The organism is Terrimonas pollutisoli, from assembly GCF_029360765.1.
Classification (GTDB): domain Bacteria; phylum Bacteroidota; class Bacteroidia; order Chitinophagales; family Chitinophagaceae; genus Terrimonas_B; species Terrimonas_B pollutisoli.
This window is the reverse complement of the sequence record NZ_JARKNA010000002.1, coordinates 287,489-345,159: the sequence shown is the minus strand read 5'-3', so window position 1 is coordinate 345,159 and position 57,671 is coordinate 287,489. Positions and strand designations below refer to the sequence as shown.

Genomic DNA, 57,671 nt, shown 5'->3' with positions numbered 1-57,671 from the left:
GCCGGAGACCATTGGAATTTTGTGAGTCTGCCATTATTAGCGTGTCTATTATCTTCATTTGAAACGGTTCGTTGATTATGATCGATGCGTCATTTCCTGCAAAATTTCAACGGATGGCGTAATATGTGAACCAAAAAGACCAAACCACCAGTAACTGATATCTTCTTCCTGTTCATTTATACTTTTACTTCCTGTGCTTATAATGAATATGGGCAGCTGAGCGAATCTTTTCCGCAGCCTGCTCCGGAGTAATATCCCGTTGCGGATTAGCCAGCATTTCATAACCAACCATAAACTTTTTTATAGTAGCCGAACGAAGCAATGGCGGATAAAAATGCATGTGCCAGTGCCAGGCCTCCTGTTTTCCATTATTTACAGGACGCTGGTGCATGCCTCCGGAGTAAGGGAATGACACGTTGAACAGATTATCATACTTCACCAACAGATGTTTCAACGCATACGACAAATCTTTTTTCTCCTCTTTGCTGAATGCTGAAATATCCTGTACATGCCTGCGGCTGACAATCATCGTTTCGAAAGGCCATACTGCCCAATATGGAACAAGCACTGCAAAAGATTCATTTTGATAAATAATGCGTTCTTCTTGCTTTAATTCAACAGCCAGGTAATCCGACAAGAGGCTTCGCCCGTTTTGCAAATAATATTTTTCCTGCTGAAAAGTTTCTTTAATGATTTCATTTGGAATCTCACTGCTTGCCCATATTTGGCCGTGCGGATGCGGATTGCTGCATCCCATTATCTCTCCTTTATTCTCAAAAATCTGAATGTATCTAACATTATTATTTTGTGCCAGGCTTTGAAATTCTTTTTGCCAAACATCAACTACACCGGCGATTTCATCTGCTTCTATTTCTGCAAGGGTTAAATCATGTCTTGGTGAAAAACTGACAACCCTGCAAATGCCTGTTTGACTTTCAGCTACCAATAAATTTTCTATGTTTTCATTGCCATTGGGTGTATCATTTAATAATGCCGCATAGTCATTTTCAAAAACAAATACCTCATTATACTTCGGATTGGTTTCTCCGTTGGCCCTTTTATTTCCCGGACACAGATAGCAGGTCTCGTCGTAAAAAGGTCTTTCATCAGTGTGAGATGTTTCTACTTTTCCCTGCCAGGGTCTTTTATTTCTGTGAGGAGAGACGAGAGTCCATTCTCCCGTAAGCAGGTTAAGTCTTCTGTGCGGGTACGCTTTTGTATTAAACATATTCATAGAGTTTTATTTTGGATGTTCCCCCTGACAACTGTACAGGGTAAGTTTTCAACGCGATGCCAAATTTATTTTTATAAGCTTCTCCGAAATCACTGCTTATTTCATCGATGGCTGTTTGATGAACTATATTGATGGTACATCCGCCAAAACCGCCTCCCATCATTCTTGCGCCCAATATCCGCTTATCTGTTTTTGCTTTGGTAACCAACCAATCCAGTTCAGGACAGCTCACTTCGTACAGTTGACTTAGCCCCTCATGTGTCAGAAACATTTTTTTCCCAAACGCTTCTATGTCATTTCTCAGCAAATCTTCACAGCCTATCTGTACACGCAGGTTTTCTTCTACTACATATTTGCATCGCCTGAAAATTTCATCGGTCACGATCTTCTTTAAATATGTATTTACCTGTAATGGGTTAACATCCCGCAGGCTTTGTATACGAGGGTAGATTTCCTGCAAGGCTTTAATGCCTTCAGCACACTCTTCTCTCCGTGTATTGTATTCTGATGAAGCCAGCGAATGTTTTACTCCCGTATCAAACAAAATGATGGCATACTCACCCAGGCGCAACGGGAAATACTCATACGAAAGATTGCGACAGTCAAGTTTTATCACCTGCCCCTCCCTGCCCATCATACTGGCAAACTGATCCATGATGCCACATTGTACCCCGACAAAATTGTTCTCCGCCCTTTGCGACAGCTTTATCATTTCCATTTCCGTCATTCCTGCTTCAAAAAGTTCATTCATAGCCATGGTCATACAGCATTCAACAGCGGCGGATGAAGACAGGCCAGCTCCAATGGGTATATTGCCGCCAATCACAACATTTACTCCGCTTAGCTGAGTGTTCTTTTTTTGAAACTCAACTATTACTCCCGTTAAATAGTCAGGCCACACCTGTGAGGAACGCTGTATTTCATCAATTGGGGAGAAAAAACTTTCATCAACATCTGTCGCATAAAAGTTGCAATCATCCGTATGATTTAATGAGATCGCTATAATTATTTCTTTGTCAATAGCAGCAGGCAGCACGAATCCATTATTGTAATCCGTATGCTCGCCTATTAAATTAATACGACCGGGTGAACGAAATACCTCCGGCTCTCCGGGAAATTTTTCTTTGAATGTTCTTATGATTTTCTTTACCATCTTTTTTCTGAATAAATATTGAAACTTAAAAATTACTATCTGTATTAGGCTGTCATAGTGTTTAAACTGGTGTATAAAAAAGTCCGGGTAAGCCTCACAAACTCCCCGGACGGGTGGTCTCCATATTCACGTATTTTTCACTGGACTATTATTTTCTCCAGCACGACTTTGTTGCTTCCTGAAATCTTTAATGTATAAACACCTTTGGCCAACTTATTGACATTAATCGTTTCAGTATTGCTCAAGCCGTTTCTTATCATCATTAGTTTTCCGCTCATATCATAGATTTGAACCTGCGCCTTATCAATGCCGGAACTTTGAATAATAATATAGCCAGTTGATGGATTGGGGTATACTTTTAAATACTCCGGGTTATTTTCAGCCAAAAGCCCAATATTATTATTAGTAGTAGTATTAGTAATAGTTGTTGTTGCCCCTGTCCGGGAAGCGCAGGGTGATTCGAAAGCCCACTTGAAATTATCATTATTCAACCATTCCCATTGTACCACATCATCTCCATTATTCATACCGTTTCCTGTAACTGCAAGGCACTTATTTGAATGTCTTGCTACGATTTTATAAAACCCACTGCCCAGGTTAATAATCTGATACCGCTGATGGGATTGAGTAAAGTCATCCCACTGAACTATAGAAGCTCCATTAGCTATACTATAACTATTAACTGAGACATTCTTATTATTATAAGAGGGTTTAATGATGTAGCCTGAAGATGTAAACTGCACACTGAATTTCTGATTCCCCTGGCAAAGATTAGCCCACTGTTCAATGATGCCCCCATTATCTGATGACCAGCCTTCAACAGACATTACTTTACTACTGTGCTTCGCTTTGATGGTATAGGTTCCATTTGCTAAAGTAGAATCTAAGGCCACCGGTGTGAACTGCCATTTGAAGTTGTCATAATTCAGCCATTCCCATTGCACCACATCATCACCATTGTTCATTCCGTTTCCGGTAACGGCCAGGCATTTAGCGCTATGCCTTGCTACTATCTTATAATAACCACCCCCAACATCAATCATACTAAATCGCTGGTTTGTTTGTTCAAGATCAGTCCATTGATTTATTACAGCGCCATTGGCCAAGCTATTGCCATTAACAGTAACAGCTTTTGCATTGTAAGAAGGCAACAATTTATAACCGGCAGTTGTCCATTGCACGTTGAATACCTGGTTTGACTGACCCAATGGCGTCCATTGCTCAATGACTGCACCATTACTGTCAGAAGTTGCGGCAACAGACATATCCTTGTTACTGTGTTTGGCGGTGATTCTATAATTGCCGTTTGCAATGGGGATTGGATTTGTGGCTAATGTGACAGGGATTATAAAAGTAGTAACAGATCTTGCCGGTGCTGTATAGCTAAAGATATTATTGGCGATGCTGATATTCGAAAGCTGTGCGCAATCCTGCGTAGATGAAGTACGGTAAGCGGATGCGGATGCACCTGTAGAACCAAATAAATTCAAATCAACTTTATAGGATTTATTGCCGGAGGTATCTGCATTCACCAATACAACCACCAGTTCATTATTGGCCGGATTAAGCGCTGCAATTGTGCTTTCATTACTATAAATAACGGTATATCCCGGTTTTACATATTTTGAAAACTGTTTCCGGACATAATAGGATTTTACTTTGTTGTAGGTTTTATTGGTAGTGTCATATCTCCATAAACCCCAGTAGTCACCATAAAAGTCCATAGCCTGCCAATCGGCCCATACCACCGCTCTCATGTCTTTCAGATCGGCAATAATGCGGTTGGCCATAACCAAATAATTATCGATGCCGGTTTCGCTAATTATTGGACCGCTTTCGGTTTGCCATACTTCTTTTCCCTTGGCGGCTGCAGCACTATACAATTCTACACGTTTCGTACCGAAATAAGTATGCGTCGATATTTCGTTTAATTTGCTTAATACTGAATCGGGATACCCGTTCAATCCATTCAGCGCTTCATCAATACTATTGGCATCCATAGCAATGATCTTGCAATACGAAAGCATATTTTTTGTATTGAGCTTGTTATATACCGCATTGATCAGTTTTATTTGATTGGCTTGTGAAAAAGCACAGCCTTCCTGCCAATTTTTCGCCTTCCACCAGTTTGAAAACGGTTCATTCATTGGTTCTAACCTGCTGAAGGGAACTCCCTCCACATCTTTATAATGTTTTACTACTTCAGTGAGATAATCAGCAAACGCTACATAATCGCTGTCATTCAGGTTATCCGTGCCGTCTGTATTCCCTGCACTGCAACCGCTCTTCGTCATCCAGTAGGGCGGTGAATAGGAAGCCGCCTCGTAAATGGCGCCGCTTTTCAGGGAATACAATTTCTTTAAAAATTTCCGCTGATTGGCATCCGCCGACCAGTCATAGCTACCGGTACGGGTGGATTTGTATCCGGGCATATTGGCATCAAAACGCATGTGATTATGCCCCGAACTATCACCGCCAGCAATGTTAAACCGGAAATAGTTCATATTTAATTCGTTGCTGTCGGTAAGCAATGTACATACATCATTTACCACTGTATCGCCCCAGCCTCCCAATATATTGGCCCACCACGCCAGTGAAACGCCAAAGCCTTTCATGGTTTGACGTCTTGCGTTGGGATCAACAACCACAGCAGTTTGTGAAAAACTGAATACAGAAAATGAAAGGAATAACAAAGAGGTAAAAACCTTTTTCATACAGACAATTTTATCGTTAATTAAAAAAAAGAAAAATAAACCGGTGGAGATAGCTACTTAATTGAAAGCAATGACTCAAATCATCAATGTGGGAAAAGCTTCCTTCGAGTTATTTTTGTTTAGATATAAAACTAAGAAACGACTACCCCGAAGGAAATGGAATAACTTATGTAAATGATGGATTTTATTATGTGGTTGAAACTGGCAGTTTTAAGGTTTTCATCTTCAAAAAAATGGACCCTTAAAGAGTCCATTTGAAATGTTTGTACCAGGAAAAAATCTATTGAGAAATTAAGCAAAAACTTTCGGCAACATCCTTGTTGCATAGTTTGCACATCTGAATGAAGCTACTTTAAGAAAATAACATCCATCCCAATTAATTCATTACAACATTTTCACTCGTATCACACTCAACGAATACGGTGCCGCAGTAAGATGTATATTCTTTCTTTTCACATCAATTGTTGATTCTTTTGGTGATACATGTTGCGGATCATCAAATGAATTCATATTATCAGGATTGCCTTTCAAGACAGTTAATTTTCCTTGCGGCGCAAGTTTTTTTATAGCATTCAATACAATTGTATTTACCTGTCCTTTTGGCGACGCATTCACAACTTTAATGATTAATTCATTTGTCTTTTCATCAATCACTGCTGAAGCATAGAGACTGTCTTGCCCGGCTATAACCTGGTTGTTTGATGTGATGGAAACAACCTTGCTTCCTTTGTTCAACGAGAACAATTTCTGCACGTAGTAATTTGGCGTACTGTAAGATTGGAGGTTGTTTACCCAAATCAAATCCGGTGTCCACTGCCAGCCTTCGGCGTGTGCAAACAGCGGTGCATAGGAGGCCATGTTTACCACATCGGCATTACGTTCCAAACCGGTCATGAAAGCGGCTTCAGACAAAGCAGCCAACCAATTGTTCCTGTTGTTTACACTTACTGTTTTGTCGCTTTGCGCAGCATATTCACCTGCAAAAACTTTGGAGCCATTGCGTGGATAGTTGTCATAGCGATTGGCATTTTGCAAAAACCAGTCAGGGCGGCTGTAGTAATGTTCGTCAATAAGATCTGCATTCGCTTGCCGCAAAGCTGTATTCAGGAAGTCAAAGCGTTCCCCGTTGGGCTCAAATCCGGAACTGTTCACCAGTTTGATGTCGGGATATTTTGCTTTGATGGCTTTGGTGAAAACAGCTACACGTTCCAGGTATTGCGGACCCCAGTTTTCATTGCCAATGCCCATCATCTTCAGGTTAAATGGTGCCGGATGTCCAAGGTCTGCACGAACCTTTCCCCACTTCGTGTTTACATTGCCGTTAGCAAACTCAACAAGGTCCAATGCATCCTGTACGTAGGGATCTAACTGTTCCAACGGAACTACTTCAGCCGATTGAAACTGACATGCCATGCCGCAATTCAAAATGGGCAATGGCTCGGCGCCAATGTCTTCACACAATTGGAAATATTCAAAGAAACCAAGACCGTAGGTTTGAAAATAATCCGGTGTGGGACGATGTGCAAATATGAAGTTCCATAGATTGATAAGCGATTGTCTGTTTTCAACAGGGCCGATAGTTTTTTTCCATTGGTAACGTTGTGAGAGATCAAAGCCTTCTACAATGCAACCACCGGGAAAACGAATGAAGCCGGGTTTCATGTCGGCCAGCATTTGCACCATGTCGGCACGCAAACCACCGGGACGGCCTTTCCAGGTATCTGAAGGAAAGAGCGAAATCATGTCGAGATCAATCACACCATCGCCTTCAAACCACAGGTTCATTTTTCCTTTAAGCTCTGTTGCAGTTGCGTTGAAACTTACAGCTTGTTTGTTCCAGTTGTTGTCAGCCTTCTCCGGTACCAAAACTGTTTCACCAATAATCTGTCCTGTTGCATTCAGCAATTCGATGTGCAGTTTCACACCGTTTTTTTGCTGACGATACATTACCGAAAAATCGTAACGTAAAGCGTTCTTGATGCCTATGCCCCGGAATCCTTCATTTAACATACTCAAATTACCTTTCTGAGCATTGCGGGCAGTCACACGGATGTAACGTGGGTTGGTGCTGTTTTCTTCTTTACGATTCAGCACGAGAATATCGCCTTCTGCTTTTTGGTTTACTGTCCAACCCGTCATGGGTTTAAGGAACTCATGAATGGGTTGAAAGAATTCAAATGATCGGTTTTTTACCAGTTCCGCATAGATACCACCATCAGCACCCATGTTGATGTCTTCGAAAAACACACCCCACATGGTTGGCTGTACGGTTGCCTTTACTTCGTTCACCTTTACCACTATTTGCTTTGTTTGCGCATCTGCCTGCAGGCACAGCATGAAATGCAGCAAAGCAATTACAATCGATATTTTTTTCATGAAAAAAGGACTTGTCATTTAAAATAATTTCTTACCTGCTCTTCCGTAATAGTTGCTTCTGGAGTAAAATCTTTGCTGTTCATATACTTCAGTAAACTGTATCTTAATTGTTTTGCCTGTGGTCTTTTGTCCAGATCAGATAAAACATCGATACTGCAAACAATCATTTTACCTTTCCCCAGTTTTACTTCAAACAAATTGGTAAGACTTTGGTTGCGGACAAAATTGTCAATGACACGTACGATAATTGCTTTATCAGGAAGAGTACCGGCATTGAGTGTTTTGCTTTTGATTGTTAAATCCCACCATTGCCAGTTGCTATGAAAATCTGTAGGGAAATCTTTTAATGCCTTGTGATTTTGTTTGATCAACAAACCCATTGTACCCGGTTGGTCAGGAAAATGAACAGGACTCCAGAAAACCGGCACAAACTTTCCCGTAATACCTTTTAACGTATCGGGTGCCGGACACAGCAACACTTTACCTCCCTTTTCCAAAGTATTTAAAGCCTCGCTTAAAGAGGCTGTAACAATCACTTCACCACTTTCCTCTTTAAGTAAAGAAGGATACACCCAAATACTCCATTGATTTTGGTAAGAAGTTCCTTTAACGAATATTTCAATGGTTAATTTCTTTGCTGACGACACCTGTTTCAAATCAAATTTTAATTCTCCAACCGGCAGACAATTACCAATAACATACTCTTTTTTTCCAAAGGATCCCGTACGCAATACCGTTTTGTTTTCATCACGAATTTTCCAAACCACTTCTGCATCAAGCGGTTTATAAAAATTCGCCAGTTCAACTTCGGCTACAAATATTTCATTATTGGTATAAACAGTTTTAGGATAACGAATGAGCGGCGTAAGTTCGCTGTTGTATTGACGAAATTCTTTGGCTGTTATAAATCCTTTCGTTTTCCAAAACGCATTAAGCAATCCAACCAAAGCCGTTCCCTGGCCGGGAAAATCCTGTAGCTGCAAAAGATGAAATCCATCAAATCCTTTTGTCTTCAGCGCTCTTTCAATTTCTTCTTTGTATAAAAGTGAAGCAAACCTGCCGGATGCCTGAACAAAGGATGGCGACAAATGCAAAAGTCCTTTTTTGCGTAAGTCATTTCTAACTGCAATAAAATTCAATGGCAAAAGATTGCCGCTGTATTTTTCAATTTCTGTTAAGTCAGGATAAACACAATATTGCCCTATCTCATGTGAAATTAAAGGAACATTAATGCCTTCAATTGATGCGCTGAAATCTTTTGCGAATGAAGGTGATTCATCGTTAAAAACTCCCTGTCCTCTTACCCAGCCCTTCTTTGTCCATTGCGTTACATAAAAATCATCCTGCGGTTGTGGCGTTCCTGTAAGTTCTTTTTGAAAGGTAAAAGTAGTGGTACTGTATAAACGACGATTGTCCTGCTGTTTTAATTCAGCAACGAGGTGATTTAACTTTTCAAAATCTCCCTCCAACTCATTCCCCATACTCAAAAACAAAAATGAAGGATGATTTCCATATTCAGCAAGGAGACGAAATCCTTCTTTGCGCAGAAAACCAAATGTAGTTGTATCATTACCTACTTTCCAATTCCAGTGAGGCAATTCTACCTGCAGATAAAAACCCAACTCATCAGCCGCTGTAAATGCTGCCTCAGGAGGACACCAGCTATGAAACCGTAACAAATTTAGCCCATACTCCCTGGCTGTCTTAATAAGCGTCCGCCATTCCCCTAACTGCGTGGGCGTATATCCTTTCAGCGGGAAAATAATACATTCAAGATTGCCCCTGATAAAAATTCTGTTGTCATTTAAATACAAATCGCCATCTTTTGTTTTCAAATCCCGGATAGCAAATTTTGTTATAACCGTATCCGTACCGTAATCCGATTGCAGCGTTGTTACCAAATGATAAAGCTTGGGTGAAAACTCACTCCATAAGGTCACTTTGTCGCCGAATGAAATGTTACCGGTAATTTCTTTTTGCAGGATGTCGTTTTGAGAAAAAGCAGAAGACCATTTTCTGCCGGTTTGCGGGTCAATAACAAAGGATTGGAGTTTGATTGATTTACTTTTTACATCTTTCAGCCGGTAATGAATTTCCAGTTTTTTGTTTTGCAAATCCGGAAATACATTTACCTCATTGATTGACAATTTTGGTTCCGCCACCAGTGAAATATTTCCCAATATGCCATTCCATTTTATTTGTGTGTGATTGGTGTATGCATGCGCCATCGGACTACTTTCTACTGATGGATATTGGTAGGCATAAGCATTGATGTCCGGGTAAATATTGGAATTATCAATACAGATGGTGATCGTTTGCCGCTTGCCCGGAACAACATAATCAGTAATATCAAACTCATGCGGGACTATCAAACTTTCACCATTTTCATTCACTTGTTTATCATCAATCCAAACGGTTGATTTCCACAATACCCTTTCCAGCAGAAGTTTTATTTGTTTTGATTTCCATTTGGGAGAAACACTAAATGTCCTGCTATAAAAAGCTTTACCGACATACTGCACTTTCCTGGTCAAATGTGCCAACGTTGCAATATTTAAAGCAGGTTCAATTTTATTGGGATAACCAATACCGGCGTCGTCCAACGTACCTGGCAACTTCACGGTACGTTCCTTTTTGTCAAATGAATCGAGCCTTACCTTCCATTGACCATTTAATGATAGTTTTTGGGTCATGCCATTGTGATAGCTTAACAAAGCGACCATTGCAAGAAAAAAATATTTTAATGTGCCTGTTTTCATCTTTCACTTGTTGAGAAAATTCACGGTTTAATTTTCTGTTTAAAAAAATCTTTACTCGCTAACAATTCAAAAAGCCATTCATTTAAGCACTTCAGGAAATGCATCCGATTTGACTTTCTCATTTAACATGGTCTTGTGAACAATAGCACCTGGATGCGCCGGGTCCAGCCGAAGAGCTACGTCGAAATGATATTCCGATTTATCGTACAGCTCCAGTCCCAGCCACCCTAAGCCGAGCAGGTAATGACAATGAATCTGGTTGCGGACATCCAGGTCATCATCAAAAATCATCAGGTCGGGAAGCGACACGGCGAAATAATCAATCTTTACTTCCTTATTCATATTCGTTTCTCCAAACCTGACAAGGTTGTTGAATCGCTTAATGGCTTCCCCCATGTCGCCGAGCTTTAATAAAGCAAGACCCTGGTAGAAGATCTTATCAGGCTGCTGATCATTGTAATAAATAGCAGGTAAAGGATCGCTTAATCCGACTGATGCCTTTCGCCAATATTCCTGTGCAAGGTTCATTTCATTCAGTTGTTCATAAGCACAGCCCATCCAGTAATGAATATCATTTTCCTGGGCTCCATATAACTTTCCTTCGCCAAGGTTTTCAGGATATTTTTCTGCTGCCTGCAACAGTTCCAGTGCTTCCTTGAATTTATTTTCTCTTAAAGCATTTTTTGCAATCTCAACATGTATATGAATATGCTGCCCAGAAGTTTTTCCCTCTCCTCCTTCCCAGGGATGGAAGTTCCGGGTTTCTAACAATCGTTTCGCTTCGTGAAAGCGACCGGTAAGTGTATGCAGCAATACATATTCAATGTACAAATCATCTCTTTCAGCAATGAGCGGCTCGTATTTCTTCAAAAAAAACAAACGGTCCTCCGGTAGTTTGTGAAAACGCTTATACAACTGATCCAGTTCATATAGTATTCTAGAATCAGTGGTATCGCTGTCAAAAGCTTTTTCAAACAGTCGCAGCGCTTCTTCTTTTTTATCAAACTTATTATACCAGGCAATGCCCAGGTTTCTAAGCACGGTAGGAAACTGATCATTAATTTCTACTGATTGTTCCCAGCATTTTCTTGCGTCTTCGTATCTGCGTTTGGCATAGTAGAAATTGCCCAGATAATAAAGAGCTTTATAATCGCCGCTGTTTACTTCGATTGCTTTTTTCAACACCTCAATATCTTCCAGCCGGTTTGGAAAAACCCTGTCGGGTGAACAATGAAAACCTTTTTCAAACCAATGTTTTGCTTCCTCAACTTCTCGAATATGGTATTTAAAATAACCCAGGTAGTAAAAGGTAAGAGGATCGGTATTTGATTCAGCAATTAAATGCAATAGATCAAAAGCGTCAGCATACTGCCCGGCATTGGCATAGTCAATAGCTATTTCAATATAATTATGATTCCATTCCCGCATCAGTTGTTTCAACTCTGCCAACACTTCAACTGCTTTTTCTTTCTCCCCGTTTTCGGAAAAAACTTTGTACAGCTCATACCTGCTGCCGAAATTGAAGGCATCCAATTCGAGGGATCGCATTGCCGATCTTGCTGCTTTATCCAGTTTGCCAAGTTTGCGAAGAATAATTGTTTTCAGGTGTCTTGCTTTGGGACTGCGAAGATTTCTTGCCAGCGAATCTTTAATAAATGATGAAGCCTGATTCCAGTTTTCATTTCTTGCTTCAATAAAGGCGAGTTGGAGAAAAGCATTATCCTGGAGATATGCACTCCATGTACTTTTGTACAGGAGCGCATAGGCTTCTTCATATCTCCCTTGATGTTTTAATGCAAGTCCCAGGTTGTACAATGGTTCACTATCATAAGTATTAGGATTATGCTTGTTTAGTTTTTCAATAGCACTGCGGAAATATTTTTCGCTTCTTTGATATTCTCCTCTCCGTAGAAATAATAACCCGAGAGCATTATTATTTCTGATATCCGTCGGGTCTCTCAAGATGGCTTCTGCATAGTAATCTTCTGCACAATAAGTGCCATGCCGGTATTGCTCCAGGTGAAGACCTGCGAGATAAAGCTCCTCATTTGTTTTAAGAGCAGAAGGTTCCGGTATTGCCTTTGCCGGCTCCGGTATTTCAGTATTTTCTTTTACTACCGGCGAATAATTTATTAAAACCCGGCCCTCTTCATCTAATACTTCAACGCTGTAATCTTCAACGGAAGTAACTGGCTGCTGTAATGGAATTATTTCTTCATAAGTTATCTCCGGAGATAAAGACATTGCTTTTTCATGAATAACACTGCCTGATTTTTTCAGTAAAATTTTTACAACCCTCTCGCATGTAACATATACTTTAATATCAGCATTGTTTCCATTAATATCAAAATTCACCATCGCATCAACAGACGCATTTTTTACATAGCCGATGTTTTTATAGGGCATGAAATATTGACTAAACTCTCTCACTTCGTTTGGCATTATCCAACTGAAGTCCGGTTGGTTGTCGGTATAAACGCCGCACATTAATTCAAAGTAGGGGCCATCTTCATCTGTCAGTTGTCTGTCCCATGCTTTTCCAAATTCCCCGCAACCCCATGTCCACTGTTTTTTCCCGGGGCTGACATGATGATCGGCCACATGTATCATACCCGCTTTTTTCTGATGATGATAACCCCCGACAAAATTGAATTCACTATTCACCGCCATGTACGAAGTAGGCACCGGGATATTGGTATAGATGGAAATATCTGTACCCGGGGAATAATCTACTTTGTAATAAGTACCTGTTGCTATGGGGAAAGAACTCACATCTCTTTTCCCGTGATCATACACCGCATGTACATCCGGCGGAAATACGCTCTGGTAATGTTCATCCACCGCCACTGCCGGGTTGGCCCACCATAGGAAGGTTTGCGGAAATGGAGTGCGGTTATGCAATTTTGCATGCAGTTCAATATATGCTTTGCCCGGGTGAAGTGTAAAGCCCAGTGAACATTTGGTGCGGAACATAATTTCATATTCATTCACCCACACTGTTCTACTGCCATCAGCATGTTCTTCAATCATAAAATCAGTGGCATCAAAGGTAGAAGGCCGGTGATGTTGAGGCCAGTTGAATTCAATGCCGCCGCTGATCCAAGGGCCGGCCAGGCCAACCAATGCAGGTTTGATGACCTGGTTGTAATAAACAAAATGATAGTCATTTGTTTTGTCATAAGCCATCTGTATGCGGCCGCCCAGTTCGGGAAGGATCATTACTTTCAGGTATTCGTTTTCCAGAAACAGAGCCGTCCATTCTTTATCTTCCTTTTCATCATAAACTTTATCAATCACAGGGTGGGGATAGACAACGCCGCTGCTACCCTGGTATACTCTTTTCTCCAGGAACATGGGATTCTTATCAGGATCACCAATCTTATAAGTCGGAATTTTAACTAATTCCTGCCAGGCTTTTACTTCCATTACTTTCAATTTTTTTTTGCAATTGACACTAACCAGGTTTTATTTTTTGAAAACTTTCAAATATGTTTTGCTTTAGAGAAAAATTTTTATTCCCAGCATCTTCCCAAAAAGATTTAGTACAGCTTCCGAAAACAGGCAGCGGGTCTTTCACCGCTGCTGTTTCGGGATTGCCTAACTACTGCTTATTGCTTGCGAAACGACGTTTTAAATGTGTCCTCAACCTAAAATTTCTTCATTACCGCTTATTCATCGATGGCTCAAAAAGAAATGCCGATGCAATTAATGCGGCGAAAACACGGCCTCCAGTTCCTCCAGTGTTTTTCCTTTTGTCTCTTTCACTTTTCGCCATACAAATACAAAACCAATAATACATATTCCCGAATAGATATAAAAAGTATTACCCATGCCCATCCATTTTGCCAGCACGGGAAAAGTAAAAGTGAGTATGAAATAAGCTGCCCACAAACACAATACTGCAATGGAAATAGCAACTCCTCTTACTTTATTGGGAAAGATTTCTGAAATCAATACCCAGGTTACCGGCGCCAGCGAAACCGCATAAGTGCCGATAGCTGCCAGTAGAAAACCAGACACTGTGGATGATTGGGAAACTAAAAGTTGTGCGACGATTATATATAATATCGCAAGCCCGCCGGCGCCTATCAGCATTAATGGCTTTCTCCCCAGCTTGTCAACTAATCCCATTGCAAGCAATGTGAAAAACAGGTTCACACCGCCGATAAAAACAGTTTGCAGCAACTGGTCGTCTTTTGAAGCGCCGATGCTTTCAAAAATATTGGAGGTATAATTAAATACTACATTAATGCCGCAAAGCTGCTGGAAAACTGCAAGGCCGATTCCTATCAATACTGCAGGCAAAACAGCTTTTTCAAAAGCAGCCCGGTAGCTTACTTTTCCATTATCGTGTACCGATCCTTGAATGGCGCTGACAGAGCTTTTTACAAAAACAGGATTACCGATTCTTGATAATACATCGAAGGCTTTTTGGTCTTTCCCTGCTTTTATTAGCCACCGTGGACTTTCCGGCAACCATAATACACCAAGCACAAAGAGAGTGGAAGGAACAGCTCCCAAACCAAACATCCATCGCCAGGCATCAGTTCCACTATTGCGCAATGAATAGTTTACCAGGTTGGTGACCAATATCCCGATTACAATAGTAAGCTGATTGATGGCAACCATTCGGCCCCGATATGGCGCAGGTGAAACTTCAGCTATATACATCGGTGATAACATAGAAGCCATTCCTACTCCAACACCGGCGAAAAAACGGGCTGTAATAAAAAAACCAAGATTGGGCGATAAGGCCATCGCCAATGAAGAAATAGCAAAAATGAGTGCAGCCAACAAAAGTCCCGGACGCCGGCCATACCTATCTGCAACTTCACCAGCAACAATACATCCGAGTATTGCACCCAGTGCCAGGGAACCGGTAGCGAATCCTTCCCAGTATTCATTCAAACCAAATTGTTCCCGCAGGAAAGGCAGTGTGCCCGAAATGACTGCAAAATCAAAACCGAACAGGTAGCCTCCCAATGCGGATATAAACGAGACCGCCAGGATATACGAAGTATTAAAACGTTGTGGTTCTGTCTTCATGATGAGGAACAAATTTGATTTTATATAGTAAGTTCTGCAATAGCAATAGTTATGAAAATGATGGATAAAATTATGATCAGGTGTGTCACATATCTTTTCGCATCTTTTTTATCGAAAAAGTTTTCATCCGGTCATTATTGATTGCTGCCAGCAACAGCTTTTTTTTGCCTTCTGTTTGTATGAGCTTTAAATCTTTCACATCACCTTTTAATACCAATCCGCTAACTGATGGCTTAATAAAAGTAAATCCACCTTTGCCGTCACCCTGTAAGTAGCATCCATAGGAAGCATCATAGCGGCCATTCATTACTTCAGCCTGGAATTCGTTGCCCGCTAACAACAAATCCATTTTGCCATCATTATCGATATCCTCGCAGACTATGGCATTAACTGGCGCAAACTGTGCCTCCACGGGAAGCTGATGCTTTACAAATTTTCCATTTCCGGAGTTTTCAAACCAGCAAGAATGCAATTCATAACATTGTAATTGTAGAAAAGACTCACCTTCTTCTTTATTATGAAAAATATCATCCATCGTTGCTTTTGCAAAGTCTTTATGATAGAGATATTGCTTTTTTATGGCCGGCACCTGTTCAGCCAATTGACCCAGGGAAACAGAAGGATATAATGTGCTTTTTGATTCATCATCCTTAATATAATATCCCAATACCGGATCAATACTTCCGTTACCATCTATATCTTTTGCATAAAGCACCATCGGCTTTTGCGGCAAAACACGATACTTACAATTCATACCAAAATTGCCGGCAACAAAATCAGTATCGCCATCATTGTCAATATCAGCAGCCGCCAGGCTACGCCACATCCCGTTGGTATTAAATAACCCGGTCTCATTGGTTACTTCTTCAAAACTGCCGCTCCTGTTTTTGAAGAACCGGATTGGCATCCATTCTCCGACAACGATTAAATCCTTTTTCTTGTCATTGTCAAAATCTGTAGCAACGACAGCCGTAATCATACCTGCTCTTTGTAATTCGGGACATACAATATGGGTGACGTCACGAAAAATTCCTTTATTATTTTCAAGGATATAACTTTTAGGGGCTGATGGATATTGATTCGAAACCCTTCCTCCTATGAAAAGGTCCAAATCACCATCTCCATCAAAGTCAATATCGGTGGTTGCCTGGGCACTTGCATTTACTGAAGATGGAATAGCAGTTTCATTTAAGGTAAAATTTCCTTTTCCATCATTCATATATAATCGTGGGTGGTAAAATTTTGAACCTTCGTCAAATTCATTACTCCCGCCTGTAACAAACAAGTCAGGATATTTATCTCCATTGGCATCAAAAAAAACACTGCCCATGTCTTCCTCATACTTGTTGCCGGTAACTAAATCTTTATGCAGAAACTTACCTCCTGGTTGCTGTATAAATATTTTGCCTGATTGTTTGAAAGCCCCGCCGCTGAAAAAATCCATCAGCCCGTCCCCGTTTATATCTGCGACAGAAATAAATGGCCCTGATTGAGAATATTTTTGGGGTAATAACCTTTGAAAACGATAGTCATTAAAAAAAGTTTCCTGATGTTTAAATTCAAGCCCGTCACTACCGGATATCTCAGTAAACAAATGGTCAGCATTCAAAACCGCATTGTTTTTTTCTTCATTGCTACTATCACTGCTAATTGAAAGAAATTGATTTACAGGCACAGCTTTCCTCAAACTTATCTTACCATCCGGCCAGATTATTTTTATATCGGCAGTATTTGCTCCGCCCAATCCTGCAAAAATCCGCTTGTCCACGGTAGAAGCGTAACCCCTGGCAGGATTTTGTTCAAAAAACTGTATCGTATTGTTGGTGGTAATATAAAGTTTGGCGCCAAACGCATTCCTGTTAAGGCTGTCTCCCTTAAGTTCAATTGACAAATAATTGTGTAATGAATCGGGTTGTTGTTTTGTTTTTGAATTATTGATGAATAAAGAAGCAGGTTGATTGATATTATTCACAACCATATCCAGGTCGCCATCATTGTCCAGGTCCGCATAAGCAGCGCCATTTGAAATAGTCAACTCATCAATCCCTGAACTATCATTTTGATTGGTGAATGTGTAATCATGATTATTGCGGAATAAATAATTTTTTAAAGCAACCTGCCCCAGAGAATTTAATTCATTTTGGAGCTTTTTCTTTCTGCCGGCCACACCGGTAACAGGATCCACGGGTGTTTGCATCCGGTACAAAACAAAATCTGCATTAATTAAATCACGCCCTAAACCGTTCGTGATATGCATATCTTTCCATCCATCATTATCAAAATCAGCCATCAGCACACTCCAGCTCCAGTCGGTTTCACTAATGCCTGCCAACTGCCCTATTTCGCTAAATCGTGGCAATATGGTATCATCAATTTCCAGGTTCCCATTATTTAGCTGCAGCATATTACGCATAAACTCAGGTTCATAACCGGCCAATCGTTCCATCTCATATCGTTCGTAACTCAAAAATGAATACATTTCTTTCTTACGTTGATTGTATTCCGGCAACATATCGAGGCTGGTTATGTCGGGCAGGCCATCGTTATTTATATCGGCTGCGTCTACGCCCATACTACTATAACTCTGATGATTCAGGGAAGCTGCAATCACATTAGTAAAGGTTCCGTTCCTGTTGTTTACCCACAAAAAGTCATTGCTCAAATAATCATTGGCAACATAAATATCCGGCCACCCATCACTATTAAAATCGCTTACAACAACCCCCAGTCCATAACCGTCTTCCATTATTCCTGCCAGTGCGGAAATATTCCTGAAAACAGGATGCCCTGAATTTTTACTTACGCCATCATTGATATATAAATGATCGTTCAACATTGAATGGCCACTCAAATCCTTCTTTGTGATATTATTTGGATTAGGGCCCTGCAACAAATGATTTACCAGATACATATCCAAATCCCCATCTTTATCAAAATCCAGAAACACTGCCTGTGTTGAATACCCGGTATCGGCTAATCCATATTCAGCAGCCTTTTCAATAAACGTCATGTTTTTATTATTGATAAACAGTAAATTTTTCCTGGCATTTCCATCAACTGCGCCGGAAACACTTACATAGATATCCTGGTAACCATCGTTATTAATATCAACAACACTTACTCCTGTGCACCAGCTATTAGTTGAAATCCCCGCACTTGCTGTTATATCTTTAAAGTGATTGTCGCCTCCATTCAAATACAATCTGCAACTAACCTGGTTTCCCGAAAAAAAAATATCCTGTAAACCATCATTATTAATATCTATAATACCCACGCCTCCTCCCATGTAGGCATATTCATTATTAATGAGATTTACTGAATCGTCCTCTGTAATCTTATTATTAAAATCAACTCCTGATTCAGCAATAGTGGATTTTGAAAAAATAGTTCGTTTTACTTTTTCAGTATCGGCGCTGCTGCATGAAAACAACAGCAGTACAACAGTGCTCAACAAGAAGTAACGTGGCATAAAAAAATATTTTGAATTACTTCAGCTGTTACTCATAAGTACCTATTAACGTAGTGACAGACTTTGCTTCAATTTTAATATTATCCGCTACTGCTACCGACCGCGACAAACTTTTTGCAGCAGTAGTAGTATAAACATCCAACTTATTGCCTGCTATTTTAATTGTTGATCCTAAACCTGACAGCCCGAATATTTTTGAACTGGAACTCATGTTCACAATCACAAACACGAGTTTCCGGTTTACAACATCTTTATACGCCGATATCATCTGAGAATCGGCTGCGGTAATATCATCAATACCTTCGATGGAAGCAGCGATTCTCTTCATACCCGGCCTTACAAACCGTGAATAATTACCAAAGCACCACAACTGTTTTGAGTCCGACACAATGCCATCGGTTTTACTTGCATTCAGATCATATCCGCCGGAGGGATCATTAATATATACCAAGCCATCACTATAATTATAAGGGTTCATGGTCAGCCACCACTGCCAGGAACTCGCACCAGCAATGGCCAGGTCATGATGAATTACCTTGGCTACATAAAGCCCATAGTCAATACTTATGTTTTTGGGATAGCCATTGTATTGACCACATATATCTCCCAATATCCCGAACTCTGTTTGCCATAAACCCAAACCTGCATCCACTGCGTTTCTTTTATTAACCACATTGCTGCGGATATTCATCAAGTTATTGTCGGGACAGGTAGTGAAATAACTATGCGCAGAAATTATTTTTGCCGTGTTGGGCACATTGCCGATATAATTTGAAGAAGCGGGACTGAACCAATTATAAATCTGATCGCCCCTGTTGTTGTCATAGGTATTGGAGGTAAAATTCCATTGTGCTGCTTCGCCCGCTACAATTGATGTAGCTAATGACCTGCTTTGCAATTTAGGACCCAACAATTTTACAAGATCTGCAATTTCAGTATTGGTGGCTGCAGAGCCTTCCTGCGATGGGCTTCCATTGCCCCAATTCCACTGTGGCTCATTGAAAGGACTGATATAATCAAATTTGAAATGATCAGATACTTCGGCCAGGAATTCTGCATAATCCGGCATCTTGCCTGATTGCAGATTGAAAGATGATCGCCCGCCTCCGTGTGCCTTTCCATCAAGTGTTATATAAACCGGCGCAGAAATAGCAAATCCTAATGTATACTTTACTCCCCGTTGTTTGGCTTCATTTAAAAACCATTGACTGCCGGCCTGCTTGCTCCAGTTGTAGCTACCATCAGCCTGCAAAAAACATTCTTCTCTTCTCCACTCATCAGGAATCTCGCTGTTGGTACCCTGTTCAAAACTTCCGGCGCCAATATTTACACGCCACAAAGAAAGACCGATCCCCTTGGGAATGCCATCACTTGCGGTATCCATGCTGAACAGATAGTCTGCAATCCTTTTTTTCTTATTGGCGTCCGCCCATTTGCCGACGAACTTGGCTGTCCAGCCGTCAGATGCGCCGAAGCTATGTATGGTTTGTTTTTCATCAGCCAGGTTAATCGTTAATTTCAAAGGCGTATTTGCGAGGCAAGTATCTATTCCGTTGTAAAAACAAGGATTAGGCGGAGGCGGAGTAGGGCCGGTTTTTTTATTGCAGGCATAAATTATCCCTGCAAAGAAAACCATCACTAAAAAAAAGATATGTTTTTTAACCATTTCTATTATTTTTTATATCCTGGTCTTTGCATCAATGCTCATTGTTGTATTGCAGTTACTCAGTCAAAGTCGTTTACTGCTATGATAAGAATACAATACCAAAAGCGGCCGAAAACCGTGGCGGGCAGGAACACCCGCCACGGAAGCCGCTTAAGTAAAACGATATTGAATTCTTAATATCCGTTATTTTGGGTAACAGTACCATTGCTGGCCTGTATAACAGTTCTTGGTATCGGCCACACTTCATGTTTGCCTTCCTTAAATTCGATTCCTTTATTCAGGCTTTCACGGTGGGGCGTCTTTTCAATAGGATCAACATTGGTGGTAGTATTATATTTTACAAAACTGCCATTGGGTCCCATCAGTAATGAAATTAATTTTTTACCGCCAATCTTAATTCTTCTGATATCGTCCCATCTGTAGGTGCCTTCACCTGCCAGTTCAAGCCTTCTTTCGTTATAAATAGCTAATTTTAGCGCATCACCTGTCAAACCTATTTTTGGTGCGAGATTGACTCTTAGCCTTACTTTATTTAAAGAAACTAACGCTTCGGCGTCATGTCCGCTAAAGGCAGCGGCTTCCGCATGTATCAGCAATATTTCTGCAAAACGTAACATAATCTGATTTAATGGCTGGTTACCATATAGACCGCCTCTTTCAGCTATAGGCACATACAATTTTCTGAAATAACGACCTGATGTGTGTTGACCAATATCAGCCGGAAATATGCGGTTTTCGCCTTCAACTGGTTCACCTGCCTTAACAATGGTATTTTTTCTCCGTATATCATCTCCTTCGGCTATAAAAGCATTTTCCAGGTTACTGGTTTGGCCAAACCAGCCCCAGCCTCCATCATTGGTGGCCCATGTCATGGTGGTAGCTCTTACACCTGTATTGTATTTGGTATCCGGATTGTACCCGATTTCAAATAATGATTCCCTACTCCATGGATTGCTTGTTTTAAATAAATCGCCATAATCAGGCAACAGAATATACTTATTTGATTGAATTACTGTTTGAGCAGTACTTTCAGCATTTGCATAATCTTCCATGAAAAGATATGCTTTGGCTAGCAAACCTAATGCAGCACCTTTTGTTGCTCTTCCTTTATCAGAAGCAGCATATGCATCCACTTCAGGCAGATCATTTGAAGCATCTTTCAGGTCCTGCACTATCTGTGCATATACATCCTTGACCGGAGAACGGGGTATCAATTCAGCGCTTGTTGGAAGGTTAGTGTACAGTACACAATCACCGAAAGTTTTTACCAATTCAAAATAGTAGTAGGCCCTCAGAAACTTTGCTTCAGCCACACCTCTTTTTTTAAGAGCTTCGCTTATGGGCGCATTTGGTAAAACCTGTATGGTATTGTTACAGTTTCTTACACCCAAATAAAGGATATCAAACAATGATTGCACATAACCATTGTCTTCATTAAGAACATTGGTGAAGGCCATCGTCCCAATTTCTGTTGGCCTGTCCTGGTAGTCATTTCCTCCCCAGCCATTATCTGAAGAACATTCAAGCATCATTCGCTGAAACCTGCCTGACCACCAGTCGGTTCCATCTATCATTGCATAGCAACCATTTATCATCGCAAGAGCAGAAGCTTCATCTTTAATTGTTGAAACCTGGTCCTGGATTCCATATAATTTCTTTTCAAAGAAATCCTTTTTACATCCTGTAATAAATAATAGGGATAATATAAGTATTGATAAAAATCCCTGCTTTTTATTTTTCATATTTTAAGTCTTTAAATTATTATGAATAAATTCCGACCCCTACAATCCAATATTTACGCCCACTATAATTGTTTTTTTAGTTGGATATTGAGAAATATCTACACCATTGGCGTTGATTGGAAGATCGCTGTTATATATTTCAGGATTAATGCCGGGATATTTCGTGAATGTGATTAGATTTTGTGCATTTGCATAAAGTCTGATTTTCCTTATTTTCGGAATCCATGCTGCCGGAATTGTATACCCCAATTGCATATTATTGATACGGAAATAATCACCCTTTTCTAAAAACCATGAGTTGAATCTCAACAAATCCGGTGATATTCCATCCTTAAGAAATCTTGGATTACTATTGGTTGAACCATCTCCATTCCATGCTTTATCGGAAGCTCCGGCATAAATGTTAGCTCCGAGTGCACCCATATAATGGAATTTTTTGGAAAACCATAAAACCTTGTGGCCAAATCTGCCATAGCCGGACAATGCAAAATCGAAGCCTTTGTATTCAACCCGCAGGTTTAAACCAACTTCCAGTTTAGGATTACGGCTACCCATGTATACCCTGTCTTTATCGTCAAGGGTACCATCACCATTTGTATCCTGGTATTTAAAATCACCTGGTTGGGCAGTTGGTTGAATTAATGTACCATTCTTACTGTAGGCATCAATTTCAGCCTGATTTTGGAATACCTTTTCTACCTGGTAGCCCCAATAACGACCTATTTCCTGGCCAATTTCTGATTTTGTGTAGGGCCCCTGTAATTCTTCAGATAATCTATAATAACCTTGCGCATTACCTAATACCGGTTCACCTGTTAAACCATAACTATCCAAATAGGGTGTATTGTGAGAAAAGTTGGCAGATGCATCAAACTTAAGTTTGTTGATTGATTTATTCTTATACCCTATTGTTGCCTCCCAACCTTTATTGGAAATTTGCCCCAAATTCAGTTTCTGTCCACCCGGAATACCAAGCTCCTCCCTTCCAACATTATCAGTGAATAGCAGGTCTTTTGCTTTTCTTTCATACAACTCTGCATTTACATAGAGTCTGTTTTCAAACCAATAAGAATCAAAACCAACGTTTACATCAACATCTCTTTCCCATTTTAAATCAGGGTTTGCAGGTCTTGCTACAACATAGATAGGATAACCAACCCGCGGATCGCCTAAATTAATAACGTTTACACTGTTAATCGACGGGCTCAAAAAATTAAGATATGAGGCAGGGTCATTTAATGAACTGTTTCCAATTTCACCATAGCTTGCCCTTATTTTTAAGTAGTTTAATGCTCTAAATGAGGAAAGAAATTTTTCTCTTGTAACTATCCATCCAACAGAACCGGATGGAAAAACAGCATACTTATTCTCATTATAAAATCTTGAGGATGCGTCCCTGCGAATATTTCCTTCAACAAAATACTTTTCCTGGTAATTATAGTTAAGTCTGCCAAAGATAGCGCCCCAGGTATCCTGCGTTTCATATCCACCAGTATTGATATAGTCGCCCTGCATGAAGCTCAAATAATAATAGTCCGGGTTGGTAGGATCCTGGCTTTTATAGCGTGCTGCAGAGTTTCCCAAACCAAACTCCTTTCTTGATTCATAACCTGCCAATAAATTGAACGTATGATCCTGCTTTAAACGATATGAATAATTTGCGGTTTGTGTCCATATCCAGTTGAAAGCATGATTTGAATTATTATAAGCGTTATCAGACTTATCAAGAGATAATGGGTCTACGGGGTCAAAGTTCCGGTCACGGTTTCCATTGTAATACCTTGGAGTATATCCTGCACTATATCCCTGGCCGGTATTAATATTCATTTGGCTCCTTACACGCAAATTCCTTAAGGGACTTACCTCAATATAGGTGGAACCTATAATCCCCATAAAATAATTTTTATTGTATACGCCCCTCGTTAACGCTGCAACGGGGTTCACATTTCTATCAATACTTGTTTGGCTGAATTGGCTAAACTGGTTGAACCCCGGTTTTGGATCAAATACAGGCAAGGTTGGTTCGGTACGCATAACTGGCATTAAATCACCCTGGCCTGGGTTTACCCAGTTCTCAAATCTTGGATTTAATGTAAAGCCAGCCCTAAAATATTTATTTGGTGTGAAATCTAAATTTAACCGAGCCAAAATCTTCTGCCAATAGGCACCACCTATCGTATAGTTACCATCTGACTTTATATAACCCAAACTACCAAACGCATTTAGTTTTTCAGACCCGCCGCTAAAACTCAGGTTGGCATTAAGCTGATTGGCACTTTTTACAGATTCTTTCCACCAATTTGTATTAGCAGCATTTGTTGGAACTACATAAGCGGGGTTTCGCCTTTTTTGAACAGCAATGTATTCATTGGCATCGGCCATTTCGGGATCCTGGTAAAATGAAGAGCCATACGATACATCTGCATCAGTCTGAAATTTACCCAGTTTCCCTTTTTTAGTAGTAATGATGATTACCCCGCCCGAAGCATCAGAACCATAAATAGCGGCCCCCGAAGCATCTTTCAAAATATCAATTGTTTCAATATCGGCAAGGTTTACAAAATTCAACCCTGACCTGCCCAGGTTTATCCCATCCATAATAACCAGCGGGTCAGTACTGTTTTGCAAAGAGGTAAAACCTCTTATCAGTATTTTTTGAGTTGGTGGGTTGGCTCCACCACTATTGGTAACCTGCACACCTGTAGCCCTACCCTGCAATACTGAACCGAGATTTGTAGAGGGCATACCTGCAAGATCTGAGCCCTTAACTGAGGATATAACACTTGTTACAGCACTTTTTTTCGATTTGCCATAACCTTTTTCTACCATTATTTCTATCTCCTGCAATTGGCCCACTTTAGCCTCCAATGTGACTTCCATATTATCACCGGCCATTACTTCCCTGGTTTCAAAAGAAACAGAAGTAATAACCAGCGGGGTTCCCTTTTCGGCTTTTATGAAAAACAAGCCCTCGTTGTTGGTGGAGGTTCCGCCTTTTTTCCCTTTTACGGAAACAGAAGCGCCTGTTACAGGTTCACCACTGGTGGATTTAACACTGCCCTTTATTACTTGCTGGGCACTGGCATTTACTGAAGCAACTAAAAACACTCCGGAGAGAATAAGTTGCAGGATTCTTCTCATAACTTTTGATTTAAGCAGTTTTAAAAAAATGATGCACTATTTTATTTTAATAAAAAGATTTCCGTATAAATGCTTAGGCTAAATGTTCAGGCGTTTATTTTATCCTCGCATCTATCCTTTTCCAGATAAGTACATTTAAATAAAGTACAGGAAGGCCCAATAAATCAGCTTTTGTGAGAAGTATGGTATATGGCATTACCTGGAGTATTTACAATCGTTACTAATCTGAGTATTTGATTTGTTAGAAAAATCTAAGTGCAAGTTGAGATGAAAGATGGCTGATGGAAATAGCTTTACTTATGGAAATGATGGACAATTTTATTATATCATTTATCTACCTTTACCTCGCTTGCAAATGAAATATGGAAAAATCAAACCAAAACATCCGTAAAAAAGAAGGATTTGAAGGACAAAGGGCGATAGTGCTACCACGGAAAATCATTTACCAGTATTGCGGCAGTGATCCTATATTATCAGGTGTACATATTACGGACATAGGGTATTATCCCAAAGCAAAATTTCATTTCCGGGAACGCCTGCATGGCATTGACCAGCACATTTTCATTTATTGTATTGAAGGAAAAGGATGGGCTGAAATTGGAAAAACAAAACAAACTATTCAGCCGGGCAGTTTTATAGTCGTGCCGGCGGAAACATCCCATCGCTATGCTGCTGATGAGAACGATCCATGGACAATTTACTGGGTACATTTCAAGGGGCATCTTGTAACGCACATAGTGGATTTAATGATAAACCAGATACAGCATCACATAGGATATATTCATTACAATGAAGCCAGGATAAAATTGTTCGACGAAATTTACTTTACGTTAGAGCGGGGATATGGCATGGACAATCTCTACTATGCTAACATGTGCTTCTGGCATTTTCTTACGTCGGTCATTTTCGATGAAAAGTTTAACTATCCGGGCAAAAAGAAAACAACCGACCAGGTGGATCTTTCCATTGACTTTATGCAGAAGAGTATTAATCTGACACTCACACTGGAAGACATTGCCAGTTCAGTAAATCTTTCTGCTTCTCATTATTCAGCTCTTTTCAAGAAAAAAACAGGATTTGCACCTATTGAGTATTTCAATCACCTTAAGATCCAGAAAGCCTGCCAATATCTTCAGTTCACTGATCTTCGTGTTAAAGAAATTGCTGCGGAATTAGGAATCGAAGACCCCTATTATTTTTCAAGAATGTTTTCAAAACTTATGTCTGTGTCACCGAATGATTACAGGGCAAAGTGGGATATTACTAAAGCAAATAAAAAAGTAGATGTCAAATGAATGCTAATACACTACTTCAAGTAAATATTCCATTAGCTGTGTAAACCATACTTTGCCATTAGCGCTTTTACTACTGCGATAGCCTTATCAACGTAATAAAAAGACCATTGTTTACCAAAACTTGCGTTGTGGTCATTCGTTGGTGATGATGCCACCTCTCATGTTATTAAGTCTGTCTTTGTTTATGCGTAATGATGAGCTTAATTAAATAATTATTTTATCAATCCTACCTGGTAGGGTATGCCGCTATGGATGACAGCCCGCATACGGCTCAGTAATTTGTACGCCACTTTTATGATGGCTTTGTTAGGTTCTTTGTGGGCGTGCTTGAGATAGTATTGCTGCAAAGGTTATATCCGTTCTTACGGCCACCCAACTGGCTTCTACCAGCAAGCTTCTTAGTTGATGATTACTTCTTTTTGTTAATCCCAGATTGATTTTGTCCATAATCAAAAAGGCTGGATAAAATCTGATTAATATCGATCAAAATAAATATGTTACTCCAATTGCTCCAAGTATAACTTGCAGTAACAAAACAATTATTTACCCAATCATTAAACCAATCGACTGGCAAATAACTGATGTTGGCATTAGCAAGCAAAGGAGAGTATCAATAAATGTGTCGTTCAATTATTGAACAATTTATATCCCGCAGCAGACCGACGATGATAATTTTTAAGACAAGTCGCGTTGGGTCAAAAGCAATAAGAACAAATAAAATTAACAATCCGATTGGCATTTATAAATGTCAACAAATACTAATTTTTCCCATTGAGGCCTGCCACATATTTTGCGACAATCAAACGTTCAGCCAATGCCAATTAAAAAATCTGCATTCAGTAGCATTTATATTAAAATCGTGATTATTTTATCAGATATCAGGCTTATTACAGATCACTACAAGTAATATTTTTCCTGGCATATCAAATCGGGCAAAAAGAAATATTTATAAGGCAAATGGATTTATTTATAGCTGAAAGGGGTAGAATCCGGATAGCTCATCCGAATTATGGTTTTTTCTCTGTCTTAAGACGAAAGTTTTTGGCCTTCCTTTCTTTCATGCTATCGTGGAATAAAAGATCAGGTTGCATTTTCCTGTTTCGCTCCTTGCTCTTCACATTCTTTTCAAAATCTCCGGGATCGTATATATACAAGCTGTCTGTAATGTTTAGTAACTGGATAAGACTTCTATTTTCAGATAATTTCAGATGACGGTATTTGATGGCATTAGTTTTCAGCGACCGTATCTCAACAGATTGATCCATGTATAACCAAGAAAGAGCAGTCAGTCCTATAAAAAACATAAATGCTATTGCTGTTGTGGTGTGTACATAATAATAGTGTTTGACCTTTGCCGGAATAAGCTGCAAAAGTTTTACGTGATACTGATACAAGGCGCTTTTCAACTCTTCCACTTTCTTTTCCCGAAAATCATTTATAACCGGATGATTCATCTTTTCTTTTAATTCCTCCAAGTAACCGTGCTGTCCAGCCAATTGCTGATTTGAATGTTGCAATTCTTCAAGGATCAATTTAAGCAACGCCTGCTCATTACTGGTCTCTTTTGCCATCTCTAATTTTTTTTAAGACTTTATAAATGCTGTGATCTTTTTTTCTTCCTTTTCTTTTTGATCAATGCAGGATTAATATTCTCTTGCAGAGCAGGTGATTTCAAAATCAGTTCGGTTGAAGCTGACAGGGACAGATTTTTTTGTTTTCCAAAATGCTGTTTTTGGTGTAAAGATTTCAAATGCAGTATTTGTGTTCTTTCGGATTCGCTCGGTTGTTCATTGTGTAGAATATCTTTTTTCAGTTCCCGCTGAAGGCTTACTATTTTTTGGATTCTCGAAAGCGGAAAACCAACTTCACTTCCTTTAACGCGGACTTTTTGCGGATCAATAAAAGCGATGCCTCTTGCTTTCAATACCTGGTAATTTCTTTGTTTCATTTTTTGCTCGAATTCCTGATAATTTTTTGAAACATTCAGGCACTCCCGGATGTCACGGCGTAGCTTCTCTTTCCGTTGATCAAGACGGGGAATATGCCTCTGCTCTTTGGATAAAAACCGGCGGGGGCTAAGGACTTGTTGTAGCCCGTATTTTAGTTCCATCTTCCTGCAATAAGCCGCCATCTTCTGATAGTTGTTATTATCCTTCACTGTCTTGCCATCAAAACCCACCCGGTTGATAACGATATGTAAATGCTGATGATGGGTATCGTTATGGCCAATGGCTAAATATTGATTTTTTTCAAAACACAAATCTTTGGCACAGTCTTCAACAAGACCGGCTAATCTTTCCTTGCCCAACTTTTCACCCGGCGCTAAACTTAAGGTGATATGCATGACAGGTTTGGATAATTTAAGATTAAGATTCCGGACATCATTAAACTGACGGATCAGATCCAATTTATCACCGTAACAAAGATTATAGCAAAGTACTTCCGCACGTTGTTGGACAACCTGTTCTTTTTGTTCCGATTGCTTCTTGTTTTCCAGACAATAACTGATGCAGCCACGGAAAGATTTTCCGATAATTATTTTGCCAATCATTGAAGAAAATTTTTGATGTCAGCAGCCAGCCGTTTGATGTCGTTGGAGAGAACTGTTAAACCCGCTCTTTCGATGACACTGAGTTCATCATGCTGGTTTCTTTTTTTGGCTACCTGGTTTATGTTAGCAGCCATGTGATTGAGCGTTGCTGTAAATAGTAAAACTTCTTTAGGCAACACTTTTATTTTCCTGTCAGCTTGTCCTTTTAATCCCAGCTCTCTTAAGTATTCAGACATAGATAACCCAACCGCTTTTGCATTTAGTTGAATCAGTTTTTTTTCAATCAATGAACACTTCACGCCTATAAACTGATTTTGTTTAACCGGTTTTACGGGCCGTCCTCCTTTGCCTTTCTTAGATATTTGTATAGCGTTCATCACTCTTCACAAATTCAATGTCTGTTGCAATACCTTTTTGAATCCCGACCAAAGTCCGGATGAAAAAAGCCAGCGTTTCGGTAAAACCGAAACATAGCTGGCTCCTGAAAATTTAAAGATGCATTCCCCGTCGGCGGCTTTGTTTTAGTTCATGACTTACGGACTTAATAAGATACTCATTTAAATCTTTGAACCGCTGGTAATATCGGCTCTGATCATGATATTTATCGGACCATTGCAAAGCCTGCTGTGTGCATTGTTGACCCATCCGGTCAAGGTCAAGGAACAAATGAATCGAATCATAGTTTTCCATCAACCCCCGGCTCTTTTCAAAAAAAGAAAGAGAGTTCAATACCAGAGAAGCTGCATGAATATCTGGCAGTCCGATAGCTGATTTTTTGTTTGATTGTTGCAGGGTTTGAAAAGAAAGAAAGCTGAAAAAACCTTCAAAAACAGCCAGCTCTTTTTCACCGTTCCGCTGGATCAATCTTGGCTCTTTGGGTGTGCTACTACCCTTGAAATAAGCATTGCGTAATTCATAACCACCATTGTCATTTTTAAAGCCTATCGCCAGGTGCTTTTTACCATATAACTCAAAGGCTACTTCGTGGCAAAATTGGTTGGCAATAGCAAGCGGAATCCGACGATTATTCAAGTATTCCCTGAGAATAGGATCTGTGATCTCCCGACTACTTAATACATGAATCTTCCCGGCCTCGTTGGAAAGTTTTTTCTTTTCACCAGCCGGCTGGTAGCCAAGCGGGTGAAAAGAAACAATGATCGCTTTTTCGTCTTCTAATCTGGAAAGCAGTTCTTTCACCGAACACCGGTAAAACAGCTTTCCAAAATCTACCAGCGTACCGCCTTTGCCTATCCCATGATCATACCAGACATTCATTCGACGGTTGACCTTAAATGATGGCGTTTTTTCTTCCCGTAGTGGTGACACGTACCAGTAGTCATTGCCTCGAATTTTCTGTGGCCTATACCCTAATTTTTCAAGATAATTCACCAGGTCAATTTGATTAACCTGTTTACAAAGCAACGGTTGTGTTTTCATGAGTGGGATTTGAAAGAGTTTACTTTGCTTTGCTGGATCAGTTCTTCCACATCTTTCCAATGGAAATAGCGGCGGGTATGGATCTTGACTGATGTGATCCTGCCCTGCTTCAGCCAGTCATAAAGGGTAGGCTTTGAGACGTGAAAGATCTCACATACTTCTTTGGCTTTTAGTAGCGGTCTTTTAGCATGAATATCAACAGGTGTTTCCGGCCTGCTTTCCATGACTACTTCTTCCACAATAGTTCTTAATTGGCACCAAAAGGCTTTTGGTTCCATTGGTAATAACATCTGCACGTTTTCCATACTTCATTGTTTTAGCCACGCAATATGGCCAAACAGCCAAGGAAAATCCAGTTAAGTATAGATAATTTGTAAAAAAATAGCCTGTTATGGCCATTTAGAGAAAGTTGAAATGCACTTTATTTTGGGGGGGAAGTTTATTGTAATATTTTTTGTTGTAATTGATCCAGCAGTTGAATGGCTCTTTCACAAGACAATTGCATGAAATAATCTTTGGCATCTTCAAAATCATTGATTATTTCGGTACGCTTCCTGATGCTTTTGCGGTTCCACTGTCCCCTTATAGTTATTTGTAACGCAGGTACAATACTCTTGACAGATACCCCGTATTGTTGTGTTAACAGTTTTGCATAATTGGTATCGATAGAACCGTTTTTAATACCGGCCATATGCTGGTAGGCATGTTGTATCAGCATCAGTGATAAAACCGAATATTGTTCTTTCTTGCACTGCTGTAATCCTTCCAGTTTTTTTGTTCTGAAAGATTCCATACAATTATCTAAATGCGGTAAAAACTCTAACTGGTAATGCGGCCAGTACATTGTCAAGAATAAGGAAAGAAAAACAATCAGAGACGCTGGTATCAAAGAAGGTAGAACAGGTTGCTCGTTGTTGATCAGTAGCACAATCAAACTTCCGGATATCAACAAGAAAATAAAATGATTTACAAATATCTTCATCCAGTAAGAAGCGGTCAATTTTCGACGGGTAGCTAGTAAACTCCATTCTGGAAATACTTCCAGGTACCTTTCATGTTGCTGTTGAAAAATTTTCGAAAGTAAGGGTTGGGGAAACGGGAGATCTGGCAATAGATTATTGAATTTCATAACACACATTTTTCATTTTCACTAATTCGATTATCACAATAAAAATAAGAAATTTAAATAGAGTCAGTTCAAGGAAAGCTAAGTTTTATAATTTCTTTTCTTCTTGTTTCAAATAAGCTTAGTAATCCTCTTTAACGTTCTTACACAATTAGAAGCAGTGCCGGGCAATCTCTGCCAATACGTAATAACAGTGTTATATTCATTGATGTTTTGGCAGTGGTTGCCGCAGTGCCAATAAAACGGAAAAGGTGATAGCTGAAAGGTGACCGATTGAAAGTACAAGGTATAGCGGAGCGATCCGCAGTATCTTGAAAGAGGTGACCTGAAGGCGATTAAAGAGTATGTTATTAAGGAATGCCCAACGGTTTTTAAAATATCATTCCCGATGAATCAGTTTTTGATATTAATGAGATTCACTACAACTTTTATCATCATGTCTTTTTCTTCGGGTTTGCTTTCAGCGATCATCAAAGTAAGAGCCACCAACGCATTATCAGCAAGCCGTTTTGATCCATCCGATTTATACAGGATGTCATTTTTCTCCAGGAACCAGACAAACAGGAACGCAGCTATACGTTTGTTACCGTCAGAGAAAGAGTGATTTTTTATAACAAAATATAACAAGTTAGCAGCCTTTTCCTCTACACTGGGATAAAAGTCCTGACCGCCAAATGTTTGGTATATCGCTCCCAGGGAGCTTTGAAAAGATTCGTCTTTTTCATTGCCAAACAATGAGCTTCCGCCGAACTTATCCTTTAAGCCTTTGATGGCTTTCATTGATTCTTCATAAGTGATACGGAACAGCTCTTTTGGCGTAGTCTCCTGAATTTCCAGAATCTGGTGATCATACTTGTCCAGCACATCAAGGGCATATGTATAATCGGTAATTACCTTTAACAGGCCTTCTGCTTCCCCTGTATTCAGGGTTTTGTTTTCAATTACATTGCCCATCAATTTAACTGTTTGTTTCAGTTCTTCCAATTGACGTGATTGATCCTGCAGACGCTTTTGATTGACTGCATACCCTTTTACCAAATAATCCTTTAATACTTTGTTGGCCCAAATCCGGAATTGTGTACCTCTTGGAGATTTGACGCGGTATCCAATAGAAATTATTACTTCCAGGTTATAGAAAGCTACCGGCCTATCTGAATTTGCAATGTGCAAATTTTGCACATTGCTTTCCTGATCCAACTCCTTGTTTTTGAATATATTATTAATGTGCTTACTTATAACTGTACGATCCCGGCTAAATAACTCCGCAATTTGCTCCTGGCGCAGCCAAACTGTCTCATTCTCCAATCTAACATCAATGGAGGCTTCCCCGTCCTGGCTTTCATAAATAATAACTTCTCCTTTTTTTTCAGCATCCATACATTAATGATTATTTAATTAGTTACAAGATATCTTGTTTGCGAACGTCACAAATTATGATGATAAGATTTATATACTATCCTTTTAAAATATGCGTCTGCAAATATCGGTTTACATAATCATCCACATCAATTGCCTTTTTTAGTCCCTGGTCTTTTAGCCATTGCTGTATTTCAGATTTTTTAAACTTGTAGAGCTTCCCTACACGGAAAAAAGGGATTTCCCCACTTCCGCACTTTGCATAAATGATATGCTTTTCCAACGCGAGAAATTCTGCAACTTCATTCAGGCTCATAATGGAATCCTGTTCCTGCACTGGTTGCTTTTGATGATTCAAAATTTCAACAAGCATTACTTTAATTTGCTGTAGGTCGTTATCCATTTTTTCCAATCTTTCCTCTGTCGACATATTGCAATCGTTTACATTTATTTTAAATATTTATCAATTGATCAAATTCTGGCTTTATTCGAGGCTTTCACTTTAACCTGGTCCGCCACCTTTGCATAGATTTCTGTTGTTTTCACATGCTTGTGGTTAAGCATTTTACTGACTACGTAAATATCCTCACCCCCTGTGATTAACTGTGTGGCATACGTGTGCCGGAAATTATGATAAGTTATATCTTTCTTTATTCCTGCACGTAAACACCATTCCTTTACAATTTTGAGTGTTCTGTCATAATCCAGGCCAGGGAATAATAAGTCCTCGTCATTCCCTCGTTCACCAAGCAGGTCAACAGCCTGTTGATTGATATAATGTTTAAAAGGTCTTTTGGGTTTTGGGTCTATCAGGTAAACATACCATGCCTTCAGTTCTTTTGTAAAATGCAAATCACCCCAATGCAATGATTCCACAGCACTGTAACGAAGACCAGTAAGAATAGAAAACATAGAAGCTTTATAGACTGTATCGTCTTCTATCGGTTCTGACTTTAATCTTTCTATTTCCTCGTCATCGAGAAATTGCCGTATTACTTCTACATTTTTTATTCGCTCTATTTTCAAAATATAATTTTCGGGCAGATAATTATCAATAAACGCCTTTTCCACAATGGAAAGCATCTTGTCAAAATAAGAAGAGGCAGAGTTAGTGTCCAGTGTAAATCTCTTTGATTTAAGTGTCGTGGTTGTAAGCAGAAAATCTTTGAATCGTTCCAGGAAGTTTTCATCAATGTGTCTGAATTTACAATGATCACCCGAAAATTTCTTTAAGTATTTGATAGCAGACTTATGATGCTCCACATTTTTTCCGGCCTTTTCTTTTGACTTAATGAAGCCCAGAGCATATACATAAAAATCACTTTCCAGGATGTCTTTATTAAATATCCGGTTTTCTTCCAGCATGAAAGACTTCATACGTTTCAGGTAAATTTTTTCAGCCAACTCCTTATTAAGTTCATTCTGTTTTTTCTCCAGCATTGTTTTCGGATTCGGATGCAGGAACAGCTTTAAGTACTCTCTGCGACTATAAATTTTCTTTACGGGGTTCCATACAGGAGGATAATAGTCAATATATAAACTGATCTTACCCGTATATAATTTCCTTTGCCTCAGCTTTCCTCTCATATGCTGCCGTATTTGAAATTAAGATAATTGATAACTGCATCCTTATTAAACACTAAACGTTTCCCAATCTTCATCTTTGGAAACTTCTTGTCCTTTATTAACCTGAAAAGTGTTCGTTCACTGAGGCTTGTTATAACAGACAATTCCTTTACGTTGACCAGTTCTTTTGAAACTTTTATTTCAGGTTGAATAACTTCCTGCTGATCCGGGATTTTATTTTTCGTCTGTTGATTAGACTGTTCAATTTTATTCTGCTTTTCTTTTTTCTTATAATCAGCAGAGTTGCATTTATGAGAACAATATCTTGTTATCGTAGTCCGTGCCATGAAGATCTCACCACAATGCTCACAAACTTTTTTTATACGAATGTTACTGCTCATGATATTTGAAAAATAGAGTCAAAAATGGTTTTAAATTGCATTATACTGCATTATAATGCCATATACTGCCATAATTTAACCTTCACTAAATTTGATTTGTACCATATGAAGGTATTAAAAACTGGTACAAATAAGAAACAATAAAAGAATAAAAATGGAGAAAAGAAACGTCAGTTTCCTGAAATGATTATCTGTACTACGTTGCAAAAGAATGGAATAAGTAAAATAAAGTTAAGTGGGGTAAGTGGCTTACTTGCCAATACAGAACTTACTAAAGATAAAATCAAGCATATCTTCATTACTTACCTGGCCGGTTATTTCTCCCAGGTAATGCAGGCATCTCCGAATATCGAGAGCTAATAAATCACCCGGCAGTTTGTTGTCAAGGCCTGTTTTGATATCATACAAAGACTTTGCGGCTTCTTTTAATGCATGGTAATGTCGTGCATTGGTTACAATGACATTTTCTGTTTGCACCTGTCCCTGTAAAACTGCATCCACCATTTTTTCTTTCAACACTTCAATATGTTTGTTTTGCCTGGCAGAAATAAAAATTATTTTTTCTATACCTGAAAGTTCCTGTCTTACCTGTTCTTCTCCAACCTCATCAATTTTATTAGCAACTAACAAATACTTCAATTGCTGTTTGTCAAGCTCTGACTTCCGGCTTCCGACTTCCGGCATCTTTTCTCCTGCGTCAAATAGATAGATCACAAGATCGGCCTGTTTCATTTTTTCGAGGCTTCGTTCAACCCCTGCGCTTTCAATGATGTCAGCGGTATGTTGTCTTATACCAGCCGTGTCAATTAACCGGAAAAGTATTCCATCAATATTAATTGTCTCCTCAATGGTATCCCGGGTCGTACCGGGTATGTCACTGACAATGGCCCGGTTTTCATTTAATAACGCATTTAACAAAGTTGATTTACCGGCATTTGGCTTTCCAACAATCGCTACACTCACCCCGTTTTTTATAACATTACCTAACTGAAAGGAATTGACTAACTGATCGGTTGAAAATTGTAGTTGCCTGATTAACTCATAAAAAGCGGAACGGTCAGCGAACTCTACATCTTCCTGTGAAAAATCGAGCTCTAATTCAATCAAGGCAGAGAAACGGATCAATTGTTCTCTCAGTTCCTTTAGTTTGGATGAAAACCCGCCACGCATCGTATTGAACGCAGCTTTATGCGACGCTTCGGTATTGCTGGCTATTACATCTGCCACTGCTTCGGCCTGGGCAAGATCCAGTTTACCATTCAAAAAAGCCCTTTGAGTAAACTCCCCCGGTTTCGCCAACCTTGCGCCGCTTTCAATACATGCTTCAATGATGCGCTGATGAATAAATGGAGACCCGTGGCAGCTTATCTCAATTACGTCTTCACCTGTGTACGACCTGGGTGAACGGAATAGGGAAACAACAACCTCGTCGATGATTTGGTCTTTGTGTTTCAGATATCCTACATGCAGTGTATTAGCTGCTTCCTGCAAAAGGTCTTTCGATGGGAACAGGCTGTCAACAATAGGAAAGGTCTGTTTACCACTCAGTCTTATTACACCAATAGCCCCGATACCTGGCGGTGTAGCCAGTGCCACTATAGTATCATCCCAACCGGATAAATGATTAATCATGCGTTACTCAGAATTGTCTTTTGTTTTCAAAAGTAGACTTCAACCGTCATCCTATAAAAACAAAAATCCTCCCCACTTGTGCGGGGAGGATATGAAACGCTAAAAATTTGTTTGTTATTCAGACTGAACCTGGAAGGTGATGGGTTGCTTACGATAAGCATTTACACTTCTACCATTTTGTATGGCTGGAGTCCAGGCCGGACCCTTTTTAATAACCCGGATAGCTTCAGCTTCCATGCCATAACCATGGTTGGTAAGAGCTCTCACATCACTGATAGAACCATCTTTGCTCACCACAAACTGAACGTATACTGTATAAGTTCCTTCAGGTGCTCCATTATCAACCGGGGTACTTGGATTTAAGTTCCTCTCGAGGTACTTTCTCCAGGCACCTTCACCACCCTTAAAGGAAGCTTCAATTTCTACTTTTTCAAAAATTTTGTTCTCATCTTCTTTCTTCTCCTCTACGATCCCTTTACCATCGTCTATCACTGCCGGGGCGACGATACCTTCGTCTTTAATACCTTCCTGTTTAATTACATCGATTTTAGCTTCCTTCAACTCCTCTTGTGCCGGAGGTGGCTCCTGTACTTCTTCATCTTTTACGATTTTCGGAGGAGTAAATTTTTGCATTTCAATCTTTGGAGGATCTGGTGGCTTCGGTGGAGGAGGAGGCGGTAATTCCTTGGGTTTTTCCTCTTCCTGCTTGATATCTGCCAAAGTCACTTCTTTAATCTCCACTTTATTCGACTTATCGTCATCCAGCGTATTCGCCAGCAATGAGCCTATCAGGGCCAGCAGGGCGAGAGAAGCCGTGATAACAAGAGCCAAAATAATGCGCTTATTATAAGTTCTCCGCAGATTATAAGCCCCATACTCCTTGTTCCGGTTCTCAAAAACCAGGTCCAGAATATCAGCGGATAATATTTTGTTGGCTTCCATGTTTAAGTTTATTTAAAATTAGATGCATTTTCCTGACAATTCCATACGATTAGTTGGTCGGGGCCGGAGCGCCACCACCTTCAGTAGCTTTTATCAGGCCTTTCTCAGTGTCAGCAATTTTTACCATGGCAAAACGCTTTACCTGGTTGATCGTCATTTCATCGAGTATGTCAACCGTATTTTTATAGGTTGCCTCTTCATTAGGCTTAATCACTACCACAAAGTCTTCGTCAGCACATTCAGCCTTAGGATCTTTGCCTTTCGATTTTGCCTTTTCTTCACAGGCTGCATTTCCACGGTAACTGGCGATCACCGATTTCTTTTTGTTGATAATGATATCACGAATACCTTTAAAAGTAGTTTGCTTAAAATTGCTGCCATCAGGTGCTAATTCTCCCTCGTAGTAATATACCTGGTCTTTGGCTCCAAGCATAATGGTCAGAGCGCCTGATTGTTTTGCTTTTGTTACTTCCTCATCTTTATCCGTATCCTTAGGCATGTTGAGGTCCATTGTTGTGGGCTCATTCATTGTTGCCGTAAAGATGAAGAACGTGATCAAAAGAAAACCAAGGTCCACCATGGGAGTCATGTCTACACGGGTAGATAGCTTTTTCGCTTTCTTTACACCCGGGCCTTTCTTGTGGCCGCCACCGCCATCACCAGTATCTAAACTTGCCATAACAGATGATTTTTAATTAATTGATAATTTATTTCTTTTCTCCGCCGCCGCCTTCTTTCCTGCGCTGCATTCCTAATTCGGAGTTGGCCGGAGCATCTTCAGGTGATGTAACAAGATTGTATTTATGTTCATCATTCCGTTTCAAGGCACTTACTACCGCTTCAAACGTGGGGTATTTGGATTTCGCATCGCCTTTGATCAGGAATGTCAATTTCTGACCAGCAAAAGCATTTTTTGATGCGGCAACCCATCTTACCAGTTCATTGGTGGCTGAATCCAAAACAGGAATACCGTCTTGTTTAATACCTTTCTGTTGATCCGCAGGAATTGCTAACAAAGACTTCAATTTTGAAAAAGGAACTCCAATAGCAGGTGTCTTTCTAAAATTGGCCATTTCAGCAGGCGATAATCCGAGATTATTCGTTGTATTCAGCTCCTGTATTATTTTATCAAAAACTCCTACATTTTTTTCGGACAACACAGAAAAGAAAACCTTGTTTTCCGGATCTACTGTAACCATTACCGCATCATTTGCGGGCAGTTTACCAGCCGAAACCGAATTAGGGGTCGTAATTTCAACAGGCTCAGGTGGTTTAAACTTGGTAGCCATGATGAAAAAAGAAAGGATCAGAAATGCGATATCCACAAAGGGTGTCATATCGGTATCCGTATTCTTCTTTGCAATATTTACACTTGGCATTTTGAAAAATTTATTAATAATAAGATGAATTGGAATCAAATTTCCATACGAAGTCATCCACTTACTGACAATCTTATTTGTACAGTGAAGCAAAACTTTGTGTCAGGGTAAAACCTGATTCATCAATGCCATATGTAATAGAGTCAATCTTAGTAGTAAACACGTTATACATGATCAGCGAAAAGGCTGAAGTACCGATACCCAGGGCTGTATTATACAAGGCCTCAGAAATACCAACCGCCAGCTCACCGGCTGCGCCTGCGCCACCTTCTTTACCAAGGGCAGAGAAAGATTTGATCATACCGATTACCGTACCTAATAAGGCGATCAGGGTACCGCAGGATACAATCGTTGACAGGAATACAAGATTTTTTGAAAGCATCGGCAGTTCCAGTGCGGTAGCTTCTTCTACTTCCTTTTGGATTGCAATTACTTTTTGATCCGTATCCAGTCCGCCTTCGTTGATCATTTCTTTGTAACGGCGAAGACCCGCTTTCATTACATTGGCAACTGATCCGCGTTGTTTGTCGCACTCAGACAGCGCTGCATCTACATTACGATTAGCCAGGTGATACTGAACCTTACGGATAAAGTCAGAAATAGAACCATTACCCATGGCTTTACGAATAGTCAAAAATCTTTCAATAGAAAATACAATCACCATTAGCAACATACCAATCAGTAAGGGTACAATGATACCACCTTCATAAATCCTGTGTAATGCATCCTTAGGTTCTTTGTGCTCAGGCCAAAAGCCACCTGCCTTATCAGGAGCTTCAAAACCAGAGTCAGCTCCTAAAATAAAACGCCAGATTGCATAACCGGCAATAATACATACTACGGGAGCAATCCACGAAATGGCGTTACTGCTTTTCTTTGCTTGCACAGAAGTAGCCTTAACTGTTGCGGATGCAGTTGGTTTAGTCTCAGCCATGATCTTAATTTTTAGTGTTTTTTTAAATGTTAATGAGCCTTATTTTGAGGCTACAATTCTAATGAAAAAGTTTATACAAAAATCTTCCCGTGATTGTTTTTTTATCACAGAGGGCTTCAAGTTAAGGATTTTTTTAAAAGCACCAACTCCCTGACAAATAATTTGATAACAAATAATATTAATTATTCGTAGCGCAATGCTTCTATAGGGTTTAATCTTCCGGCCTTTAGTGCCGGATACAGACCAGCAAGCAGCCCGACAATGCTGCAGATTACGATGCCGTATGCAACCCAATTCCAGGGAACAACAAAGCCTGTACTTAATACAATGGAGAAAATATTTCCAACTAAAATTCCAAGAACGATTCCAAAGATTGCGCCAAGCACACTGATGATCATCGCTTCTAATAAAAATTGCCGTCTCACCATTTTGCTCTTACCGCCAATTGCCTTAACCAGTCCTACTTCCTTTGTACGCTCTGATACCGACACCAGCATGATATTCATAAGACCAATAGCAGCGCCTATCAACGTGATCAGTCCAATTACCGTTGCAGATATAGTAAGAAAGCCAAGACTGTTCATTGCTTTTTCAGCGACACTGTCACTTTTGTCCAGCACAAAATTGCTTTCTTCTGTTGTTGTCAATTTTCTTATAGGACGAAATGCTGCTTCTGCTTCACCCATAGCTTCGTTCACCTGCAAAATATCCTGCGTCAAAACAGCTACTACGTAAGAATTGTCAGAGGGAAAGTTTCGGTGTGCACTGGTGTAACTTATGACAACCATATTGTCACGGCTAAACCCAAAAGTAGACCCCCTGCTGGCCATCACACCAATAACCCGGAATGGAATATTATTGATGCGTACAGTTGAATTAATGGCCATGCCTAAACTTTCTTTGAAAAGGTTTTTCGCCAGATCATTTCCCAATATGCAAACGTTGCTTGCCGATTGCACTTCGGCCTTATTAATATTTCTTCCTTCGGAAATGGTCAGGCCATTCAATAGTAAATAATTTTCATCACCGCCGAATAACGTAACATTGGGGCTTGTTTTTCTCTCCTCTTTTGTAACAATGGAATTTCTATTGCCAAAAATGGAGATGCTGGTGATTGAAGGATAATGAAAGGCTTTTACAAAAAGCTCGGCTTCATCTTTTGTAATCTTTTTTCCAAGGTTAGATTTCTTCTCTTTCTTATTTGATTTTTTTGAAAGCTTGACATCATTGTTATTTCCACCACCGCCAAAATGAATATTTCTTTCTTTGAACCGAATCGTAAATGCATTAGCTCCCATAGAAGAAAAGCTTTCAGAAAACTTTTGGTTCATCGCCTTGATAGCCGTTATAATGCCAACGAGGGCCATAATGCCAAATGCAATGATGGCAACAGTTAATCCTGTGCGCAATTTATTGCTGCGAACCGTGCGAAACGCCAGCGAGAAAACATCGCGGAAATTCATACTCGATACTTAACCCGAAATTACAGAAAGCAAGCGGATACGGGAAGAAAGTATTTACCAGCGGAATCCAGCTCTCCTGCTATCTACAGCCAACCTAAAAATAGTACCAGTAAAGCAATACGTTGGGGAATATGCCCAGGATAATAATAACAGCTGCTAATCCTGCCAAAGACCATTTAAACGCCGGGGATGCCTGTATAGTGGCCTGGCCCTCCTTAAAGTACATAGCCTGTATGACGCGGAAATAATAGTAAGCACTCACCGCAGCCATCAACACGGCAAAGATCACCAGCCAAACATGATTACCATTGCCTAATGCTGCCTTCAGCATATAGAATTTTGCCAGGAACCCTGCTGTAAGCGGAATACCAGCCAGTGATAAAAATAAGATCGTTGTAACTGCCGCTACGAGTGGTTGTTGTTTTGCCAGGCCATTGAAACCTTCAAAACTATAGTCGCTCATTTTTGCTAACACGGAAAAAATGCCGATGGTGGCCAGGCAATATGCTGCAGCGTATAATAGAATTCCCTCTTTTGCATCGGTGTTCATTGCATACAAGGCCATCAGCATAAAGCCAGCCTGGGCGATGCTTGAATAAGCCAGCATTCTTTTTACGCTTTGCTGAAATACAGCGGTGATGTTTCCGATAAATAAAGTAGCAACAGTTATGATCGCAATCCACAACTGCCATTGCGCATGAAAACTTCCAAACGTTTCATCGAACAACCGGATGAAACCAATAAACACGGCGGCCTTTACGATCGTAGCCATGAAAGAGGTAAACACAGTTGGGGCACCATCATATACATCCGGTGTCCAGAAATGAAACGGCGCCGCAGATACTTTAAAGGCCATAGAAAAAATGAGCAACAACATACCGGCCACCGGTAGTAAGGAAGGCTTGTCAACGACAAACTTCATTTGATCCACAGTAAATGTGCCTGTGGCTCCATAGATAAGCGTAATTCCCATCAACATCAATCCTGTTGAAAAGGAACCCATCAGGAAATATTTCAATGATGCTTCATTGCTTTTTAAATTCTTCTTATCACTTCCGGTGAGAATATATAACGGGATCGAAATAATTTCAATTCCCAGGAAAAGTATTAGCAATGATTTGAACGAAGTAGTCAGTACAATACCACTTAGTATAAAAAAGGTAAGCGCAAAATACTCGGCATAATGAACACCGACCTTTTCAATATCTTTTGCTGATAAGATAAAATAGACCAGTGCCGAAATAAACGCAATGGAGTTAAACAGCAATGCAAACCTGTCAAAATGCATCATACCTGCTGTATTCACCTTAAAGAATAAAATGCCGTTCATCTCCAGGATATTCGAAACCACTAATAATGCTATTCCTAAAATTGCAACCATCCGCACTGTGTTTTTCATTTTCAGAAAAACACCGCTGAACATCATGATAACTCCAAAAATTGCCGACAATATTAAAGCGTTCATATCTTCTTACTTCGTTAGCAGATGACGAACATCTGATATTTTTAAAATACTATCTGAGATCTCGTTTGTGATATTCAAAACCGATTGTGGATATACGCCCATCCAAAAAATCAATATTACGATGGCCCCCAATGCAAGCTTTTCATTAAGCCGAACATCCTGCGCATTGGCAACTCTTGCCACCGCATCACCATAAAATATTTTTCGAACCAGGTTCAGCGTATAAATAGCAGCCAGTATAATACAGATTCCTGCCAATACTGTAAACCAGACATTAAGCTTTGTGACCTGGGATCCAAAAATTCCGCTGAACATCAGGAATTCACCAATAAAGGCATTAGTTAATGGCAAAGCGATATTGGCCAATGCGATGATCACAAATAAAATGGCCATCGACGGGGCTTTTTGAGCGAGCCCTCCCAGTTCTGAAAGTTTTCTTGTGCCGAATTGTCTCTCGATTAGTTCTACCACTATCCACAATCCAATGATATTGATACCATGGTTGAACATTTGTATCATCACCCCTTGCATAGCTAATTTATTTTCAGAAAAAATAGCCACGCACATTAATCCGATGTGAGCAATGGAAGAGTAGGCCACCAATCTTTTAATATCATCTTGTTTTATGGCTATCAATGAAGCGTAAATCATTCCAATAACTGCCAACCATGAAACCCTATCTCCTAATGAATAAGAAGCAATCGGAAGTACGGGTAATAACCATCGAATCACCCCCAGTACGCCCATCTTAACCATGACACCACTTAATACCATCGTAGTTGCCGTAGGCGATTGCTCATAGGTATCAGGCTGCCAGGTATGAAAAGGAAAGATGGGCATCTTTACCGCAAAGGCAATAAAGAATAACCAGAACAACCAGGTTTGATCCTTGTTGGTCAAACTTGCCCCGGTGGTATAAAAAGATTGAATTGCGAAAGAATGGTCAGGTGTTTTGGCATAAATAAATAAAATACCAACCAGCATCAGCAGCGAACCAACGAATGTATAGATGAAAAATTTAAACGTAACGGCAATCCTTTTTTCGCCTCCCCATTGCGAACACAGAAAATACACCGGTATCAGCGCCAACTCCCAGAAGAAATAAAACAACAAAGCATCCATTGCCAGGAACACTCCCATCATACCTGCTTGTGACAACAGCATCAGGGCAAAAAAACTGTTCGGTTTTTTATAAGCAGAGTTCCAGGTAGAAATAAAAATAAGCGGAAAGGCAATCGTATTTAGCAGGCAAAGCAACTGACCCATGCCATCCAGCTTGACAGAAAAACTGCTTCCCAGTGTTGACATGAATGCGGACTGGTGTTCCAGCCATTTTGCTTCTTTCAGTATTGTTAGTCCAACCAATGAAACGATCAGCGTAACAATCGATGAAAACAAAGCCCATGACCGCACCGCTTTTTCATTCTTTATCAGGAATGCAGCCAGCCCGGTCAGTAATGGAATTACTATTAATAAAACTGCGATCATAAGCCCCTATCCCCTAAAGGGGAATTTAAAATTTTAATTATTAAAAATACCGTCGCCTTTCGACACGTCCTGAATTGTCTCTTTTTCTCCTTGATCTCTTAGCTTACTTTCTCAGGAAAAATTGAAATACAAAAAACAATACCATGCCCAATACCATCAACAACACATAGCTACCCACCTGTCCGCTTTGCAGCAACCTCAATTGACGACTCCCATAATTCACAGCCCTCCCCACTCCGTTTACAATTCCGTCCACGACATTTTTTTCAAAAATATTTTTGAAAAACAAGGCCAGCTTATCAAGCGGGTTCACAATTACCTTTTCATACAATTCATCCACATACCATTTATCCGCCAACACTTTTCCAAATCCTGTTGCATCTTCGATATCTGGTTTTTTGCTGAATTTGTTCCAGGCAAATAGAATGGTGATAACAATCAGTGTGGTTGATACCCCGGTCAGCATCCATTCCGTAGCATGCGAAACTTCATGGGCCTCTAAAATTTTATTGGATCCGTCAAACACCGGCGCTAAAAATTCTTTTAAGGAGTGTGCTCCATGCATGATAAACTCAGGCACACCTACATAGCCACCAATGATAGAAAGAATGGCCAGTATAACCAGCGGGATTGTAATGGCGGCAGGGCTTTCATGCAAATGATGCTCCTGGTCGTGTGTACCGCGGAAGCTTCCTTTGAATGTTGTTGCATACAACCTGAACATATAAAAAGCCGTAAGCAAAGCCGTCCCTAAACCTATCGCATAGATAATTGGGGATTTTGCAAATGCACCGGCCAATATTTCATCCTTTGAAAAGAAGCCTGAAAGACCCGGAATACCGGCAATTGCCAAACAACCAACTAAAAAAGTCCAGTGGGTTGTTTTCATGTATTTGCTTAAGCCACCCATTTTGCGGATATCCTGTTCGCCGCCCATGGCATGAATCACACTACCGCTTCCGAGGAATAACAACGCTTTGAAAAAAGCATGTGTCATCACGTGAAAAACGGCGGCAACATAAGAGCCTGTTCCCAGGGCGAGAAACATATATCCCAACTGGCTTACCGTAGAATAAGCCAATACTTTTTTGATATCATTCTGCTTAAGAGCAATCGTAGCGGCAACCAGTGCAGTAGCTAATCCAATAATTGTCACGATGGTCATGGTTACCGGTGACAATGAGTATAAAATATTGCTCCTGGCGATCATATAAATGCCCGCCGTAACCATGGTAGCAGCATGGATGAGCGCAGAAACAGGTGTGGGACCGGCCATCGCATCAGGCAGCCATGTGTATAAAGGAATTTGTGCACTTTTACCGGTGGCACCGATAAATAATAAAATGGTAATAGTTGTAAGATCGGTTCCACTCAGGTTCTTTACATTAGCAAAAACGTCACCGTAAGAAACAGAACCCAATTTGCTGATCAACCAGAAAATAGCGATCAGGAAAGCCAGGTCACCAATCCGGTTCATGATAAAGGCCTTGTTTGCTGCCTTGTTGTATTCTGTATTCCTGAACCAGTAACCAATCAGCAAATAGGAACACAATCCAACCCCTTCCCAACCGATAAACATGATCACATAGTTGGCGCCCATCACCAGCAGCAACATCGAAAAGACAAACAGGTTGAGATAAGAAAAGTACCTGCCGAAGTGTTCTGTCTTTTCCTCATGCATATACGAAGTGGAATAGAGATGGATCAAAAATCCAACGCCGGTAATGATGAGCAGGAATATAGAAGAAAGCTGGTCAATTTGAAACGCAAAGGGAATGCTTAGTTTGTCAACAGCGATAAAGGTGAAATAATTGGCCACATGTGTATTGCCTCCCTTTACCTGCATGAATACCCATACACTGATGAGAAATGAAACGAATACAGTACCACTTCCGATAATACCGATCAGTCCTTTTGACAAATGCTTTCGGCCAAGACCATTGATCAAAAAACCGATCAGTGGCAACAGCGGAATTAAATAAACCAAGTCTAATGCGTTCTTCATAACCCAATTACGAAGTAAGAAGTGAGAAGTACGAGGTACGATCGCTGTACTTCGTAGTTCGTAGTTCGTACTTATTTAATGTTTTAACCTGTTCAAAAAGTTTACATCTACCGAATGAATATTGCGGTACATCATTACGATAATGGCCAATCCTACACTCACCTCGGCTGCTGCAACTACCATAATGAAGAATACAAACAACTGCCCGTCGGTACCGGCTGCTGCATTGCCAGTAGCAGCTGCATTCAGGTGGTGCATTTTTGAAAATGCGACCAACAATAAGTTCACGGCATTCAACATCAGCTCTATACACATAAAGATGATGATCGCATTGCGGCGTGTGAGCACTCCCACAATACCGATGCAGAATAAAGCAATGGACAGAAATATGTAATAATTTATTGGCATACGGCCTCCCCTAAATCCCCTTCCAAGGAGGGGACTTGCCACCCACAGTCCTAAGGACGTGAGTGAACTATTGTTTTTTAATATTGATTAAAGAACTAAACGTTGAAGTGTGCGACGCAACAAAAGCCCAATCAGGGAACTGAAGTTTGCAACATCATTCAACTATCATTTAAAAGAACATTTCCAACATTAAAAAGAATGCCCGCCCTAAGTCTCCCCTTCAGGGGGACAAGGGGCTAATCTTTTTTCCCTATCACTACCGCACCTACCATGGCACTTAAAAACAAAATACTGCTGATCTCAAACGGTACTACATAAGTAGTGAACAACTCATTTCCCAGGTTTTTGATCAAGCCGATATTACCAACTTTCACCTCAGCTATTCCGTCTTTCAGCTCGCTGCCCCTTAAGGCTGCAACAAGCGTCAATAATAAACATCCACCCGCTAAGGCCCCGGCAATTTTTAACCAGCGATTTTTTTGTGGTTCTGTTTCTTTATTCAGGTTCATCAGCATGATCACAAACAGGAACAAGACCATGATCGCACCTGCATACACGATGACGTTTACAATTGCGAGAAACTGCGCATTCAATAAAATATAATGACCGGAAATGGCAAAGAAGGTAACGATGAGCCACAACACACTGTAAACGGGATTTTTGCTAACTACCACCATCAGGGCCCCAAACAAAGCCATCACTGAAAGTAACCAAAACAATATTTGTGTAATTCCCATAAGCTAATAGCTTTTCTCCGCTGTAGCGGATGCAAACCCTGGATGCTTTTTTTAATTAATTATTTATCTGAACTAACCTTAAACTTTAAACTATTAAACTTTGAACTTTTTATACCCTCGGCGCCCTATCCCCTAACGCTTTTTTATAGGCTTCCGGGTTTTCCTTTGGATTAGGGATCAACAGGTCTTCTTTTTTATAGATAAACCCCTGTCTTCCATAATTCGCCGGAGCAAACGTCTGCGACAAATAAATTGCGTCCTTCGGACAGGCTTCTTCGCAATAGCCGCAGAAAATGCAACGCAGCATGTTGATCTCATACTTCGCCGCATATTTTTCTTCCCTGTACAGGTGCTCTTCTCCGGGCTGACGTTCTGCCGCTTCCATGGTTATAGCTTCCGCAGGACAGGCCAAAGCACAAAGACCGCAAGCGGTACAGCGTTCACGGCCCTCTTCGTCGCGGTTCAAAATTTGAAGCCCACGAAACACTTTTGAAAAAGTTCTTTTCTGCTCGGGATACTGTATCGTTGCTTTTCTTTTAAACAAATGCGTTAACGTGATCCACATTCCTTTCGCAATATTCCACAGGTAGATCTTCTCCAGCCAGGTCATCGGCTTGCGATCCACTTGTTTTGCTCTTTGTGTTAATTGCATATCTCAACTCCCAACAGGAGATTTTAATTTTTCGCAAATATAAGGCCTCACCTCCCTTCCTCCTCTCCAAAAGAGAGGAGGCGGTGCTGTATATCTTTAATCATCTATATCACTACCACATCATCTTTATCTCTCTATTCAACACTTTCGAAGACTCTCACTAATTACCGATTCTCCGAAAAGCGAGGGCTGTGTTTGGATGGCCTTCCCTTCGGGAAGGTCGGGATGGGCTTTATTTCTTCAACCACAACACCACCGCGGCAGTCAATATCATATTCACCAATGCTAATGGTATCAATGTCCGCCAGCCCAACTTCATCAACTGATCAAAACGGAAACGCGGAATGGTCCAGCGGATCCACATAAACAGGAATATAAACAGCGATGCCTTGAACATTAACACAGAAAAACCAATCAGTGATAGTAACCATGGAGCCAGTCCCCAGGTTGCTTCATTTACAAAAGGTATATCATACCCACCAAAATACAGTGTTGACATGATCACCCCACTGATAAACATATTGATGTATTCAGCAAAAAGATAGAAACCCAGCTTCATGGATGAGTACTCCTGGTGATAACCGAAGTTCAATTCATTTTCTGCTTCCGGTAAGTCAAATGGTGTACGGTTACACTCGGCCAGGGCACACACAAAAAAGATGAGAAAGCCCAATGGCTGATACCAGATATGCCAGTTAAAAAATCCGTTGCCTAATTGGTTCTGCACAATGGCACTCATGCGAAGATCGCCTACCAGCATAAGCAAAGCAATAAGGGCAAGACCCATTGGTAATTCATAAGATACCATTTGGGAAGCTCCCCGTATAGCTGCCAATAATGAAAACTTATTATTCGATGCCCATCCGCCGATCATGATACCGTATACGCCAAGGCTGACTACTCCAAATACATACAGGATGCCGATATTAATGTCCGCTATCTGTAAATTAATCTGCCTTTCACCGATGGAGAAAGATGGTCCCCAGGGAACTACGGCACTTGTTAGCAATGCGGTTATCATCGCCAAAGCTGGTCCCAGTATGAAAAGGAACTTCGAAGACAGAAGAGGTATGATCTCTTCTTTAAAAAATAGCTTGCCCCCATCCGCCAGAGGTTGCAGCAATCCAAAAATACCCGCACGGTTGGGACCAATACGATCCTGCAGAAAGGCGGCTACTTTTCGTTCAGCGTAGGTAGCATACATCGCCACCACCATCGAGAGGGAAACAATCACCGCTATCAACACAAATTTTTCTAAAATAAAAAACCAATCAACTGCTAGAAGATACATGGCTATTATTGTTTCTTATTATTAAATGTTGCACCTGTAGCTGGCCCGTTTATTTCACTTAGGTCAACAGTCGGATCATTTACATCACTGATGGCATGAATATCCATCAACAATTTCGGTTGTCTTCCGCCCATTACTTCAGCAACAGTTTCCTGCGGCTTTCTGGCTCCGACATAATGATTGGCTGAAATAACCGAGTGACGATTGACTTTGGTTGGCCCTTCAATTACCCAATCACTCAATTTCTTTTTATCGAAGCGGCAGTCATTGCATATCCAGCCTGGTTTGCCATCATAGCTTTGCACTTCACCCCATTCATCTTTCCTGGCAGTTACCCTCAACACTTCATCACCACGATTCCAAAGTGTTACTTTGCCGTTACAGGTTGGACAATCACGATGGGCATCAACCGGCTTGGTGAACCAAACCCGGTTTTTGAACCGGAAGGTTCTATCGGTTAATGCACCGACAGGGCATACGTCAATCATATTTCCGCTGAAGTCATTATCGATAGCTTTGGAAATATAGGTTGATATCTCAGCATGATCGCCCCGATCCAGCACACCATGTACACGGCTGTTGGTCAACTGATCGGCGACATAGGTACAACGATAACAAAGAATGCACCTTGTCATGTGCAGTTGTATGTAGGGACCAATATCTTCTTTCTCAAATGTTCTTCTTGAAAACTCATACCGGGTACCCTCTTTACCATGCTCGTAACTGAGGTCCTGCAAGTGACATTCACCAGCCTGGTCGCAAATAGGGCAATCGAGTGGATGATTTAGTAAGAGGAATTCCACCACACCGGCCCTTGCATCCATTACTCTGTCACTTGTAATATTCTTTACAATCATTCCGTCCATCACCGTAGTACGGCAACTTGCTACCAGCTTTGGCATTGGCCTTGGATCGGCAGCAGAACCTGCCGCTACTTCTACCAAACAGGTGCGGCATTTACCACCACTGCCCTTCAGCTTGCTATAGAAACACATTGCCGGTGGCGTAACATCACCACCAATTTTTCGTGCAGCCATCAGAATAGTTGTTCCCGGCTCCACATCGATGGAGATATTGTCAATGGTTACTTTAAATAATTTTTTTTCTTCAGCCATATTTTTGGTTTCACGCAAAGCTGCAAAGGAGCCAAGGCGCAAAGTTTATAAGTTATTGACTATTCTATGAATCCCATTTTTTATTAAAGGCACATTAAAATTTATCAGTAATCCTAATTTAATATGCGTCAATTTTAAATATGTCTGCATCTGCTTATAATGAATTTCCGCAAGTGTTTCAACAGACTTTAATTCTATAATTACCTTATCATCAACTATTACGTCGGCCCTGAATCCTATTTCCATTCTTATTTCTTCGTGAACTAACGGAACGCCATGTTGTCTTTTAAACGGTATCCCATTCTTTGCCCATTCATAGCAAAATATTTCTTCGTAAACACTCTCAAACAATCCTGGGCCATATTGTTTATGAATTCTAAAACACAAATCAACAACCATTCTCGATATATCGTTTTCGGTCATATTCTTTGCGTCTTAATTTCTTTGCGCCTTTGCGTGAAATTTACGCAGGTGTTGCCATCTGCAAAGGCTCCGCATAATGCGCCAAACCATAATTCCTTTTAGTACACTCATCAGGATTCAGCACATGCCATTCAAACTCGTCCCTGAAATGACGGATAGCTGCGGCTACAGGCCATGCAGCTGCATCTCCCAAAGGACAAATCGTATTTCCCTCAATCTTTCGCTGTATATCCCAAAGCAGGTCAATATCACTCAGTTTGCCCTGTCCTTTATCCAAACGCAATAATAATTTTTCCATCCAGCCTGTTCCTTCACGGCATGGAGAACACTGACCACAACTTTCATGACGGTAGAACCTGGCCAATGTATACGTGTGTTTCACCACACACTGGTCTTCATCCAGCACGATAAATCCACCTGATCCCATCATAGTACCCGTCGCAAACCCGCCATCACTCAGGCTCTCGTAATTCATCATGCGGGTATCACCCCTGGCGGTTTTCAATAAAAGATTGGCCGGCAAAATGGGAACAGATGATCCACCCGGAATACAAGCTTTCAGTCTTTTACCATTTTTGATACCGCCACACCATTCTTCGCTGAAAATAAATTCTTCGACAGAAATGGTCATATCGATTTCATAAACACCCGGCTTATTAATATTACCACAGGCTGAAATAAGTTTTGTACCTGTTGATTTACCCACTCCAATCTTTGCATACTCGTCAGCTCCTTCATTGATAATGGGAACAACAGCCGCAATGGTTTCAACATTGTTCACCACCGTAGGGCAATCCCATAGACCTTTTACGGCAGGGAATGGAGGTTTTATCCTTGGATTACCTCTCTTGCCTTCCAGGGATTCCAACAAAGCTGTTTCCTCACCACAGATGTAGGCACCCGCACCACGTTGCACATAGATCTCGCAATCAAAGCCACTGCCTTGTATATTTTTTCCTAACCACCCATTATTTTTTGCTTCTGTTATCGCTTGTTCGAGAATATCAACAATCCAGGCATATTCCCCACGGATGTAGATATAAGAACGATTAGAGCCTAATGCAAAAGAAGAAACGATCATTCCTTCAATTAGCAGGTGGGGAATGAACTCCATCAGGTAACGATCCTTGAACGTTCCCGGCTCTGACTCATCAGCATTTACAACCAGGTAGCGGGGCACACCTTCGGGTTTGGCCAAAAAGCTCCATTTCATTCCCGTAGGGAAACCAGCGCCACCACGTCCTCTTAACCCACTCCTTTTTACCTCTTCGGTAATATCATTAGGCGCCATCTTCAGCGCCTTTTCCACACTTCTATAACCACCTTCACGACGATATACATCATAATACCTGATGTTTTCAACGTGAGCTTTTTCTAATAATAATTTTCTTCCCATATTTCTAAGCTACCAGCTTCGAGCTTTGAACTTCGAGCCTGGCTTTTTAATTAATCTTTGCACTTTGTCTCGCCACCAACTGCCAGCCTTTTTTTGTTTTCATCCAAACCTGTAATACGTGCAGGTTCATCGCAAAAACTTTATCATTCAATTTTCCTTCAGCCGCAATATTCATTCTCACAGTTGCCCATTTTTTATCGATCGCTGCAATTGTTGTATAGCCATTGTCAATCCTCTTATACACCAGCTTGCCGCTTACCAAGTCATTCCACACCTCCTTCCCCATTTGTACCCAACCATTCGAATGACCAAAGCTTACTTTATTGTGCAACAGTTTCGATAAAGCAACACTATCCTTTTCCATTAATGCTTTATCCAGGGTTCGCATCGCTTCTTTTAAGCCAACGCTATCAGCCTGTGCAACAAGAATCAAACTTGTAAAGAACAATATAAGAGTCAGAAAGAAACGCATTTACTTTTCCTTCTTTTCATAATCATGATTAAACATCCAGTTGATTCCGAATTTGTCAGTCAACATTCCAAATTTGGCTCCCCAGAATGTATCCTGTAAAGGCATTGTAATCTTAGCTCCTTCTGATAAAGCAGCAAATATTTTATCAATATCCGCTACCGTTTTAAAATTTAACGACAAACTAAGGTTGGTACCACCACTAACCTGATGGCCTGGCATATTATCAGATACCATGAATGTAAGATCACCCGCCTGGAAGGTAGCATGCATTACTTTGTTTTTATATTCATCCGGTGTTTCGTTGCCCATCGGTGATTCACCAAAGCTTTGCTGAAACAAGACTTTTCCATCAAATGCCTTTGTGTAAAAAGTTAATGCCTCAGCGGCATTTCCATTGAATGTCAAATATGGTACTATCGCCTCCATTATATATTCAGTTCGTTTTCTTTAATACATATTTATACGCCAGGTTTCCGGTTATTCGATGGTTATCGGCTCCCAATTGGATCAGCGTTGAATCTGTTTTTAAATAATGATCCGCTCCCTCAGTAATGCCCAGCAGTTGCAGCGTATCGCCATGCATAATGAATTTATCACGGTAAGAGAATTCATTACTGCCCGGCTCTTTCGCTTTTTTTGAAATATACAAATCATGCCTGCTGTAAGTGCCGTTATCCATAAGACTAAGAGATACTTCAATACCTTCACAATCGGCACAAGGTATGACCCCATGATAACTTTCTGTTACCACTGGCTCCTTTTTTACTACCTGATCTACTGTAGTGCTGGTATCTTTCGATTCCTCTTTTTTATCACCAGCATTATTACATGCCACAAAAACAAAGAACAAACTCATCAAACTGATGATCTTTTTCATATGTGCAAGCGTTTGGTTTAGTTGTTGGCAACCGCACTTTTCCTGCATTCATCAATGATCTGGTCAACCCTTTCCTTTGTCAAATGCTCTTTATAATATTTGCCCATCTGCATCATTGGCGCATAACCGCAGGCTCCCAGGCATTCCACCGTTTTTAATGTAAACATCCCATCGCTGGTTGTTTGACCAGGTTTGATACCCAGTTTCTCCCCGATATAATTAATGATATCATCACATCCGCTGACCATGCAGGGCCCTGTTTGGCAAACCTCAAACATATATTTGCCCACAGGTTTTAAATTGAACATACTATAGAAGGTAGCCACTTCATACACTTCAATAGGCGTAATATTCAACAGTGTTGCTACATAGTCCATCACCGGAACATCGAGCCAGCCTCCAAACTCCTGCTGCGCTAAATGTAACACAGGAATGACGGCGCTTTTTTGTTTGCCATCCGGGTACCGGGAAATAATTCCCTGCACCTCTTTTAATTTATCGTCTGAAAATTTTATCATATGCCCCAATCCGCCTTCGGCGGAGAGTTTTGAAACACTCCACCAAAAAGCAAAGTGTACTTTTATTATAAATTCAATTTGTCAACTCTTACTTTAAACCAACTTTTCAAAAATACAAACCCCTCTGACCTAAGTCTCCCCTTTAGTGGGCAGGGGGGTTAAGCATCCATTTCCCCCGCAATCAAATTCAATGATGACATCACGATGATTGCATCACTGAGCATGGCGCCTTTTGTCAACTCTTCATAAGCCTGGTAATAAATGAAACAAGGCCTGCGAAAATGAAGACGATAAGGTGTTCTTCCGCCATCACTGATCAGGTAAAATCCAAGTTCCCCATTTCCACCTTCCACACTCTGATATACTTCACCCGGCGGCATATCAATTTCACCCATAATGATCTTGAAATGCCAGATCAATGCTTCCATCTTTGTGTACACATCTTTCTTTTCGGGCAAATAATATTCGGGAACATCAGCGTGATAAATATCTGCTTCAGCCCCTTTGAATTCCTGCACTTGTTTAAATGCCTGGTCAAGGATGCGAAGCGACTGCCACATTTCCTGGTTGCGAACCAAAAAACGATCATAGCAATCACCTGTAGTTCCTACCGGGATATCAAACTCAAAATCTTCGTAGCTGCTATAAGGCGTATGTGTACGCACATCATAGTCTACACCCGCGGCACGAAGATTAGGACCTGTAAAGCCATAGTTCATGGCCCGCTCAGCACTAATGGGCCCTGCGCCAATAGTCCGCTCCATGAATATCCTGTTACGGGTAAACAGGTTTTCAAATTCTTTTAATACCCGTGGATATTCGTCGAGAAATTTTTGAATTTTTTGAAACGCGATGTCATTGAAATTTCTCTCAAAACCGCCGATACGACCGATATTAGTGGTCAAACGTGAACCGCATATCTCCTCATATATTTCATAGATCAGCTCACGGTATTGCATTACGTACAAGAAACCTGTGTAAGCACCACTATCCACACCAACAATAGAATTACAGATCAGGTGATCGGATATCCTGGCGAGCTCCATGATAATGATGCGGAGATAATCCACTCTTTTAGGCGTTTTCACGCCTAATAATTTTTCACAGGTAAGGTGCCAGCCCATATTATTAATAGGCGACGAGCAATAGTTTAACCTGTCTGTAAGTGGAGTGATTTGGTAGAGAGGACGACGTTCGGCAATTTTTTCAAAAGCCCGGTGAATATAGCCGATTGTTTGGTCCGCAGAAACAATGCGTTCACCATCCAACTCCAGGATATTCTGCATTACACCATGCGTGGCCGGGTGAGTAGGCCCCAGGTTTAACGTGGTGGTGGTTTTCTCAATACTTCCTTCCGGAAGCTTTATATGCTGTTCAGCCATGATAGCCCAATCCTTTTTTAAGGGACCATTAGTTTATAATTCAAACAATATTTTCGCCCACATTGTCTTTGTCCGATTCGATTATCGTTCCATGATCCGTTTTTTCCGTGCCAAAACCAATCGTTCCACCCCTGCCAAACATTTCATCATCTTTGTCAATGCGGCTTTGATCTTCCAATGGGTATTGCTTCCGCATGGGGAAGTAGTCCATCTCATCGACATTCAAAATCCTTTTCAGGTTAGGATGACCGACAAAATTGATCCCGTAAAAATCATAGGTTTCTCTTTCCATCCAATTGGCGGCTGAAAATAATCCTGTAGCCGTGTAAACGTCCGGCTTATCTATTTTGGTAAATACCTTGAAACGGATGCGGACGTTGTCCCCGAGATTGTGCAAATGATAGACAACCGCTAATTCTTTGTCTTTATTTCCCGGGTAATGTACGGCACACAGATCGGTGAGAAACCTGAATTTCAACTCCTCATCATCGTATAAAAAATTCAGGACTTTGAGATTTATTTCTTTCGGGGCTTCAAAAGTGAGCATGCCATACGGCTCTTCAAAGCCAGAGACCTGGTCATTAAATTTTTCCGTTAGCCGTTGCCTGATATGTTCGTTTGTAAGAGACATAACCCCAAATCCGCCGCGGCGGAGCTTTAAATCCCGAATGTCGAAAGGACATCACAGGTCATTAAAAATTTAGTTTATTTAATCTTTATCCCCGACAAAATACCCAGACCTAAGTTCTCCGCCAGTTGGCGAAGACAGGGGCTATTGTATTCCATAACTCTCCAATAACGCTTTATACTTTTCACTATTCCTTCTTCTCAGGCTTTCTCTACCTACCAAATCCTGTATCCGCATCACTCCGTCAATAATTGCCTCAGGACGCGGAGGACAGCCCGGAACATACACATCTACCGGCACTACCTGGTCTATTCCTTGTAAAACGCTGTATGTATCAAATATACCACCGCTACATGCACAGGCTCCCACGGCCATCACCCAGCGAGGTTCCGCCATCTGGAGATAAACCTGTTTTACAACGGGGCCCATTTTTTTAGCAATAGTTCCCATTACCATCAGCAAATCACACTGGCGGGGTGAAAAACCCACTCTTTCGCTGCCAAAACGGGCCAGATCATAATGTGCACCCATGGTAGCCATAAATTCAATACCGCAGCAGGATGTTGCAAAGGGTAAAGGCCAGATCGAATTTTTTCTTGCCAGGCCAATAACACTATCCAACGACGTGGCAAAAAAACCTTCACCCTGGGAACCTTCGGGCATTTCAGCCATGCTTATATCGGCTACCAGTGGCTTCTGCGTGATGTTATATGATACAGGACGTGACATAAAACAAATTTGAAAATTCAACAATTTGAAAATCTGAACTCACTTCTTAATAAAACAAACGTAACTAGCTAAAGTTCCGTTTCTGTGAAGCCAATTCTCCAGTTTTTCAAGCTAGTCTTCCCACTTCAATGCGCCTTTTTTTATAATATATAGAAATCCGCAGAGGAAAAATCCTACAAACATGATAACGGCCCAAAAACCGCTCCAACCCAGCTCTTTAAAATTTACCGCATATGGATAGAAAAAAATCACTTCAACATCAAAAAGGACAAATAATATCGCTGTGAGAAAGTATTTTATCGCCATTGGCTGGCGGGCATCGCCATGTGTTTCAATCCCGCTGGCAAAACCCTGCAACTTGTCAGTAGTTTTCCTTTTAGGGCCCAGTAAGTGGGTCGCTACCATCAAAAAAGCGACAAGGCCTACCGCAAAAATTACCTGTATAGCAACCGGTAAATAAGAACCGGCATCAGAGGTGGATGGATTTATCTGGAGTAAATGGATCATTTTTTTTGCCTCGGCAGCAAAAATAAGGTAGCAACATCAATAATCAACGGAAATTCCAAATATCCGGGGCAAAGAAATAGCCCGGTTACCCGGGCTATAATTAAATCAGATTTATACATAATATCTATCCTGCGGAAGATTTCTTTGCTCCGCTGCCGGAACTACTTTTCGGTGACGCACCTTTAGCAGGCTGCTT

The 57,671-nt window shown here is 40.6% G+C and carries 47 protein-coding genes (1 of these 47 cut by a window edge); 1 reads left to right on the top strand and 46 read right to left on the bottom strand.

Going from position 1 to position 57,671, the window contains the following annotated elements:
* Positions 1-184 precede the first annotated feature (184 nt).
* The 11 genes from P2W73_RS05490 to P2W73_RS05440 all read right to left on the bottom strand — a co-directional run bounded on the left by P2W73_RS05490 (position 185) and on the right by P2W73_RS05440 (position 25,300).
* Positions 185-1,234, bottom strand: a complete 1,050-nt coding sequence (locus tag P2W73_RS05490; protein WP_276500993.1) for a UDP-glucose--hexose-1-phosphate uridylyltransferase — start codon at positions 1,232-1,234, stop codon at positions 185-187.
* On the bottom strand, positions 1,221-2,387 hold the full coding sequence (gene galK / locus P2W73_RS05485; RefSeq protein ID WP_276500992.1) for a galactokinase: 1,167 nt from the start codon (positions 2,385-2,387) through the stop codon (positions 1,221-1,223). The genes P2W73_RS05490 and galK overlap by 14 nt, the downstream gene beginning before the upstream one ends.
* Positions 2,388-2,524: 137 nt before the next feature.
* Entirely contained in the window at positions 2,525-5,101 is a 2,577-nt protein-coding gene (locus P2W73_RS05480) for an RICIN domain-containing protein (RefSeq protein WP_276500991.1), read from the bottom strand.
* Between the two features lie 384 nt (positions 5,102-5,485).
* The gene (locus P2W73_RS05475) at positions 5,486-7,477 is read right to left on the bottom strand and encodes an alpha-L-arabinofuranosidase family protein (protein WP_276500990.1); all 1,992 of its coding nucleotides are present in this window, start codon (positions 7,475-7,477) and stop codon (positions 5,486-5,488) included.
* A gap of 14 nt (positions 7,478-7,491) precedes the next feature.
* Entirely contained in the window at positions 7,492-10,236 is a 2,745-nt protein-coding gene (locus tag P2W73_RS05470; protein ID WP_276500989.1) for a DUF8487 domain-containing protein, read from the bottom strand.
* A 78-nt stretch (positions 10,237-10,314) separates the two neighbouring features.
* A complete protein-coding gene (locus P2W73_RS05465) occupies positions 10,315-13,662 on the bottom strand; it encodes a DUF5107 domain-containing protein (RefSeq protein ID WP_276500988.1) in 3,348 nt (1,115 codons plus the stop codon).
* A gap of 279 nt (positions 13,663-13,941) precedes the next feature.
* Complete coding sequence (locus tag P2W73_RS05460) at positions 13,942-15,282, bottom strand: sugar porter family MFS transporter (protein ID WP_276500987.1); 1,341 nt, start codon at positions 15,280-15,282, stop codon at positions 13,942-13,944.
* A gap of 85 nt (positions 15,283-15,367) precedes the next feature.
* Positions 15,368-18,751, bottom strand: coding sequence for a VCBS repeat-containing protein (locus P2W73_RS05455; protein WP_276500986.1), 3,384 nt, complete (start codon positions 18,749-18,751; stop codon positions 15,368-15,370).
* 28 nt (positions 18,752-18,779) lie between these two features.
* Entirely contained in the window at positions 18,780-20,417 is a 1,638-nt protein-coding gene (locus P2W73_RS05450; protein WP_276500985.1) for a glycoside hydrolase, read from the bottom strand.
* 173 nt (positions 20,418-20,590) lie between these two features.
* Entirely contained in the window at positions 20,591-22,159 is a 1,569-nt protein-coding gene (locus tag P2W73_RS05445) for a RagB/SusD family nutrient uptake outer membrane protein (RefSeq protein ID WP_276500984.1), read from the bottom strand.
* A 39-nt stretch (positions 22,160-22,198) separates the two neighbouring features.
* Positions 22,199-25,300 carry a SusC/RagA family TonB-linked outer membrane protein gene (locus P2W73_RS05440; RefSeq protein ID WP_276500983.1) on the bottom strand — a complete coding sequence of 1,034 codons (3,102 nt, stop codon included), beginning with the start codon at positions 25,298-25,300 and terminating at the stop codon, positions 22,199-22,201.
* A gap of 362 nt (positions 25,301-25,662) precedes the next feature.
* Between P2W73_RS05440 and P2W73_RS05435 the strand changes: the two genes are divergently transcribed.
* Positions 25,663-26,595, top strand: a complete 933-nt coding sequence (locus P2W73_RS05435) for an AraC family transcriptional regulator (RefSeq protein ID WP_276500982.1) — start codon at positions 25,663-25,665, stop codon at positions 26,593-26,595.
* Positions 26,596-27,602: 1,007 nt separating this feature from the next.
* On the opposite strand, the gene P2W73_RS05430 is transcribed toward P2W73_RS05435, so the two are convergent.
* The 35 genes from P2W73_RS05430 to P2W73_RS05260 all read right to left on the bottom strand — a co-directional run.
* Positions 27,603-28,166, bottom strand: a complete 564-nt coding sequence (locus P2W73_RS05430) for a hypothetical protein (RefSeq protein WP_276500981.1) — start codon at positions 28,164-28,166, stop codon at positions 27,603-27,605.
* 20 nt (positions 28,167-28,186) lie between these two features.
* Positions 28,187-29,146: a relaxase/mobilization nuclease domain-containing protein gene (locus P2W73_RS05425; RefSeq protein ID WP_276500980.1), complete on the bottom strand. Its 960-nt coding sequence runs from the start codon at positions 29,144-29,146 to the stop codon at positions 28,187-28,189.
* Entirely contained in the window at positions 29,143-29,523 is a 381-nt protein-coding gene (locus P2W73_RS26635) for a plasmid mobilization protein (protein WP_439145489.1), read from the bottom strand. Before P2W73_RS26635 ends, P2W73_RS05425 begins: the two co-directional genes overlap by 4 nt.
* A 112-nt stretch (positions 29,524-29,635) precedes the next feature.
* Positions 29,636-30,583: a DUF8464 domain-containing protein gene (locus tag P2W73_RS05415; RefSeq protein ID WP_276500978.1), complete on the bottom strand. Its 948-nt coding sequence runs from the start codon at positions 30,581-30,583 to the stop codon at positions 29,636-29,638.
* Complete coding sequence (locus tag P2W73_RS05410) at positions 30,580-30,888, bottom strand: helix-turn-helix domain-containing protein (protein ID WP_276500977.1); 309 nt, start codon at positions 30,886-30,888, stop codon at positions 30,580-30,582. The genes P2W73_RS05415 and P2W73_RS05410 overlap by 4 nt, the downstream gene beginning before the upstream one ends.
* 134 nt (positions 30,889-31,022) lie before the next feature.
* Positions 31,023-31,712 (bottom strand): hypothetical protein, encoded by a 690-nt coding sequence (locus P2W73_RS05405; protein WP_276500976.1) that lies wholly within the window; start codon positions 31,710-31,712, stop codon positions 31,023-31,025.
* 390 nt (positions 31,713-32,102) lie between these two features.
* Complete coding sequence (locus P2W73_RS05400) at positions 32,103-33,086, bottom strand: virulence RhuM family protein/type II toxin-antitoxin system death-on-curing family toxin (RefSeq protein ID WP_276500975.1); 984 nt, start codon at positions 33,084-33,086, stop codon at positions 32,103-32,105.
* A gap of 76 nt (positions 33,087-33,162) precedes the next feature.
* A complete protein-coding gene (locus tag P2W73_RS05395; RefSeq protein WP_276500974.1) occupies positions 33,163-33,495 on the bottom strand; it encodes an excisionase family DNA-binding protein in 333 nt (110 codons plus the stop codon).
* A 41-nt stretch (positions 33,496-33,536) separates the two neighbouring features.
* Positions 33,537-34,652: a tyrosine-type recombinase/integrase gene (locus P2W73_RS05390; RefSeq protein ID WP_276500973.1), complete on the bottom strand. Its 1,116-nt coding sequence runs from the start codon at positions 34,650-34,652 to the stop codon at positions 33,537-33,539.
* On the bottom strand, positions 34,649-35,032 hold the full coding sequence (locus P2W73_RS05385) for a helix-turn-helix transcriptional regulator (protein ID WP_276500972.1): 384 nt from the start codon (positions 35,030-35,032) through the stop codon (positions 34,649-34,651). Before P2W73_RS05385 ends, P2W73_RS05390 begins: the two co-directional genes overlap by 4 nt.
* Positions 35,033-35,281: 249 nt before the next feature.
* Entirely contained in the window at positions 35,282-36,664 is a 1,383-nt protein-coding gene (mnmE, locus tag P2W73_RS05380; protein WP_276500971.1) for a tRNA uridine-5-carboxymethylaminomethyl(34) synthesis GTPase MnmE, read from the bottom strand.
* Positions 36,665-36,778: 114 nt separating this feature from the next.
* Complete coding sequence (locus P2W73_RS05375) at positions 36,779-37,606, bottom strand: energy transducer TonB (protein ID WP_276500970.1); 828 nt, start codon at positions 37,604-37,606, stop codon at positions 36,779-36,781.
* Between the two features lie 49 nt (positions 37,607-37,655).
* Complete coding sequence (locus tag P2W73_RS05370) at positions 37,656-38,285, bottom strand: ExbD/TolR family protein (protein WP_276500969.1); 630 nt, start codon at positions 38,283-38,285, stop codon at positions 37,656-37,658.
* A gap of 28 nt (positions 38,286-38,313) precedes the next feature.
* Positions 38,314-38,985 carry an ExbD/TolR family protein gene (locus P2W73_RS05365; RefSeq protein ID WP_276500968.1) on the bottom strand — a complete coding sequence of 224 codons (672 nt, stop codon included), beginning with the start codon at positions 38,983-38,985 and terminating at the stop codon, positions 38,314-38,316.
* A gap of 73 nt (positions 38,986-39,058) precedes the next feature.
* A complete protein-coding gene (locus tag P2W73_RS05360; protein ID WP_276500967.1) occupies positions 39,059-39,919 on the bottom strand; it encodes a MotA/TolQ/ExbB proton channel family protein in 861 nt (286 codons plus the stop codon).
* Between the two features lie 182 nt (positions 39,920-40,101).
* A complete protein-coding gene (locus P2W73_RS05355; protein ID WP_276500966.1) occupies positions 40,102-41,382 on the bottom strand; it encodes an ABC transporter permease in 1,281 nt (426 codons plus the stop codon).
* 94 nt (positions 41,383-41,476) lie between these two features.
* Positions 41,477-42,808, bottom strand: a complete 1,332-nt coding sequence (locus P2W73_RS05350; RefSeq protein WP_276501204.1) for an NADH-quinone oxidoreductase subunit N — start codon at positions 42,806-42,808, stop codon at positions 41,477-41,479.
* A gap of 45 nt (positions 42,809-42,853) precedes the next feature.
* Positions 42,854-44,335: a complex I subunit 4 family protein gene (locus P2W73_RS05345; RefSeq protein WP_276500965.1), complete on the bottom strand. Its 1,482-nt coding sequence runs from the start codon at positions 44,333-44,335 to the stop codon at positions 42,854-42,856.
* A gap of 103 nt (positions 44,336-44,438) precedes the next feature.
* Positions 44,439-46,340 carry an NADH-quinone oxidoreductase subunit L gene (gene nuoL / locus P2W73_RS05340; RefSeq protein WP_276500964.1) on the bottom strand — a complete coding sequence of 634 codons (1,902 nt, stop codon included), beginning with the start codon at positions 46,338-46,340 and terminating at the stop codon, positions 44,439-44,441.
* A 75-nt stretch (positions 46,341-46,415) separates the two neighbouring features.
* Complete coding sequence (nuoK, locus tag P2W73_RS05335) at positions 46,416-46,748, bottom strand: NADH-quinone oxidoreductase subunit NuoK (protein ID WP_276500963.1); 333 nt, start codon at positions 46,746-46,748, stop codon at positions 46,416-46,418.
* Positions 46,749-46,984: 236 nt separating this feature from the next.
* A complete protein-coding gene (locus P2W73_RS05330) occupies positions 46,985-47,485 on the bottom strand; it encodes an NADH-quinone oxidoreductase subunit J family protein (RefSeq protein WP_276500962.1) in 501 nt (166 codons plus the stop codon).
* Positions 47,486-47,594: 109 nt separating this feature from the next.
* Positions 47,595-48,137, bottom strand: coding sequence for an NADH-quinone oxidoreductase subunit NuoI (gene nuoI, locus P2W73_RS05325; RefSeq protein WP_276500961.1), 543 nt, complete (start codon positions 48,135-48,137; stop codon positions 47,595-47,597).
* 232 nt (positions 48,138-48,369) lie between these two features.
* Positions 48,370-49,428, bottom strand: coding sequence for an NADH-quinone oxidoreductase subunit NuoH (gene nuoH / locus P2W73_RS05320; RefSeq protein WP_276500960.1), 1,059 nt, complete (start codon positions 49,426-49,428; stop codon positions 48,370-48,372).
* A gap of 5 nt (positions 49,429-49,433) precedes the next feature.
* Entirely contained in the window at positions 49,434-50,543 is a 1,110-nt protein-coding gene (locus P2W73_RS05315; protein ID WP_276500959.1) for an NADH-quinone oxidoreductase subunit G, read from the bottom strand.
* Between the two features lie 45 nt (positions 50,544-50,588).
* Positions 50,589-50,966, bottom strand: a complete 378-nt coding sequence (locus P2W73_RS05310) for a GxxExxY protein (protein ID WP_276500958.1) — start codon at positions 50,964-50,966, stop codon at positions 50,589-50,591.
* 40 nt (positions 50,967-51,006) lie between these two features.
* Positions 51,007-52,362: an NADH-quinone oxidoreductase subunit NuoF gene (gene nuoF, locus P2W73_RS05305; protein ID WP_276500957.1), complete on the bottom strand. Its 1,356-nt coding sequence runs from the start codon at positions 52,360-52,362 to the stop codon at positions 51,007-51,009.
* Positions 52,363-52,408: 46 nt separating this feature from the next.
* Positions 52,409-52,834: a nuclear transport factor 2 family protein gene (locus P2W73_RS05300; protein WP_276500956.1), complete on the bottom strand. Its 426-nt coding sequence runs from the start codon at positions 52,832-52,834 to the stop codon at positions 52,409-52,411.
* Positions 52,835-53,260, bottom strand: a complete 426-nt coding sequence (locus P2W73_RS05295; protein WP_276500955.1) for a VOC family protein — start codon at positions 53,258-53,260, stop codon at positions 52,835-52,837.
* A gap of 7 nt (positions 53,261-53,267) precedes the next feature.
* Positions 53,268-53,711, bottom strand: a complete 444-nt coding sequence (locus tag P2W73_RS05290; RefSeq protein WP_276500954.1) for a copper resistance protein NlpE — start codon at positions 53,709-53,711, stop codon at positions 53,268-53,270.
* Positions 53,712-53,728: 17 nt separating this feature from the next.
* Positions 53,729-54,229, bottom strand: a complete 501-nt coding sequence (locus P2W73_RS05285; protein WP_276500953.1) for an NADH-quinone oxidoreductase subunit NuoE family protein — start codon at positions 54,227-54,229, stop codon at positions 53,729-53,731.
* A gap of 158 nt (positions 54,230-54,387) precedes the next feature.
* Positions 54,388-55,611, bottom strand: a complete 1,224-nt coding sequence (locus P2W73_RS05280; RefSeq protein ID WP_276500952.1) for an NADH-quinone oxidoreductase subunit D — start codon at positions 55,609-55,611, stop codon at positions 54,388-54,390.
* A gap of 40 nt (positions 55,612-55,651) precedes the next feature.
* Positions 55,652-56,242 carry an NADH-quinone oxidoreductase subunit C gene (locus P2W73_RS05275; RefSeq protein WP_276500951.1) on the bottom strand — a complete coding sequence of 197 codons (591 nt, stop codon included), beginning with the start codon at positions 56,240-56,242 and terminating at the stop codon, positions 55,652-55,654.
* Positions 56,243-56,383: 141 nt separating this feature from the next.
* Positions 56,384-56,968, bottom strand: coding sequence for an NADH-quinone oxidoreductase subunit B (locus P2W73_RS05270; protein WP_276500950.1), 585 nt, complete (start codon positions 56,966-56,968; stop codon positions 56,384-56,386).
* 111 nt (positions 56,969-57,079) lie between these two features.
* Entirely contained in the window at positions 57,080-57,475 is a 396-nt protein-coding gene (locus tag P2W73_RS05265; RefSeq protein WP_276500949.1) for an NADH-quinone oxidoreductase subunit A, read from the bottom strand.
* A gap of 124 nt (positions 57,476-57,599) precedes the next feature.
* Positions 57,600-57,671, bottom strand: the end of a protein-coding gene (locus tag P2W73_RS05260; protein ID WP_276500948.1) for a tetratricopeptide repeat protein. The gene runs 1,653 nt beyond the window's last position; 72 of the gene's 1,725 nt are visible here — the last part of the coding sequence; its start codon lies off the right edge, out of view; the stop codon is at positions 57,600-57,602.

Coding starts and splice junctions, on each gene's coding strand:
- P2W73_RS05490 (WP_276500993.1), bottom strand. CDS start 1,234: ATGAATATGTTTAATACAAAAGCGTACCCGCACAGAAGACTTAACCTG.
- galK (WP_276500992.1), bottom strand. CDS start 2,387: ATGGTAAAGAAAATCATAAGAACATTCAAAGAAAAATTTCCCGGAGAG.
- P2W73_RS05480 (WP_276500991.1), bottom strand. CDS start 5,101: ATGAAAAAGGTTTTTACCTCTTTGTTATTCCTTTCATTTTCTGTATTC.
- P2W73_RS05475 (WP_276500990.1), bottom strand. CDS start 7,477: ATGAAAAAAATATCGATTGTAATTGCTTTGCTGCATTTCATGCTGTGC.
- P2W73_RS05470 (WP_276500989.1), bottom strand. CDS start 10,236: ATGAAAACAGGCACATTAAAATATTTTTTTCTTGCAATGGTCGCTTTG.
- P2W73_RS05465 (WP_276500988.1), bottom strand. CDS start 13,662: ATGGAAGTAAAAGCCTGGCAGGAATTAGTTAAAATTCCGACTTATAAG.
- P2W73_RS05460 (WP_276500987.1), bottom strand. CDS start 15,282: ATGAAGACAGAACCACAACGTTTTAATACTTCGTATATCCTGGCGGTC.
- P2W73_RS05455 (WP_276500986.1), bottom strand. CDS start 18,751: ATGCCACGTTACTTCTTGTTGAGCACTGTTGTACTGCTGTTGTTTTCA.
- P2W73_RS05450 (WP_276500985.1), bottom strand. CDS start 20,417: ATGGTTAAAAAACATATCTTTTTTTTAGTGATGGTTTTCTTTGCAGGG.
- P2W73_RS05445 (WP_276500984.1), bottom strand. CDS start 22,159: ATGAAAAATAAAAAGCAGGGATTTTTATCAATACTTATATTATCCCTA.
- P2W73_RS05440 (WP_276500983.1), bottom strand. CDS start 25,300: ATGAGAAGAATCCTGCAACTTATTCTCTCCGGAGTGTTTTTAGTTGCT.
- P2W73_RS05435 (WP_276500982.1), top strand. CDS start 25,663: ATGGAAAAATCAAACCAAAACATCCGTAAAAAAGAAGGATTTGAAGGA.
- P2W73_RS05430 (WP_276500981.1), bottom strand. CDS start 28,166: ATGGCAAAAGAGACCAGTAATGAGCAGGCGTTGCTTAAATTGATCCTT.
- P2W73_RS05425 (WP_276500980.1), bottom strand. CDS start 29,146: ATGATTGGCAAAATAATTATCGGAAAATCTTTCCGTGGCTGCATCAGT.
- P2W73_RS26635 (WP_439145489.1), bottom strand. CDS start 29,523: ATGAACGCTATACAAATATCTAAGAAAGGCAAAGGAGGACGGCCCGTA.
- P2W73_RS05415 (WP_276500978.1), bottom strand. CDS start 30,583: ATGAAAACACAACCGTTGCTTTGTAAACAGGTTAATCAAATTGACCTG.
- P2W73_RS05410 (WP_276500977.1), bottom strand. CDS start 30,888: ATGGAAAACGTGCAGATGTTATTACCAATGGAACCAAAAGCCTTTTGG.
- P2W73_RS05405 (WP_276500976.1), bottom strand. CDS start 31,712: ATGAAATTCAATAATCTATTGCCAGATCTCCCGTTTCCCCAACCCTTA.
- P2W73_RS05400 (WP_276500975.1), bottom strand. CDS start 33,086: ATGGATGCTGAAAAAAAAGGAGAAGTTATTATTTATGAAAGCCAGGAC.
- P2W73_RS05395 (WP_276500974.1), bottom strand. CDS start 33,495: ATGTCGACAGAGGAAAGATTGGAAAAAATGGATAACGACCTACAGCAA.
- P2W73_RS05390 (WP_276500973.1), bottom strand. CDS start 34,652: ATGAGAGGAAAGCTGAGGCAAAGGAAATTATATACGGGTAAGATCAGT.
- P2W73_RS05385 (WP_276500972.1), bottom strand. CDS start 35,032: ATGAGCAGTAACATTCGTATAAAAAAAGTTTGTGAGCATTGTGGTGAG.
- mnmE (WP_276500971.1), bottom strand. CDS start 36,664: ATGATTAATCATTTATCCGGTTGGGATGATACTATAGTGGCACTGGCT.
- P2W73_RS05375 (WP_276500970.1), bottom strand. CDS start 37,606: ATGGAAGCCAACAAAATATTATCCGCTGATATTCTGGACCTGGTTTTT.
- P2W73_RS05370 (WP_276500969.1), bottom strand. CDS start 38,285: ATGGCAAGTTTAGATACTGGTGATGGCGGTGGCGGCCACAAGAAAGGC.
- P2W73_RS05365 (WP_276500968.1), bottom strand. CDS start 38,985: ATGCCAAGTGTAAATATTGCAAAGAAGAATACGGATACCGATATGACA.
- P2W73_RS05360 (WP_276500967.1), bottom strand. CDS start 39,919: ATGGCTGAGACTAAACCAACTGCATCCGCAACAGTTAAGGCTACTTCT.
- P2W73_RS05355 (WP_276500966.1), bottom strand. CDS start 41,382: ATGAATTTCCGCGATGTTTTCTCGCTGGCGTTTCGCACGGTTCGCAGC.
- P2W73_RS05350 (WP_276501204.1), bottom strand. CDS start 42,808: ATGATGTTCAGCGGTGTTTTTCTGAAAATGAAAAACACAGTGCGGATG.
- P2W73_RS05345 (WP_276500965.1), bottom strand. CDS start 44,335: ATGATCGCAGTTTTATTAATAGTAATTCCATTACTGACCGGGCTGGCT.
- nuoL (WP_276500964.1), bottom strand. CDS start 46,340: ATGAAGAACGCATTAGACTTGGTTTATTTAATTCCGCTGTTGCCACTG.
- nuoK (WP_276500963.1), bottom strand. CDS start 46,748: ATGCCAATAAATTATTACATATTTCTGTCCATTGCTTTATTCTGCATC.
- P2W73_RS05330 (WP_276500962.1), bottom strand. CDS start 47,485: ATGGGAATTACACAAATATTGTTTTGGTTACTTTCAGTGATGGCTTTG.
- nuoI (WP_276500961.1), bottom strand. CDS start 48,137: ATGCAATTAACACAAAGAGCAAAACAAGTGGATCGCAAGCCGATGACC.
- nuoH (WP_276500960.1), bottom strand. CDS start 49,428: ATGTATCTTCTAGCAGTTGATTGGTTTTTTATTTTAGAAAAATTTGTG.
- P2W73_RS05315 (WP_276500959.1), bottom strand. CDS start 50,543: ATGGCTGAAGAAAAAAAATTATTTAAAGTAACCATTGACAATATCTCC.
- P2W73_RS05310 (WP_276500958.1), bottom strand. CDS start 50,966: ATGACCGAAAACGATATATCGAGAATGGTTGTTGATTTGTGTTTTAGA.
- nuoF (WP_276500957.1), bottom strand. CDS start 52,362: ATGGGAAGAAAATTATTATTAGAAAAAGCTCACGTTGAAAACATCAGG.
- P2W73_RS05300 (WP_276500956.1), bottom strand. CDS start 52,834: ATGCGTTTCTTTCTGACTCTTATATTGTTCTTTACAAGTTTGATTCTT.
- P2W73_RS05295 (WP_276500955.1), bottom strand. CDS start 53,260: ATGGAGGCGATAGTACCATATTTGACATTCAATGGAAATGCCGCTGAG.
- P2W73_RS05290 (WP_276500954.1), bottom strand. CDS start 53,711: ATGAAAAAGATCATCAGTTTGATGAGTTTGTTCTTTGTTTTTGTGGCA.
- P2W73_RS05285 (WP_276500953.1), bottom strand. CDS start 54,229: ATGATAAAATTTTCAGACGATAAATTAAAAGAGGTGCAGGGAATTATT.
- P2W73_RS05280 (WP_276500952.1), bottom strand. CDS start 55,611: ATGGCTGAACAGCATATAAAGCTTCCGGAAGGAAGTATTGAGAAAACC.
- P2W73_RS05275 (WP_276500951.1), bottom strand. CDS start 56,242: ATGTCTCTTACAAACGAACATATCAGGCAACGGCTAACGGAAAAATTT.
- P2W73_RS05270 (WP_276500950.1), bottom strand. CDS start 56,968: ATGTCACGTCCTGTATCATATAACATCACGCAGAAGCCACTGGTAGCC.
- P2W73_RS05265 (WP_276500949.1), bottom strand. CDS start 57,475: ATGATCCATTTACTCCAGATAAATCCATCCACCTCTGATGCCGGTTCT.